59 protein-coding genes, 1 other RNA gene, 1 pseudogene and 3 other annotated features (1 of these 64 running past the window's edge) are annotated in these 57326 nt (G+C 48.8%); of the genes and pseudogenes, 55 read left to right on the forward strand and 6 right to left on the reverse strand.

Annotated elements, in window-relative coordinates; all coding sequences use genetic code 11:
* On the forward strand, positions 1-254 hold a 254-nt coding region (locus BLQ32_RS14745), incomplete at its 5' end, for an ATP-binding protein (RefSeq protein WP_175557120.1).
* Between the two features lie 312 nt (positions 255-566).
* Positions 567-2069 (forward strand): DNA/RNA helicase domain-containing protein, encoded by a 1503-nt coding sequence (locus BLQ32_RS14750; RefSeq protein ID WP_074511004.1) that lies wholly within the window; start codon positions 567-569, stop codon positions 2067-2069.
* A gap of 183 nt (positions 2070-2252) precedes the next feature.
* Here BLQ32_RS14750 and BLQ32_RS14755 read toward each other — a convergent pair whose 3' ends face one another.
* Both BLQ32_RS14755 and BLQ32_RS14760 read right to left on the reverse strand, forming a co-directional pair.
* Positions 2253-2576: a hypothetical protein gene (locus BLQ32_RS14755; protein ID WP_074510946.1), complete on the reverse strand. Its 324-nt coding sequence runs from the start codon at positions 2574-2576 to the stop codon at positions 2253-2255.
* Positions 2577-2666: 90 nt separating this feature from the next.
* Positions 2667-3203, reverse strand: a complete 537-nt coding sequence (locus tag BLQ32_RS14760; protein ID WP_074510947.1) for a hypothetical protein — start codon at positions 3201-3203, stop codon at positions 2667-2669.
* Positions 3204-3366: 163 nt separating this feature from the next.
* On the opposite strand from BLQ32_RS14760, the gene BLQ32_RS14765 reads away from it, so the two are divergent.
* From BLQ32_RS14765 to pheA, 14 genes and pseudogenes are all read left to right on the forward strand, one after another.
* A complete protein-coding gene (locus BLQ32_RS14765; RefSeq protein ID WP_074511005.1) occupies positions 3367-3591 on the forward strand; it encodes a helix-turn-helix domain-containing protein in 225 nt (74 codons plus the stop codon).
* 56 nt (positions 3592-3647) lie between these two features.
* A pseudogene (locus BLQ32_RS14770) lies at positions 3648-3806 on the forward strand (JAB domain-containing protein); the annotation flags it as partial.
* Positions 3807-4021: 215 nt separating this feature from the next.
* Entirely contained in the window at positions 4022-5050 is a 1029-nt protein-coding gene (locus BLQ32_RS14775) for a rod shape-determining protein (protein ID WP_074510948.1), read from the forward strand.
* Positions 5051-5064: 14 nt separating this feature from the next.
* Positions 5065-5949, forward strand: coding sequence for a rod shape-determining protein MreC (mreC, locus tag BLQ32_RS14780; protein WP_036806213.1), 885 nt, complete (start codon positions 5065-5067; stop codon positions 5947-5949).
* Entirely contained in the window at positions 5946-6491 is a 546-nt protein-coding gene (gene mreD / locus BLQ32_RS14785; RefSeq protein WP_074510949.1) for a rod shape-determining protein MreD, read from the forward strand. The genes mreC and mreD overlap by 4 nt, the downstream gene beginning before the upstream one ends.
* Before the next feature lie 99 nt (positions 6492-6590).
* Positions 6591-7256, forward strand: coding sequence for a septum site-determining protein MinC (gene minC, locus BLQ32_RS14790; protein ID WP_074511006.1), 666 nt, complete (start codon positions 6591-6593; stop codon positions 7254-7256).
* Position 7257: 1 nt separating this feature from the next.
* On the forward strand, positions 7258-8061 hold the full coding sequence (gene minD / locus BLQ32_RS14795; protein ID WP_036806219.1) for a septum site-determining protein MinD: 804 nt from the start codon (positions 7258-7260) through the stop codon (positions 8059-8061).
* A gap of 353 nt (positions 8062-8414) precedes the next feature.
* Positions 8415-8497: a sequence feature (ribosomal protein L21 leader region), on the forward strand.
* Positions 8498-8511: 14 nt separating this feature from the next.
* Positions 8512-8820 carry a 50S ribosomal protein L21 gene (rplU, locus tag BLQ32_RS14800; protein WP_036806223.1) on the forward strand — a complete coding sequence of 103 codons (309 nt, stop codon included), beginning with the start codon at positions 8512-8514 and terminating at the stop codon, positions 8818-8820.
* A gap of 3 nt (positions 8821-8823) precedes the next feature.
* Complete coding sequence (locus BLQ32_RS14805) at positions 8824-9153, forward strand: ribosomal-processing cysteine protease Prp (protein WP_036806226.1); 330 nt, start codon at positions 8824-8826, stop codon at positions 9151-9153.
* 13 nt (positions 9154-9166) lie between these two features.
* Positions 9167-9457 (forward strand): 50S ribosomal protein L27, encoded by a 291-nt coding sequence (gene rpmA / locus BLQ32_RS14810; protein ID WP_036806229.1) that lies wholly within the window; start codon positions 9167-9169, stop codon positions 9455-9457.
* 102 nt (positions 9458-9559) lie between these two features.
* Positions 9560-10075 (forward strand): Spo0B domain-containing protein, encoded by a 516-nt coding sequence (locus BLQ32_RS14815; protein ID WP_074510950.1) that lies wholly within the window; start codon positions 9560-9562, stop codon positions 10073-10075.
* A 1-nt stretch (position 10076) separates the two neighbouring features.
* Positions 10077-11366, forward strand: coding sequence for a GTPase ObgE (gene obgE, locus BLQ32_RS14820; RefSeq protein ID WP_036806233.1), 1290 nt, complete (start codon positions 10077-10079; stop codon positions 11364-11366).
* Positions 11367-11420: 54 nt separating this feature from the next.
* The gene (locus BLQ32_RS14825) at positions 11421-11873 is read left to right on the forward strand and encodes an ACT domain-containing protein (protein ID WP_036806235.1); all 453 of its coding nucleotides are present in this window, start codon (positions 11421-11423) and stop codon (positions 11871-11873) included.
* Positions 11874-11887: 14 nt separating this feature from the next.
* Positions 11888-12760, forward strand: a complete 873-nt coding sequence (gene pheA, locus BLQ32_RS14830; RefSeq protein ID WP_053165517.1) for a prephenate dehydratase — start codon at positions 11888-11890, stop codon at positions 12758-12760.
* Positions 12761-13098: 338 nt separating this feature from the next.
* On the opposite strand, the gene BLQ32_RS14835 is transcribed toward pheA, so the two are convergent.
* Positions 13099-13632: a transcription repressor NadR gene (locus tag BLQ32_RS14835; protein ID WP_036806241.1), complete on the reverse strand. Its 534-nt coding sequence runs from the start codon at positions 13630-13632 to the stop codon at positions 13099-13101.
* 123 nt (positions 13633-13755) lie between these two features.
* On the opposite strand from BLQ32_RS14835, the gene ruvA reads away from it, so the two are divergent.
* The 14 genes from ruvA to dtd all read left to right on the forward strand — a co-directional run bounded on the left by ruvA (position 13756) and on the right by dtd (position 29664).
* Positions 13756-14352 carry a Holliday junction branch migration protein RuvA gene (gene ruvA / locus BLQ32_RS14840; RefSeq protein ID WP_053165518.1) on the forward strand — a complete coding sequence of 199 codons (597 nt, stop codon included), beginning with the start codon at positions 13756-13758 and terminating at the stop codon, positions 14350-14352.
* Positions 14353-14371: 19 nt separating this feature from the next.
* A complete protein-coding gene (gene ruvB, locus BLQ32_RS14845; RefSeq protein WP_053165519.1) occupies positions 14372-15370 on the forward strand; it encodes a Holliday junction branch migration DNA helicase RuvB in 999 nt (332 codons plus the stop codon).
* Between the two features lie 25 nt (positions 15371-15395).
* Complete coding sequence (gene queA, locus BLQ32_RS14850) at positions 15396-16448, forward strand: tRNA preQ1(34) S-adenosylmethionine ribosyltransferase-isomerase QueA (protein ID WP_036806250.1); 1053 nt, start codon at positions 15396-15398, stop codon at positions 16446-16448.
* Positions 16445-17587 (forward strand): tRNA guanosine(34) transglycosylase Tgt, encoded by a 1143-nt coding sequence (tgt, locus tag BLQ32_RS14855; protein WP_074510951.1) that lies wholly within the window; start codon positions 16445-16447, stop codon positions 17585-17587. Before queA ends, tgt begins: the two co-directional genes overlap by 4 nt.
* Positions 17588-17621: 34 nt before the next feature.
* A complete protein-coding gene (gene yajC / locus BLQ32_RS14860; protein ID WP_053165521.1) occupies positions 17622-17897 on the forward strand; it encodes a preprotein translocase subunit YajC in 276 nt (91 codons plus the stop codon).
* A 228-nt stretch (positions 17898-18125) separates the two neighbouring features.
* The gene (locus BLQ32_RS14865) at positions 18126-18446 is read left to right on the forward strand and encodes a post-transcriptional regulator (RefSeq protein WP_074510952.1); all 321 of its coding nucleotides are present in this window, start codon (positions 18126-18128) and stop codon (positions 18444-18446) included.
* A 66-nt stretch (positions 18447-18512) separates the two neighbouring features.
* Positions 18513-20792 carry a protein translocase subunit SecDF gene (gene secDF, locus BLQ32_RS14870; RefSeq protein WP_074510953.1) on the forward strand — a complete coding sequence of 760 codons (2280 nt, stop codon included), beginning with the start codon at positions 18513-18515 and terminating at the stop codon, positions 20790-20792.
* A 128-nt stretch (positions 20793-20920) separates the two neighbouring features.
* Positions 20921-21265, forward strand: coding sequence for a LapA family protein (locus BLQ32_RS14875; protein ID WP_036806266.1), 345 nt, complete (start codon positions 20921-20923; stop codon positions 21263-21265).
* Between the two features lie 549 nt (positions 21266-21814).
* Positions 21815-24157 carry a single-stranded-DNA-specific exonuclease RecJ gene (gene recJ / locus BLQ32_RS14885; protein ID WP_074510955.1) on the forward strand — a complete coding sequence of 781 codons (2343 nt, stop codon included), beginning with the start codon at positions 21815-21817 and terminating at the stop codon, positions 24155-24157.
* Positions 24148-24660, forward strand: coding sequence for an adenine phosphoribosyltransferase (locus tag BLQ32_RS14890; protein ID WP_074510956.1), 513 nt, complete (start codon positions 24148-24150; stop codon positions 24658-24660). Before recJ ends, BLQ32_RS14890 begins: the two co-directional genes overlap by 10 nt.
* 75 nt (positions 24661-24735) lie before the next feature.
* Positions 24736-26268, forward strand: a complete 1533-nt coding sequence (locus tag BLQ32_RS14895) for a glycosyl hydrolase family 28-related protein (RefSeq protein ID WP_074510957.1) — start codon at positions 24736-24738, stop codon at positions 26266-26268.
* A 151-nt stretch (positions 26269-26419) separates the two neighbouring features.
* Entirely contained in the window at positions 26420-26944 is a 525-nt protein-coding gene (locus BLQ32_RS14900; RefSeq protein ID WP_074510958.1) for a type 1 glutamine amidotransferase domain-containing protein, read from the forward strand.
* 80 nt (positions 26945-27024) lie between these two features.
* A complete protein-coding gene (locus BLQ32_RS14905) occupies positions 27025-29217 on the forward strand; it encodes a RelA/SpoT family protein (RefSeq protein WP_074510959.1) in 2193 nt (730 codons plus the stop codon).
* Positions 29218-29226: 9 nt separating this feature from the next.
* Positions 29227-29664 (forward strand): D-aminoacyl-tRNA deacylase, encoded by a 438-nt coding sequence (gene dtd, locus BLQ32_RS14910; RefSeq protein ID WP_074510960.1) that lies wholly within the window; start codon positions 29227-29229, stop codon positions 29662-29664.
* Positions 29665-30177: 513 nt separating this feature from the next.
* Here dtd and BLQ32_RS14915 read toward each other — a convergent pair.
* Complete coding sequence (locus BLQ32_RS14915; protein ID WP_074510961.1) at positions 30178-31725, reverse strand: N-acetylmuramoyl-L-alanine amidase family protein; 1548 nt, start codon at positions 31723-31725, stop codon at positions 30178-30180.
* Positions 31726-31841: 116 nt separating this feature from the next.
* Positions 31842-32087 (forward strand) — a binding site (T-box leader).
* A gap of 52 nt (positions 32088-32139) precedes the next feature.
* On the opposite strand from BLQ32_RS14915, the gene hisS reads away from it, so the two are divergent.
* The 4 genes from hisS to BLQ32_RS14935 all read left to right on the forward strand — a co-directional run bounded on the left by hisS (position 32140) and on the right by BLQ32_RS14935 (position 36311).
* Positions 32140-33426 (forward strand): histidine--tRNA ligase, encoded by a 1287-nt coding sequence (gene hisS, locus BLQ32_RS14920; protein ID WP_074510962.1) that lies wholly within the window; start codon positions 32140-32142, stop codon positions 33424-33426.
* A 2-nt stretch (positions 33427-33428) separates the two neighbouring features.
* Complete coding sequence (gene aspS / locus BLQ32_RS14925; RefSeq protein WP_074510963.1) at positions 33429-35213, forward strand: aspartate--tRNA ligase; 1785 nt, start codon at positions 33429-33431, stop codon at positions 35211-35213.
* A gap of 45 nt (positions 35214-35258) precedes the next feature.
* Positions 35259-35443: non-coding RNA, 6S RNA (gene ssrS, locus BLQ32_RS14930), on the forward strand.
* A gap of 103 nt (positions 35444-35546) precedes the next feature.
* Complete coding sequence (locus BLQ32_RS14935) at positions 35547-36311, forward strand: tRNA threonylcarbamoyladenosine dehydratase (protein WP_074510964.1); 765 nt, start codon at positions 35547-35549, stop codon at positions 36309-36311.
* Between the two features lie 198 nt (positions 36312-36509).
* Here BLQ32_RS14935 and BLQ32_RS14940 read toward each other — a convergent pair whose 3' ends face one another.
* Positions 36510-37796: a replication-associated recombination protein A gene (locus tag BLQ32_RS14940; protein ID WP_036806358.1), complete on the reverse strand. Its 1287-nt coding sequence runs from the start codon at positions 37794-37796 to the stop codon at positions 36510-36512.
* A gap of 133 nt (positions 37797-37929) precedes the next feature.
* Here BLQ32_RS14940 and cymR point away from each other — a divergent pair, with 133 nt between their 5' ends.
* From cymR to mtnN, 15 genes are all read left to right on the forward strand, one after another.
* Positions 37930-38346 carry a cysteine metabolism transcriptional regulator CymR gene (cymR, locus tag BLQ32_RS14945; RefSeq protein ID WP_036806362.1) on the forward strand — a complete coding sequence of 139 codons (417 nt, stop codon included), beginning with the start codon at positions 37930-37932 and terminating at the stop codon, positions 38344-38346.
* Positions 38347-38359: 13 nt separating this feature from the next.
* Positions 38360-39493: a cysteine desulfurase family protein gene (locus tag BLQ32_RS14950; protein ID WP_074510965.1), complete on the forward strand. Its 1134-nt coding sequence runs from the start codon at positions 38360-38362 to the stop codon at positions 39491-39493.
* A 14-nt stretch (positions 39494-39507) separates the two neighbouring features.
* Positions 39508-40626 (forward strand): tRNA 2-thiouridine(34) synthase MnmA, encoded by a 1119-nt coding sequence (gene mnmA / locus BLQ32_RS14955; protein ID WP_074510966.1) that lies wholly within the window; start codon positions 39508-39510, stop codon positions 40624-40626.
* Positions 40627-40641: 15 nt separating this feature from the next.
* Positions 40642-41301, forward strand: coding sequence for a tetratricopeptide repeat protein (locus BLQ32_RS14960; RefSeq protein WP_036806372.1), 660 nt, complete (start codon positions 40642-40644; stop codon positions 41299-41301).
* 22 nt (positions 41302-41323) lie between these two features.
* Positions 41324-43786 carry an SF1B family DNA helicase RecD2 gene (recD2, locus tag BLQ32_RS14965; RefSeq protein WP_053165533.1) on the forward strand — a complete coding sequence of 821 codons (2463 nt, stop codon included), beginning with the start codon at positions 41324-41326 and terminating at the stop codon, positions 43784-43786.
* Between the two features lie 292 nt (positions 43787-44078).
* Positions 44079-44289 (forward strand) — a binding site (T-box leader).
* Between the two features lie 58 nt (positions 44290-44347).
* A complete protein-coding gene (alaS, locus tag BLQ32_RS14975) occupies positions 44348-46972 on the forward strand; it encodes an alanine--tRNA ligase (RefSeq protein ID WP_074511007.1) in 2625 nt (874 codons plus the stop codon).
* 89 nt (positions 46973-47061) lie between these two features.
* Complete coding sequence (locus tag BLQ32_RS14980) at positions 47062-47328, forward strand: IreB family regulatory phosphoprotein (protein ID WP_036806381.1); 267 nt, start codon at positions 47062-47064, stop codon at positions 47326-47328.
* Between the two features lie 2 nt (positions 47329-47330).
* Positions 47331-47747, forward strand: coding sequence for a Holliday junction resolvase RuvX (gene ruvX / locus BLQ32_RS14985; protein ID WP_036806384.1), 417 nt, complete (start codon positions 47331-47333; stop codon positions 47745-47747).
* A gap of 13 nt (positions 47748-47760) precedes the next feature.
* Positions 47761-48069 (forward strand): DUF1292 domain-containing protein, encoded by a 309-nt coding sequence (locus BLQ32_RS14990; RefSeq protein WP_036806386.1) that lies wholly within the window; start codon positions 47761-47763, stop codon positions 48067-48069.
* 221 nt (positions 48070-48290) lie between these two features.
* Entirely contained in the window at positions 48291-49415 is a 1125-nt protein-coding gene (gene mltG, locus BLQ32_RS14995; protein ID WP_139150562.1) for an endolytic transglycosylase MltG, read from the forward strand.
* 157 nt (positions 49416-49572) lie between these two features.
* A complete protein-coding gene (locus BLQ32_RS15000) occupies positions 49573-50184 on the forward strand; it encodes an O-methyltransferase (RefSeq protein ID WP_053165535.1) in 612 nt (203 codons plus the stop codon).
* 30 nt (positions 50185-50214) lie between these two features.
* The gene (gene udk / locus BLQ32_RS15005; protein ID WP_036806392.1) at positions 50215-50838 is read left to right on the forward strand and encodes a uridine kinase; all 624 of its coding nucleotides are present in this window, start codon (positions 50215-50217) and stop codon (positions 50836-50838) included.
* Between the two features lie 88 nt (positions 50839-50926).
* On the forward strand, positions 50927-51403 hold the full coding sequence (gene greA, locus BLQ32_RS15010) for a transcription elongation factor GreA (protein WP_036806395.1): 477 nt from the start codon (positions 50927-50929) through the stop codon (positions 51401-51403).
* A 155-nt stretch (positions 51404-51558) separates the two neighbouring features.
* Entirely contained in the window at positions 51559-52272 is a 714-nt protein-coding gene (locus BLQ32_RS15015; protein WP_074510968.1) for a YrrS family protein, read from the forward strand.
* A gap of 65 nt (positions 52273-52337) precedes the next feature.
* Entirely contained in the window at positions 52338-53039 is a 702-nt protein-coding gene (gene mtnN / locus BLQ32_RS15020; RefSeq protein WP_074510969.1) for a 5'-methylthioadenosine/S-adenosylhomocysteine nucleosidase, read from the forward strand.
* A 52-nt stretch (positions 53040-53091) separates the two neighbouring features.
* On the opposite strand, the gene pssA is transcribed toward mtnN, so the two are convergent.
* Entirely contained in the window at positions 53092-53631 is a 540-nt protein-coding gene (pssA, locus tag BLQ32_RS15025; protein ID WP_036806404.1) for a CDP-diacylglycerol--serine O-phosphatidyltransferase, read from the reverse strand.
* Between the two features lie 95 nt (positions 53632-53726).
* On the opposite strand from pssA, the gene BLQ32_RS15030 reads away from it, so the two are divergent.
* The 6 genes in view from BLQ32_RS15030 to BLQ32_RS15055 are tightly spaced (at most 38 nt apart) and all read left to right on the forward strand, a layout consistent with a single transcriptional unit that may run on beyond the window.
* Complete coding sequence (locus BLQ32_RS15030) at positions 53727-54500, forward strand: phosphatidylserine decarboxylase (protein ID WP_074510970.1); 774 nt, start codon at positions 53727-53729, stop codon at positions 54498-54500.
* A 38-nt stretch (positions 54501-54538) separates the two neighbouring features.
* Entirely contained in the window at positions 54539-55060 is a 522-nt protein-coding gene (locus tag BLQ32_RS15035) for a YqeG family HAD IIIA-type phosphatase (protein WP_074510971.1), read from the forward strand.
* Complete coding sequence (gene yqeH / locus BLQ32_RS15040; protein WP_036806413.1) at positions 55057-56160, forward strand: ribosome biogenesis GTPase YqeH; 1104 nt, start codon at positions 55057-55059, stop codon at positions 56158-56160. Before BLQ32_RS15035 ends, yqeH begins: the two co-directional genes overlap by 4 nt.
* 10 nt (positions 56161-56170) lie before the next feature.
* Positions 56171-56998 carry a shikimate dehydrogenase gene (aroE, locus tag BLQ32_RS15045; protein WP_074510972.1) on the forward strand — a complete coding sequence of 276 codons (828 nt, stop codon included), beginning with the start codon at positions 56171-56173 and terminating at the stop codon, positions 56996-56998.
* On the forward strand, positions 56985-57284 hold the full coding sequence (yhbY, locus tag BLQ32_RS15050) for a ribosome assembly RNA-binding protein YhbY (protein ID WP_036806419.1): 300 nt from the start codon (positions 56985-56987) through the stop codon (positions 57282-57284). The genes aroE and yhbY overlap by 14 nt, the downstream gene beginning before the upstream one ends.
* Positions 57281-57326, forward strand: partial view of a nicotinate-nucleotide adenylyltransferase gene (locus tag BLQ32_RS15055; protein ID WP_074510973.1) — the beginning only. It continues 533 nt past the right edge of the window; the window shows 46 of its 579 coding nt (coding positions 1-46); its start codon is at positions 57281-57283; its stop codon lies beyond the right edge, outside the window. Before yhbY ends, BLQ32_RS15055 begins: the two co-directional genes overlap by 4 nt.

Consider the following 57326-nt stretch of genomic DNA (forward strand, 5'->3'; position numbering starts at 1 on the left):
TGACGTATGAAGCACACGAAGCCCATTTGTTTTTTCAATTCATTTACGACCTCTATGACAAAGCTGCTTTCATTTTAACCTCGAACAAGGGTCCGAATGAATGGGGTAAATTCCTGGGTGATCCCACATTGACGACGGCCATCTTAGATCGCCTGCTCCACCGGAGCGAAATCATTACCTTTGGTGAAGAAACGGACAGCATCCGTATGAAATACCGAAAAACTTTGTTTCCCGAAACAAGTGGTCTGTCTTAATTGGGGAAAGTTGATCTATCTTATTTGGGGAAAATTGATCTATTCTACTTGACGGTTACACCCGTCCTAATTGGTAAAGGATGGGGTTTTAGCTGTGCTCAAAATTGAGCATGTTATAAGTATTGAACCTTTTATCGGTATTACAATTCCATTTTTAATACATCATATAAATGTATATGACAAAAGAAGAATTCATAAATAATTTTATAGGTAGAAATAAAAGGAAGAAAAGGGAATTGATTTATGTTAATCTCATATAATATGATACAAAGTACTTATACATTTCTAAATACGGGAAGAAGGAAGATTGCTGTGAAACCAATTAATATAATCTCATTAATTAATGCAAAAAGTGATTTAGAAGAACCGTTATTTATATTATATTTAAAGGAATTTGAAGCAAGTCTAAGAGATCACGAATACGAAGATTTACGTAGTCTACTTTTTACCTTAAGGAAAGAAAAACATTTTGCAGATATTTTTGAGGGGTTTTACGTTGGATTTAGAATAAATCAAATTAGTAAGGAATTTGATTTACTTCGATTTGGCGAAAAAAGCATTATCAATATTGAATTAAAACAGCAAAGTGATGAAGAGAAGATAAAAAAACAGTTACTTGAGAATAGGTACTACTTAAAATTTTTAGAAAAGGAAATTTTAAGTTACACGTATGTTTCGAGCGAGGAAAAACTTTATAAACTAAATGCTCAAGAGGAAATAGAAGAAATTGATGTTGAAACACTTAAAGAAGAATTGTGTGAACAACGGCTAGAAGAAATTGATGATATTCACAAACTTTTCGATCCAATTCGCTATTTAGTTTCACCGTTTAATCAAACTGCAGCATTTATAGAAGACGAATACTTCTTGACCGATCATCAAAAGAATATTAAAAAAGAAATTCTTACAGATTGTCATACAAGTGGGAGTAATTTCTTCTCTATCGAAGGGGCTGCAGGAACAGGAAAAACACTATTAACATATGACATTGCTAAAGAAATGAAGAATTTAGGGAAAGAAGTGCTTATTCTACATACAGCTTCTATAAATTCTGGACAACGTATACTTGAAGAAGTTTACGACTGGAATATAAGTCAGCCAAAATACATCAGGAACTTGAATTTTGATGATTATGAATTGATTATTGTAGATGAATCTCAGAGATTAACTTCATTACAAGCAGATTTGATTATTGAAAAAGTGAGAGCGACAAATAAAAATTGCATCTTTTCATTTGATCCTCGACAAACTCTTTCTGAAAAAGAGAAAAAAAGTAATGCTCTTCAAATTATTGCACAAGATGCAGAACCTAAATCGTTCACTTTAAAAAAGAAGATAAGAACTAATGCAGAACTAGCTAATTTCATTAAAAGTCTTTTTGATTTGCGTGAAATAAAAACTGACCAGAATTATTCAAATGTGACCCTTAGCTATTTATCGGAAATTAAAGACGCGAAAGAGTATTTAGAGAGTCTGACTGATCGAGGATGGAAAGTCATAAGTCCAACTCCATCTATGTATGGCATGTTCTATTATGAGTATTATAGAAGCTCTGGCAGTGAGACAGCACACGAAGTAATCGGACAAGAATATGACAATGTAGCATGTGTTATTGATTGGAATTTCTTTCACAATGAACGAGGGCAACTGGAAACTGTAGCAGAAACACAGCAAATGGTTTACCCTCCATTATATATGCTTTTGCAGATGGTTACACGAGCCCGAAAAAAATTAAACCTTGTTATCATTAAAAATCCACGTGTTTTGGAAGGTTGTCTCAAAATTCTTCAGCAGACTGAGTTCGTACGGAAGTGATGAAGGTGTTACCGCACTACACTGATAGTACAGATCCTACTCTAAAGACATTATTTATAATCATTAGTATTGTATGATATATAGAAAGTAAAAGCACAAAAAGCCCAGCCAAATTAAAGGTGGGCTTTTTTCATTTTAGCTAAGGAAGAGGTGATGCACTTGATTCTAAATAAATTAATAATATTAATATGAAATTTTCTTGCTTGATTTTTTTCTGATATGTTTAGTTTTATTCATGTAATTCATTCGTAGTATCTTATGTAAAGAATCCATAGGTTTACTTTGTATTACATTGGAAACAAATACAGAATCAATAATTTGCTCACCATTTTTTGAAAGCTCAGTATTAATTATTTTAGTTACTTCATTAATACTTCCTTCATAAGCATAAAGCTTAATTATTCTTTGTTCTAAAGTTATATCTTGATAGTCTTTAGCAAGTAAAACAAATTCTTGAAGAAAATTAATTTCTTTAATAGCTTTTTCTACAGTAGAGATATATTTCATAGATTTCCATCTCCTATCTTTCTAAGAATAAAATAATTCTATATGGAAAATTCTGAAAAGTATATAATAAAAAAACGACTAAAATATTGTTTACTTTTCAGTTTGTCTTTCAACAAAATTTATAAAGATTGATTCTCCAAGTTTTTTTAGTTTATAAAAGTAATCATTGTTAGTTATTTTGATAATTGCTTCTAATTCTCCCAAACTCTTATAAACAGAAAGTAAATCAATTTTTTCCTTAGTACCTATTTTATCAATGTTAGTAAAGAGAACTTGAGATGCATTTATAAAAATTCTATGCAAAACGTCTTCAGTTATTATTGTGCTTTCTTTTTCATTGCTTTTACTTTTTCCTTTACTCTGCAAGAATACATTCGATTCAATCTCTTCCTTAAGATAATAATAAAATGTATTATTATCTTTTGTTCTTTTAATCACAAGAACTACTGAGGCGCAAAATTCTGATGTGTCAAATATATAGAGGGAATCATAATATATAAAAAGCTCTTCTATTATAAGAAGGCTTTCTTTGTTTAAGTTTTCTTTTATAAAAGTACTTCTATTTATATAAGTTTTTAATTGCTTAGGAATCTTCAGCTTATTTAGAGTTAGTTTTAATTCTTCCATTTTTACCTCCTAAAATTTTTATCATACTCCCGAAGTTTTAAGGCGGCTTGAAATATAAATTATAGATAGTTTATCATACCGGGAACTTTTTTGAAGACTATAGTCCGTGGACTTAAATTTATATTTCTCCAATCATGAGTTAAAAAATGATTGTAGGGATATTATGAGTATTGAAGAAGCTTTTGGCCAAGTATTAAAAGAGGAAAGAATTAGAATGAAATTCTCACAAGAGGGTCTGGCCCATTCATGTGACCTAGATCGTACATATATCAGTCTGATTGAAAGAGGAAAGAGAAAGCCGACAATAAATACAGTTTTTGCTTTGGCAAAACCTCTTGAAGTTAGCCCTCATATTCTTCTAAAGAAAACCGAGGAACTACTTAGGTAGTTCCTCGGTTTTCCATTTGCAACAAACTTCATGAAGCTTAAAGTAATGGACATTAACATTTCCACCCGTCCGGAAATCCGGCGCCGTCGCCGGAAGACATCGCGGTGACAAAGCGCCTGATGGAAGCCGGCAGCATCATCGGCATTGAACTATTGGACCACATCATTATCGGGGACCATCAGTTTACTTCCTTGAATGAAAAGGGATTTATGTAGGGCTGTTACTTTCGCTTTTTATCCGCTATAATGAGAGTTATTGTATCGGCACGATCACTTTTTTTCTATAAAGAGACACCGCAATCCGCAGAGCCTACGCGCTTTGCAGACTGTTTGTTGATTGAATCGGACTTTGCGGCCATGTGCAAATCCACCTTTTCTAAAGAGGTGGTTTTATTGGCCGTTAAAGAGCGTTAAAGAAGGGGAGAATAGATGTGTTCGGAATCGGATCCAGAGATGTGGGCATCGATTTAGGTACGGCCAATACATTAGTTTTCATCAAAAATCAAGGCATCGTGCTGCGGGAACCTTCTGTAGTCGCTAAAAATACGAATACGGGCGACATCGTCGCTGTTGGGGAATACGCGCGCAATATGATCGGCCGTACGCCGGCGTCGATTGTGGCAATTCGCCCCATGAAAGACGGCGTCATTTCAGATTTTGATACGACGTCTCTCATGATCCGGCATTATTTGCAGACCGCGCTGAAGACGGCCGGCCGCTCATGGGGCAAACCGAATGTCATGATTTGTGTGCCATTTGGCATCACGTCCGTCGAAAAACGGGCCATTAAAAATGCAGCCAGGCAAGCGGGGGTGCGGGAAGCATTCACGATTGAAGAGCCGCTCGCTGCCGCTATCGGAGCAAATTTGCCGATTTGGGAACCTACCGGCAGTATGGTCGTCGATATTGGTGGCGGAACGACTGAAGTGGCCGTCATTTCGCTTGGCGGCATCGTCGCCAGCCAATCGGTCCGCATCGCTGGAGATGCGCTGGACATTGCCATTATCCACTACATTCGCAAAGCTTATAATGTAACGATCGGTGAGCGCACGGCAGAGACGATTAAATGCACAATTGGGTCTGCGCGCACTGTTACAGATGCAGAAAAAAATGTTAAAATGGAAATCCGTGGGCGCGATTTGCTGACGGGCTTTCCGAAAACGATTGAAATCAGCGCTGAAGAAATTGCCGAAGCCGTGAAAGAACCGGTGGCTTCAATAATTGATGCAGTGAAATCCACGCTTGAAACGACGCCGCCGGAACTCTCCGCGGATTTGATTGAGCGCGGCATTGTCCTGACCGGGGGCGGAGCTTTGCTCAAGAACCTGGATAAACTGATTTCAGCTGAAACGAATATGCCGGTGATTGTGGCTGAAGATCCGCTCGACTGCGTCGCAATCGGGACCGGGAAAGCGCTCGACCATATAGAAGATTTTCGATACCAGCAATCACATAAATAAGGAGGATTGCCGCAATGTTTCACTTTTTTTCAAACAAGCGGCTTATTTTGCTGCTGCTCGGCGTTATCCTGCTTGTTGCCTTAATTTCTTTTTCGCTTCGCGACCGGGACAATGTGTCGGCGCCGGAGCAAATGATCAAGGATGTCGTCGGCGCGGGCCAGATGGTATTTTCCGTGCCAGCCCAATTTATCACGGGAATGTTTGATAATATCGATTCTCTTTTGAATACATATGAAGAAAATAAGTATTTGAAATCCCGTCTAGAAGAATTTGCTAGTGTGCAGGCAGAAGTGACCGACTTGCGCTCGGAAAACACCGAGTTGAAAACGCTCGTTGATAAGGAAGCCGATTTGCGCAGCTATAACCCGATCCAGGCGCAAGTAGTGGCCCGGAATCCGGATCAATGGGAAGAAAAAATGATCATCAACAAAGGCACAGACGACGGCGTGTCAGAAAATATGGCCGTCATGACGGCGCAAGGCCTGATTGGAAAAGTGACCTTGACAACACCTAATACCGCTACGGTAGAATTGATTTCGACCCAGAACCCAAACTACCGGGTTTCCGCCATGGTCATCGGCGGCAAAAAGAATGTCTTCGGCTTGATTGAAGGCTACGATGTGGAACGGCGCGAATTGCTCCTGAAACGGATCGATGCCGACATCAAGCTTGAAAAAGGCCAGCAAGTCACTTCCAGCGGGCTCGGCGGCATTTTCCCGAAAGGCATCGTCATCGGGGAAATCACCGAAATCACCATCGATGAGTTTGGCTTGACGCAGCTTGTCTACGTAAAACCCGCTGCCGACTTTACACTGCTGAACCATGTCGTGATCGCGGACCGCGTATTGCCGGAAGTGGACGGGGAAGACAACGGCGTGATCAAGGATGATGAATCATGAAACGGTTCTGGATTCCGCTGATCGGCCTGGCCTTGTTTTTCCTGGAGCCGGTGTTCGGCATGTTTTCGCCCTTGACGATTGGCGGAGACTATTACTACGTCGTACCGCGGTTTTTGATCATGTTTTTGATTTTTGTGTCGATTTTTCACAACACAAAACGCGCAATGCTGTACGGATTATTCTTCGGGCTCTTGTATGATGTGTTCTTCATCGATATAATTGGACTATATTCGTTTTTGTATCCTGCACTTTGTGTGGCTGCAGGATACATCGTGAAAAACATCGAACGCAATTTGATCGTCGCAACAATCATCGCATTGACACTGACGGTTGTATTTGAATTTGTGCTGTACCAGTTTTTCGCATTGATTGGCTTGACGTCCATTTCAATCGGCACGTTTTTGAATATGCGCCTGCTGCCATCGATGATTGCAAACTCATTGTTTTTGATCGTTCTCGGCTGGGCATTCCGCTCGGTTATCGTCCGCCGAACGTTCGAACAGAACAAAAGCCTGACTTTGTCACGGTTTTACAATCAATAAACTTCCGCCTCTTCAAGCGGGAGACCATGGCTGGCGGAGCTTGAACGCCCGTTGGCCGAAGCTGTTTTTTATTATTATGGAAGCGCAGGTGACACATTTTTGAAGAATCTTGTCTATATCAAAGGGACGAACAAAGGGCTCGTACTGCAGCTCGACGACCAGTGTTCTTACACCGATCTGCTGAAAGAGCTGCAGGCAAAGGTGTCGGACCCTGCGCTGGAAGGCAGTGCAGAAGTACAGATTTCCCTGGGCAATCGGTATTGCACTGAGGCCCAGATCAAAGAAATTACCGAAGTGACTCAAAAAGGCACTGAATTGCAGGTCGTGGGCGTAAAAAGCGACGTCTTGACGGTTGCGGAATGCAACCAGCGGGTATTGGAACAGCAGTCGGAAACCTACGTCGGCATCGTCCGTTCAGGCCAAGTGGTCAAAGCGGACGGCGACCTTGTCGTTGTAGGCGACGTTAATCCGAACGGCCGCATCGTGGCCGGCGGCAATATCTATGTGCTCGGGCGCCTGAAAGGCATCGCGCATGCAGGCGCCAACGGCAACCGCGACGCGGTAATCGCTGCTTCGTGGCTGGAAGCGACGCATCTGCAAATTGATGATATGCTGGAAATCATGACGGATGAGCTGACAGTATTATCGGAACAACCGGAAATGGAATGCGCTTACTTACATAAGAGTGGCAGCATCATCATAGATCGTTTACAGGAATTGCGGTTCTTACGGCCGGAAATTTCAACGTTTAAAGGAGGAAGCTAATGTGGGAGAAGCTATAGTTATTACATCAGGTAAGGGAGGCGTCGGAAAGACGACGACAACCGCCAATCTCGGAACTGCATTGGCTCTTCAAGGGAAAAAGGTCTGCTTGATCGATACGGATATCGGTTTGCGCAATTTAGATGTTATTTTAGGGCTTGAAAACCGCATCATCTACGATTTGATCGATGTGCTCGAAGGACGCTGCAAAGTGCACCAGGCGCTTGTCAAAGACAAACGTTTTGATGACATGCTGTATCTTTTGCCGGCTGCGCAAACAGCTGACAAAAACGACGTCAATCCGGAACAGATGAAAGAATTGGTGACGGAACTCAAGAAAGATTATGATTTCGTCATCATCGACTGCCCGGCAGGCATCGAGCAAGGCTATAAAAATGCTGTTGCCGGCGCCGACAAGGCCATCGTCGTGACGACGCCTGAAATTTCAGCTGTCCGCGACGCTGACCGCATCATCGGCCTGTTGGAACTTGAAGAAAACATTGAGCCGCCGAAATTGATCATCAACCGCATTCGCCAGCATTTGATGAATTCCGGCGAGTCAATGGACGTCAATGAAATCACGACGCATTTGTCGATCGATCTTCTCGGCATCGTAGCCGACGAAGAATCCGTCATCTCAAGCTCGAACCGCGGCGAGCCGGTTGTCATGGATCCGACAAACCGTGCAGCCATCGGCTACCGCAACATCGCGCGCCGGATTCTTGGTGAATCGGTGCCGTTGATGACGATGGACAAGAAAAACCAAAACTTCTTCTCGAAAGTCAAATCGATTTTCGCGAAATCATAAAAGTTGTGACCCCTGCAGAGATGCGGGGGTTTTTATTTGGCCTGAAATATCTGTGGCGTTTTATGGCATTCGGAGAGCTATGAGCGTTTCGAGCGGTTCTATGATCGCTCAGAAGAGTTCTATGAGCGTTTGGCGAAGTTCTATGATCACTCGGGAGAGTTCTATGAGCATTCAGCGCAGTTCTATGATCACTCGGAAGACTTCTATGATCATTTAGGACGTTCTATGAATAGTTCACGGAATTTCCGGGTAAATAAAAGAAAGCAGCAACAAAACATTGCCGCTTACTTTCAAATATCGGTTGACGCGACCTTTGTCGCATGGTATTATTTTAATGTTATGTTTGTAGCGCACCTGTGCTACAACCGCTCGAATCAGGTTATGTAAGAATCCGCAGCAATGCAGATCACCTGAATAGGCGAGTCTTAGTCTAAGAGGAGGTGCAAGGATATGTACGCAATTATTGAAACTGGTGGTAAACAAATCAAAGTTGAAGCGGGCCAAGAGATCTACGTTGAGAAATTGAACGGAGAAGCTGGTGACGTTATCACATTTGACAAAGTTTTATTCGTAGGTGGAGAAGACGCTAAAGTTGGTGTTCCTTTCGTTGAAGGTGCTACTGTAACTGCTAAAGTTGCAAAACACGGCAAACAAAAGAAAATCACTGTCTTCAAATACAAAGCGAAAAAGAACTATCACAAAAAACAAGGTCATCGTCAGCCATACACGAAATTGACTGTCGACGCGATCAACCTGTAAGACATGATACGAGTAAACGTAAAAGAAACATCTGACCGCATTTTGTCTTTCGAAATGTCGGGCCACGCGGATTTTGCTGAACACGGGCAAGACCTCGTATGTGCTGGAGCGTCCGCTGTCTCCTTTGGAGCGGTGAATGCCATACTGGAGCTGACGAAAATCGAACCCCAAATCCAGCAGGAAAGCAGCGGCTATTTAAAAGTCGTGTTTCCCGATCGCCTTGATGAGAAGACAGAAGAGCAAGTTCAATTGCTCGTGCGTGCGATGATCGTTTCCTTAAAAACGATTGAACAAGATTATGGGCAATATATTAAAATAACCTTCACAGCTTAGGAGGTGGAACAGAATGTTAAGATTAGATCTTCAGTTTTTTGCATCCAAAAAAGGTGTAGGTTCAACGAGAAACGGACGTGACTCAGAATCTAAACGCCTTGGCGCAAAACGTGCAGACGGCCAACTCGTTTCTGGCGGCTCAATTTTATACCGTCAACGCGGTACTAAAATTTACCCTGGTGAAAACGTAGGACGCGGTGGAGACGATACACTTTTTGCTAAAGTTGACGGAATCGTACGTTTCGAACGTTACGGACGCGACAAGAAAAAAGTGAGCGTATACCCAGTAGCACAAGAAGCTTAATACAAAACGAAAAGGGCTGCGCTTGCAGCCCTTTTTCTTTTTCAGGAAATTCCCGCGGAATCTTGTTATACTGATAAAAGAAGCTAAAACGGGACGTGACTTATGAAAGAGACGAAAACGGTGGCACAATCGCTTCGGCATGCGCGCCATGACTTCTTGAATGAATTGCAATTGATCAATATGTATTTGGATCTGGGACGGCAGGAAGAGGCCCAAGCGATTATTCGCTCGCATGCCGAAGCGGCTGTGCATCTGAGCCGGTTGTCCGGCTTGAAGATGCCGATGACTGAGGAGTGGCTGCTGCTCTCGAAGTGGCAGCACCCGGAATTTCATTTTCGAGTGGAATGCCTGGCGGCAAAAGGCATTACGGAAAAAGATGCGGCGTTTTTGGCTGTGCTGGAGCAATTCGTGCACACCGTTGAGCCGAAGCTGGATCCGTATGCCGAGTACGCAGGCCTGATCCTTTTGAAAAATGAAGGCGAGTCGTTGACGATGGAATTAGCTTTGAACGGAAACTGGACGGATCTTGAGATTCCGGAAGTTTCAAATTTACACGCTGTAAAAGAGTGCGGTCCGGATGGCTTACGGGTCACGGTACGCGCACAGATGGAGGGATAATATGTTTGTCGATCACGTAAAAGTTTATGTTAGAGGTGGCGACGGCGGGGACGGTATGGTTGCGTTCCGCCGCGAAAAATATGTACCAAATGGCGGTCCTGCGGGCGGCGACGGCGGCAAAGGCGGCGACATCGTCTTTATCGTTGAAGAAGGCCTGCGCACTTTGATGGATTTCCGCTACAAGCGGATCTTTAAAGCTGACCGTGGAACACACGGTATGAGCTCCAATAAACACGGCGCGAAAGCCGAAGATACATTTATCAAAGTTCCGCCGGGCACCGTCGTTAAAGACATCGATACCGGCGAAACGATTGCCGATTTGGTGGAGCATGGCCAAACTGCAGTCATCGCAAAAGGCGGTCGCGGAGGCAGAGGAAACTCCCGTTTCGCGACGCCTGCCAACCCGGCACCGGAACTTTCTGAAAAAGGTGAACCGGGCTATGAACGCAATGTAACCTTGGAATTGAAAGTTTTGGCGGATGCCGGACTAGTCGGATTCCCGAGTGTCGGGAAATCGACGCTGTTGTCTGTTGTTTCTGCAGCAAAACCGAAAATCGCGGAATACCACTTCACGACAATCGTACCGAACCTCGGCATGGTCGAAACAGAAGACCACCGCAGCTTCGTTATGGCCGATCTTCCGGGATTGATCGAAGGCGCGCACCAAGGCGTTGGCCTCGGGCATCAGTTCCTGCGCCATATCGAACGCACACGCGTTATCGTGCACGTCATCGATATGTCTGCCATGGAAGGCCGCGATCCTTACGAGGATTACGTAACAATCAATGAAGAATTGCAGCAATACAATATGCGTTTGACAGAACGTCCGCAATTGATTGTCGCGAACAAAATGGATATGCCGGATGCAGAAGAAAATCTGGCGAAATTCCGCGAAAAATTGCCGGAAGATGCCCGCATTTTCCCAATTTCTGCGCTTAGCCGCAAAGGTTTGTCGAGCTTATTGCACGCCATCGCCGATCTATTGGAAGTTACAGAAGAATTCCCATTGATCGACGAAGAAGCGGATGAGTCAGAAAGCACAGTTCTGTACAAACACGAATCAGAGGCAGACGGCTTCGATATCACGCGCGATCCAGACGGCGCTTATGTTTTGTCGGGCTATGCCATTGAGCGTTTATTCAAAATGACCGATTTCTCAAGAGAAGACTCGATCCGCCGATTTGCCCGCCAGATGCGCGGCATGGGGATTGACGACGCGCTGCGTGAACGCGGTGCTGAAAACGGCGATACGGTCCGCCTGCTTGAGTTCGAATTCGAATTTATGGACTGATCCGGGGTTTTTCCCTGGTCGGCTTTAGTTGCACTTTATTTGGAGGGTTGAGGAATGAAGGACATATCGGAACAACGGTTTTATTTAGTGCGCGAGGACGTTTTGACCGAAGCGATGCAGAAAACGCTGGAAGTCAAACGGCTGCTGCAGCGCGACCGCATGTCGATTTTGGATGCGGTCAATAAAACCGGTTTGTCTCGCTCGGCGTTTTATAAATATCGGGATGCGGTATTTCCATTCCATTCAATCGTGCGCGAGCGGATCCTGACGGTATTCCTTCAATTGGAGGACCGTTCCGGGACGCTTGCCATGCTTCTTCATACGGTGGCGGAAGCCCGCTGCAATATCCTGACCATCCACCAGACGATTCCGATCCAGGGGCGCGCCAACGTGACGCTGTCGCTGGACGTAACGGCGATGGAGATGGATTTGGATGCTTTTCTGCAACAGCTGAAAAAACTCGATTTTGTCGAGTCGGCTGATATTGTATCAAGTGGATCATCATAAAGAGGAGTGGTTGGATGGCTGGACAAACTGCAAAAAACCGAATTTCATATTTAGGGCCGGAAGCGTCGTTTACGCATTTGGCGGCGCTCCGGGTTTTCCCGGATGGCCAGCAGGTCCCGTTTGCAACAATTCCTGAATGCATTGAAGCAGTGGCAGAAGGCAGCGTCGATTACGCTGTCGTGCCGCTGGAAAATGCACTCGAAGGATCGGTTTCGCTGACGGTCGATTACTTGTTTCATGAAGCCCAATTGTACGTGACGGCTGAAGTCCTTTCGCCGATTGGCCAGCATTTTCTGGTGCATCCGGACAATGCAGATGCCGATTCGTTCGAAGCGATTTATTCGCATCCGCAAGCATTGGCCCAGAGCCATAAATTTTTATATTATACATATAAAAACACGCCGCTCGAGCAATACAGCTCGACGTCGGCTGCTGCGAAGATGGTGTCGGAACTGCCCGAACGCCCGATTGCGGCCATTGGCAATGAATTCTCGGCGCAGAAATACGGTTTGACGATTCTGCACCGCGACATCCACGATTTCCATTTTAACCACACACGCTTTTTCGTGCTGTCCAAAACCGATCATAAACTGGAAGTTCCAGGCCATGAAGGCCAGATCAAAACGACGCTGATGATTTCGCCGCCAAAAGACGACCGCTCGGGTGTCCTGCACCAGGTGCTGTCGGTATTCGCTTGGCGCCAGCTCAACTTGAGCAAAATCGAATCGCGTCCGTTGAAGACCGGCCTCGGCAATTACTTCTTTATCATCGATGTATTGGAAGACGAAAGCGCCACGATGATGCGCGGCGCGTTCGAAGAACTGGCCGCCATCGGCTGTGAAGTGAAAACGCTCGGTTCGTACTACACGTACCGCAACCAGGCATAAAGAAATCCCCGCAGCCGAATGTGCTGCGGGGATTTTTTTGTCGAAAAATGCTGAACGCAAATAAACCTGTGCTGAACGCAAATAAAAAACTTTAAACGCAAATAAATTCTGCTGAGCGCAAATAAATCGGTGTGAACGCAAATAAAATTGAAACAAGCCGTCTCCTGGTTGGCCGTTTCGCTTTTCGCTTGCGAAAAGCATCCAATCAAAGAGGATGGCAATTGTGTTGGAGGCGAAGGAGTGTCTAGAATACGCTGAACGTACACAAATCCCGGCAAACGCACACAAAACAAAAAAACCGGAAACCGTCGACCAGTTTCCGGTTTTTTCATCATTCCTTATTCGTTATCCTCCAGCAAAAAGCCATGTTCGCGCATGGCGGCGATCGCGCTTTGCAGCATGGCGACGTTTGGGGCGGTGATGGTGTGCAGATGCGTGCCGTCTGTGAGTTCCAAGAGATAGCTAGCGCCGGTTTCGCGGACGCGCTGCATGAACGCTTCGACTTCTGCGGCGTTCGATACGTGGATGCCCGCTGTCAATTCGCCGTACACCGGATGCTCGACCGATACGTCTTTGACGGTGACGCCTGCTGCGACGAGAATTTTTAATTCGCGTTCGGTGTCTTCCGGCTGGTGGCGGCAGGCGATGCGGCGGCTGATGGTTTCCGTGCCGCGCTCCCGCATATACAGGTAGCCCTGGCTTGTCGCAATAATCGGTTCGTTGCGCGCTTTTAACAGCGTCATGTCGCTGACGATGACTTGGCGCGAGACGCCGGCGAAACTGGCCAGTTCGCCGCCGGTCAACGGTTCGCTTGAGGTTTTCAATTTTTCGAGCAAGATTTGCCGGCGCTGTTCGCCGTATAATTTTGTCATAGTAAATCCCAGCTTTCTTAAATAGTAATTCTATTTTAACACGGCTATTTTCATAGCGGGTTTATTTCGTAAAAGGGGAACAAATATGCTATAATCAATAAGTTAAATTGGAGGGCGACGTACATGTACGATTACATAAAAGGGGTTGTCACACGCGTGACCCCGGAATACTTAGTTGTTGAGCAGCAAGGGATTGGCTGGCAGATTTTTGCGCCGAACCCGTATTCGTTCGGAACAGAGGAACTGCAGGTATTTGTGCATTATCACGTTAGGGAAGATGCGCATTTATTGTTCGGTTTTCCGACACTGGAGCAGCGGGAGTTGTTCCGCAAGCTGATTTCGGTATCCGGCATCGGGCCAAAAGGGGCGCTCGCGATTTTAGCCAGCGGGCAGCCGCAGCACGTCATTGAAGCAATCGAGCGGGAAGACGAGTCGTATCTCGTGAAATTCCCGGGCGTCGGCAAGAAAACGGCGCGCCAGATGATTCTCGACTTGAAAGGCAAGCTTGCTGAATTCTTCGGAGAGCCGTTTGAAAGCGATGTGTCGCACAGTTTGTTGGCGCATGACGACGTGGAACTGGAAGAAGCGATGCTGGCACTTGGGGCACTGGGCTATTCCGAACGCGAAATCGCGAAAGTGAAGCCGAAACTGAAAGACCTGGATTTGAACACAGAAGGTTATATGAAAAAAGCATTGCAATTATTGTTGAAACAAAACTGATGAAAAGGAGGCGGACGGCATGGAAGAACGGGTAATCGGAGGCGAAGTTTCCGAATTTGATGAACGCTTTGAGCAGTCGCTGCGCCCACAGTATTTGGCGCAGTATATCGGCCAGCAAAAAGTGAAGCACAACTTGGAAATTTTCATCGAAGCGGCAAAGATGCGCGAGGAGAGCTTGGACCATGTACTTTTGTACGGGCCTCCTGGACTCGGGAAAACGACATTGGCAGCCGTCATCGCCAATGAAATGGCAGTAAATGTGAAAATGACGAGCGGACCGGCGATCGAACGCCCGGGTGATTTGGCGGCCGTTGTGTCGTCGCTTGAACCGGGAGATGTGCTCTTTATCGACGAAATCCACCGGCTGAACCGCTCGATTGAAGAAGTGCTGTATCCGGCAATGGAAGATTTTTGCCTGGATATCGTAGTCGGCAAAGGGCCCACTGCACGTTCCGTGCGGCTTGATTTGCCACCGTTTACGTTAATCGGCGCTACAACGCGCGCCGGTGCCTTGTCAGCGCCGCTGCGCGACCGCTTCGGCGTCCATGCACGATTGGATTATTACGACACCGAATCGCTGACAGACATTGTGGTGCGCAGCTCAAAGCTGTTTGAAGCGGACATTGCGCCGCAGGCAGCGGTTGAAATCGCACGCCGTTCCCGTGGGACCCCGCGTATCGCGAACCGCTTGTTGAAACGGGTGCGCGATTTTGCACAAGTGCGCGGCAATGGCACCATCACAGAAGATATGGCGTCTCAAGCACTTGAAATGCTGCAAGTCGACCCGCTCGGCCTCGACCACATCGACCATAAATTGATGATGGGCATGATCCAGCGTTTCCGCGGCGGCCCGGTCGGACTGGATACGATTGCTGCAAGCATCGGCGAAGAATCGACGACGATTGAAGACGTCTACGAGCCGTATTTGCTGCAGATCGGCTTTATCCAGCGCACGCCAAGAGGGCGCATTGTTACACCGCTCGCTTATGAGCATTTCCAGATGGAAATGCCTGAATGATTCTAAACAAAGGAAGTTTTGAAAAATGAACGTAAACGATTTTGATTTTCACTTGCCTGAAGAATTGATTGCCCAAACGCCGCTGCTTGATCGGACGTCGAGCCGGCTGTTGGTCATGAATAAAGAAACGGGTGATGTCGACCATCGCCATTTCCGCGACATTACCGATTATTTGCACGAAGGGGACACGCTGGTCCTGAACGATACGCGTGTCTTGCCGGCGCGCCTCATGGGCGTCAAGGAAGAAACCGGTGCCCATATCGAATTGCTGCTGTTGAAGCAAGTCGAAGACGATGTGTGGGAAACGCTTGTCAAGCCTGCGAAAAAAGTGAAAGTGGGCACGGTCATTTCATTTGGCGACGGGCTATTGAAAGCGGAGTGCACGGCACTTCTTGACCACGGCGGACGCCATTTTAAAATGATCTACGATGGCATTTTCTATGAGATCCTGGACCAACTTGGCGAAATGCCGCTGCCTCCATATATCCGCGAAAAGCTCGAAGACCAGGAGCGCTACCAGACCGTATTCGCAAAAGAACGGGGAAGCGCTGCGGCTCCGACTGCCGGCCTTCATTTCACCGAAGAACTGCTCGATGAAATCCGCGCAAAAGGCATCAATATCGCTTTTATTACACTGCACGTCGGACTGGGTACGTTCCGTCCGGTATCGGTCGATTCGATTGATGACCACAAAATGCACGCCGAATTCTACCGCATCACCCAGGAAACGGCAGATCTTATCAACAACACGAAAAAACAGGGCGGCCGCGTGATTTCCGTTGGCACAACGTCGACCCGTACGCTTGAATCCGTAGCGGAGAAATTCGGCGGCGAGCTGAAAGAAGACAGCGGCTGGACCGATATCTTCATTTTCCCGGGCTTTGAATTCCAAGCAATCGACGGCTTGATCACCAATTTCCACTTGCCGAAATCGACTTTGGTGATGCTGGTCAGTGCCTTGTCGAACCGCGAAAACATTTTGAACGCTTACAATGAAGCCGTGAATGAACGCTACCGTTTCTTCTCTTTCGGGGATGCGATGTTCATTGAACCACAGAAAAAGGAGACTCACCAATGACTGAAGCAGTATGGTACGAACATATTAAAACTTGCAAACAGACCGGCGCGCGTTTAGGGATTGTCCACACGCCGCACGGTTCATTTGAAACGCCGGCGTTTATGCCGGTTGGCACGCAGGCAACCGTGAAAACGATGTCGCCTGAAGAATTAAAAGCGATGGATGCCGGCATTATTTTGAGCAACACGTACCATTTGTGGCTGCGCCCAGGCAACGACGTTATCCGCGAAGCTGGCGGCCTGCACAAATTCATGAACTGGGACCGTCCGATTTTGACCGATTCCGGCGGCTTCCAGGTGTTCTCTTTGAGCGAATTCCGCAACATCAAAGAAGAAGGCGTCCATTTCCGCAACCATATGAACGGCGACAAATTGTTCTTGAGCCCGGAAAAAGCGATGGAAATCCAGAACGACCTTGGGTCCGATATCATGATGGCGTTCGACGAGTGTCCGCCTTACCCGGCTTCCCACGAATACATGAAATCAAGCGTCGAGCGCACATCTCGCTGGGCAGAGCGCTGCATGGAAGCACATGCACGCAAAAAAGACCAAGGCTTGTTCGGTATCATCCAAGGCGGCGAATACGAAGACCTGCGCAAACAAAGCGCACGCGACCTTGTATCGCTTGATTTCCCGGGATACGCGATCGGCGGCTTGTCCGTCGGCGAACCGAAAGACGTCATGAACCGCGCGCTTGAATTCACAACGCCGTTGCTGCCGACAGACAAACCGCGTTACTTGATGGGCGTCGGTTCTCCGGATTCGTTGATTGACGGAGCGATCCGCGGCGTCGATATGTTTGACTGTGTCCTGCCGACCCGCATTGCACGCAACGGCACACTGATGACAAGCACGGGACGCCTGAACATCAAAAACGCGGCATTCAAGCGCGATTTCACGCCGATCGATGAAAAATGCGACTGCTACACATGCACAAACTACACGCGTGCGTACGTCCATCACTTGATTCGTGCAGATGAAACCTTTGGAATCAGACTTACTAGTTATCATAACCTGCAATTTCTGTTAAACTTAATGAAACAGGTACGCCAAGCGATTCGTGAGGACCGCCTGGGAGATTTCCGCGAAGAATTTTTTGAAGCTTATGGTTTCAATAAGCCAAACGCTAAAAATTTCTAAAAGAAAAGAGAGAGTGAAAGGGGGAACTTGAAAAATGGATACTTTGGTAGCATTATCACCGTTAATCTTGATGTTCTTGTTAATGTGGTTTTTCATTATCCGTCCTGCACAAAAGCGTCAAAAAGCGACAGCTAACATGCAATCGGAATTGCGCCGCGGTGACCGTGTCGTAACAATCGGAGGCCTTCACGGCCAAGTAGACGCTGTGGATGACACAACGGTTTACCTGACTGTTTCAGACGGAACACGTTTGCAATTCGAGCGCCAGGCAATCGCCCGCGTCGTCGATTCAGCAAAAACAACTGTCTAAGAAATCTCGCCTTCGACCTTGAAGGCGATTTTTTTTATCTATAATGTGGACTGGACTTATTGAATTTAAGGCCGATGGTGGACTTGCTGTTTCGGTCACGGTTCACTCTGTAAGTTGAAGAAATCACTCGCCCCGGTCCGGCTAACTAATAAAAAAATTAAAAAGCAATGTTCTCAATATTCCTGCAATCGGATACAATGGAAAAGAACGGATGGAAGGAGATTTAAAATGTTAGATTTTACCGATCAATATGACATGGTGCTGCCTGCATTGGAAAGCAAAATTGCTGAATTCCATTACATGCAATACGATACCGTCACACCGGAGTCATTGTGGCAATTCTGTTTAAAGAAAAAGTGGAAGAAGAAAAATATCGAGGACATGCGGCTTCATGAAATGGTCAACGATATTATGGGGACGACCGCTTCGGAATTTGTCGCATATCATCAGGTGGAAGGGTTAAAAGGGGCAAGCTTTTTTGCAGAAGGAAATCTGGCAGAACTCGAGCAGCTCTTGCGGCCGGTTTCGAAAAAGCCTAATTCGAATTGACACCTTAAAGCGGCTGTTTCATAATGATAGTGCTGTGTTTTTCACACTGAGGAGGAATAGTTACATATGAAAGCAAGAGGTCGTTTAATCGCCTTTTTCCTTATCATCATTGTCTTGATAGGAATTATGGCTCCCACGAGTTTACCCATTGCAAAAGACATCAGATTGGGATTGGATCTGCAAGGCGGATTCGAAGTTCTCTACGAAGTAAAACCGCTTGAAGGCGGAGAGCAGAAGATTACGCCGGCAGTATTGGCGGATACTTCGGAAGCACTGGCCAGCCGGATTGACGTGCTGGGCGTAAGTGAACCGGTCATCCAGATTGAAGGGGATAACCGCATCCGCGTCCAGTTGGCCGGTGTTGAAGATCAGGCTTCAGCTCGTGAATTATTGTCCACCGAAGCGAACTTGACGTTCCGCAATGCGGAAGATGAAGTAATGCTCGACGGCAGTGATTTGAAACAAGGCGGAGCGGCAGGGACATTTGACCAAAATGGCGCGCCTGTTGTAACCCTTGAATTGAACGATCCAGGCAAATTCGCTGAAATCACCAGCGAAATTTCACAATTGCCGCCGCCAAGCAATGTTTTGGTCATTTGGCTCGATTTTGAAGAAGGCGTGGATTCATACGCTGAGGAACTCACGAAGCCGGATCCGAAATTCGTTTCCGCACCGCGTGTTTCCCAGCGCATCAATTCGCAGTCGGTTGAAATTTCCGGCGCCTTCACTGTAGAAGAAACGCAGAACCTGGCGGGGATTTTGAACGCCGGTGCATTGCCGGTCAGCCTGGAAGAAATCTATTCGACTTCTGTCGGCGCCCAGTTCGGTGCAGAGGCACTTGACCAGACGATATTGGCAGCTACAATCGGTATCGGGCTTGTATTGTTGTTCATGCTGGTCTATTACCGTTTGCCGGGATTGATTGCTGCGATTACGCTGGCCGTATTCGTGTACTTGATCTTGCTGACGTTTGAATGGATTGGCGGCGTCCTGACGCTGCCGGGTATTGCATCCATCGTACTTGGGGTCGGTATGGCAGTCGATGCCAACATCATCACTTATGAGCGGATCCGCGAAGAATTGAGGATCGGCCGCAGCGTCAAAGATTCATTCAAGGCGGGGGCAGCCAGCTCGTTCTCAGCGATTCTGGATGCCAACGTCACCACTTTGATCGCCGCAGTCGTGTTGTTCATTTTCGGGACAAGCTCCGTCAAAGGGTTTGCAACGCTGTTGATCATCTCGATTCTTGTGTCATTCCTGACAGCAATTTGGGGTTCACGACTCTTGCTTGGCCTGCTCGTCGGAAGCGGCATATTGGACGGCAAAGTCGGTTTGTTCGGACTCCGGAAATCGCTTGTCCATAAGCCGGAAGAAAACCTGGAAATCTTGGACCTTTCCACTCGCTTCGACCGCTATGACTTTGCTAAGCACCGCAATAAATTCTTCATTGCGTCGATTGCCTTGATTGTAGCCGGTATGGTTGTCATCGGCGTTTTCCGTCTGAATCTCGGCATTGACTTCTCGAGCGGTACGCGCGTCGAAATCACGGCAGATTCAGCGGTCACGAAAGAACAGATAGAAACGTTCTTAAATGAAAATGGTTATCCAACTGAAGATGTAGTTATTTCTGGCGACAACTCTAATATCGGCGTGACGCGCTATGTTGAAGAGTTTAGCCAGGAAGAAATCAATACCTTGAAAGCTGCGGCAATGGAAGAGTTCAATCACGAACCGAACATTTCTACGGTATCGCCGACAGTCGGACAGGAATTAGCGAAAAACGCCGTGTATGCTCTGGCGATTGCGTCCATCGGGATCATTCTTTACGTGGCTGTCCGCTTTGAATGGCGCATGGGTGTCGCTTCCATTGTGGCCTTGCTGCATGACGCATTCTTTATCGTTGCCGTCTTCAGCTTGCTGCGCCTGGAAGTGGATATCACCTTTATCGCCGCGGTGCTGACGATTGTCGGTTATTCGATCAACGATACCATCGTTACGTTTGACCGGATCCGTGAAAACTTGAAGCGGATGAAGAAAATCGATTCCGTGGAACAATTGGAATTGATCGTCAACAAATCGCTTCGCCAGACGCTTGGCCGTTCTGTCAACACCGTGTTGACGGTGGTGCTGGTTGTTATTGCCTTGCTGGTATGGGGAGCACCTTCCATCACCAACTTCTCGCTCGCTTTATTGATCGGCTTGGTTGCCGGTACGTATTCTTCGATTTTCATCGCAGCCCAGTTATGGCTCGTATTGAAAAAACGGGAATTGAACAAAAAAGGCCCAATCGATATCGAGAAGCTGGAAGAGAAAAACAAATGGGGTTCTGACGAGCCTGTCGTATAAAGAGAACTTCCGTTCAATGGGAGCTTCTGCCCCTTCAATTGGGATAAGTTTATAAAAGAAATGGAACAGGGTATAGAACTTATGACCTTGTTCCATTTTTTTATCTATTTTGAAGGGAGATGCACACGATGAAATTTCAAGCGCTCGCCATCATTGGGCTTATACTTGCAGTGTTGCTCGCAGTTTTTGCAGTAGCCAATGTGGAAAATGTTCCAGTCAATTATTTATTTGGGGAAGCCCAATGGCCGCTCATTCTCGTTATTCTTGTCTCCGCTCTTTTAGGATTCTTGCTCAGCGGCACCGTGGCCATCATTCGCATGTTCACTTTGCAGCGGAAAGTTAAATCGCTTCAAAAAGAAATTGCGGTGAAGGAATCGCTGATTGCCACCCAGCAAAATGAAATTGCGGAATACCAGAAAGCCGATGTCCATCCTGAAGCGATGGTCGTCACCGATGACCGCCAAACGCTTTAATCTAAACAAAAGGGCTGTCCGAGAAGTCTATTATTCGACTTATCGGACAGCCTCACTTGCTTCTAATGAATCGTAGAGGAATACAATTGCTCCTGTTTCTGCATCGCTACGCTAGCTTCGAAACATGAAAGAGCGTTGCATCGCTGCGCTAGCTTCGTCGCAAACAATTCAATCGAACTACTTTCTTCCGACTTGCTCGCCGCCTTGCGCTTCATTCCCTTTTCCGGCTTTTTTATAAGAATGTACGTGAAAAGAGAGAATAAAATAAAGCGCTCAGTGATTTTTTGCCTTCTCTCGATATGGAGCAAAACAGCGGAGACTCCCGCGGGACAGCGCCGTGCCGAAATCCACTCGGCTGTTAAGCCGAGTTAGTTCGGCGCAAGCCCGCAGGAAAGCGGAGCTGTTTTGCGGAATATTGGTGCTATCTAGAAGGAGTATTTCTATATCTTTCTCAACAAGCAAAGAAGTTGTCCCAAATTTCTTTTGGGACAACTTCTTTTTGTCTGCGCGGAAATTCTGTATAATGAACGGGTAAGGAAGTGAATGTACATGATAGAATCCAAAAAGCGATGGCGCTTGACCACTCCCGACATGGAGCGGGTGCAAGCCATTCAAACAGAATTATCCATTTCGTCCGTTTTGGCCAAAATATTAGTGACGCGGGGCATTACGACCGCTGAAGAAGCACGTGATTTCATGAACATGGACGCGCACGGAATACATAACCCGTATCTCATGAAAGATATGGACATTGCCGTCGGGCGCATCCGCCAAGCCATTGAAGAACAACAGAAAATTTTAGTGTACGGTGACTACGATGCCGATGGAGTTACGAGCACGACCGTCATGATGACGGTGCTCGAAGACCTCGGTGCTGATGTTTCCTTTAAGATCCCGAACCGCTTTAAGCATGGCTACGGGCCGAATAAAGAATTGTTCCAGGAAGCGCATGACGAAGGTGTGAACTTGATCGTCACCGTCGATAACGGCATTTCGGGCATCGACGAAGTAGAGTTTGCCAATAGCCTCGGCATGGAAGTCATTATCAGCGACCACCATGACATCGGCGAAACGATGCCAAATGCATTGGCGATTGTCCATCCGCGCCATCCGGAAGGCGATTATCCGTTCGGTGAACTGGCAGGCGTCGGTGTGGCATTCAAAATCGCCCAGGCATTGTATGAAGAAGTGCCGGATCACCTGGTGGAACTTGTGGCGATCGGCACGATTGCCGATTTGGTGCCGCTGCATGACGAAAACCGCATTCTCGTAAAAATGGGCTTGGAAGCACTGCGGGACACGCCGCGCCCAGCGATCGACGCTTTGTCGGAAGTGTCCGGCGTGAAGCAGCGCGAAATTACGGAAGAAACGATCGGCTTTATGTTCGGGCCGCGCATCAATGCAATTGGCCGCCTTCAGGATGCCGATCCGGCGGTGCAATTGTTTATGACCGATGATGCTGCGGAAGCCCGCAGCCTTGCCGGAGGACTTGATGTATTGAACAAAGAGCGCCAGGCCATCGTCAAACAGATATCAGATGAAGCAACGGGGCAGGTGGACGCCCGTTATCCGGACGGACCGCCGCATGTCATTGTGGTGGCGCAGGAAGGCTGGAACCCGGGCGTAGTCGGGATTGTGGCTTCGAAGCTAGTGGAGAAATATTACCGCCCGACAATTGTGTTGTCGCTGAATCCGGAAACCGGCAAAGCAAAAGGCTCCGCCCGCAGCATTGAAGGCTTCCATTTGTACAATGAACTGGCAGCGAACCGCGACATCCTGCCGCATTTCGGCGGGCACCCGATGGCAGCCGGCATGACGCTCGATCTGGAACATGTCGATGCGCTGCGCGAACGGTTAAATAAACAAGCGGAAACGAGTTTGACCGAAGAAGATTTGATTCCTGTTGTGGAAATTGATATTCCCGTCCGCCTGGAAGAAATCGATATCGAAACGATTGAATCGATGCGCTATTTGGCGCCTTTTGGCATGGGCTTTGCCAAGCCGAAGTTTTTCCTGGATGAAGTGAAAGTGGCGTCGATCCGAAAAATCGGTGCAGCGCAAAACCACTTGAAAATGGAACTGGCCCAAAACGCTGCGACCATTGATGCCGTCGGTTTCGGCATCGGCCCTCTCGGCGATGAATTGACGCCCGATGTGAAAATTGATGTCATCGGCGACCTTCAGATCAACGAGTGGAACGGCCGCAAAAAGCCGCAGCTGATGATTGAAGACATCCGAACGGATGAATGGCAATTGTTCGATATCCGCGGCATCCGGCAAGTATCCCGCTGGTCGAAGCTGATTCCGGAAAAAGAACAGGTTTTCCTGGCCTTTAAGCCGGAAACCGTTGCCGTGTTCCAGACGCTTCTGCAGCAGCCGATTTATACGCCTGAGACGCTGCAAGAGCTCGATGAACCGAAATTCCATTTGGTGCTTCTGGATTTGCCGGACACCGAAGAGCAATTAGCCGAAGTTTTGTCACATATTAATCCGAAACGGATCTACGCCCATTTCTATGCAAAAGAGTCGCAGTATTTCGAGCAGATCCCTACGCGGGAGCAGTTTGCGTGGCTCTTTGCATTTATTAAAAAACGCGGTTCGTTTGATTTTAAAAAGCACAGCGATGAACTTGCCAAGCACAAAGGGTGGACGCGGGAAGCATTATTTTTCATGCTTCAGGTGTTTTTTGAACTCGGTTTTGTTACACTTAACAATGGACTTACAGAGATTGCAGCAGCTACAGGCAAGCGGGATTTGTCGGAAGCGCCGATTTACAAGAAGCGCCAGCAGCAAATCGCGTTGGAACAAAAGCTTTTGTATGCATCTTATAAGGATTTAAAAGAGTGGTTTGATGCGAAAGTGTCGGCCAAGGAGGAAGAATTATGGATTTAAAGCAGTACGTAACAATTGTTGAAGACTGGCCAAAACCAGGGATCAGTTTCAAAGACATTTCGACAATTATGGATAACGGAGAAGTATATAAATACGCTACCGACCAGATTGTGGAATACGCGAAAACAGTGAATGCAGAATTGATCGTCGGCCCTGAAGCCCGCGGTTTTATCATTGGCTGCCCGGTTGCGTACGCACTGGGAATCGGCTTTGCACCTGTCCGCAAAGAAGGGAAATTGCCGCGTGAAGTGATTCGCGCTGAATATGGCCTTGAATACGGCAAAGACGTGTTGACGATGCACAAAGATGCCATCAAACCAGGCCAACGTGTATTGATCACGGATGATTTATTGGCAACGGGCGGAACAATCGGCGCAACCATCAATTTGGTGGAGCAGCTGGGCGGCATCGTCGTGGGCTGTGCATTCCTGATTGAACTGACGTATTTGGACGGCCGCAAGAACCTTGACGGCTATGACATTATGACACTTATGCAGTATTAATCTTTTCCCTCCGCCAATTGCTGGCGGGGGGAATTTTTTATAGTCCGGCGGGTATGGAAGAAAGAGGTGATGGATATGGAACTTAGCAAATACCACGATCCAGCAAAAAACAAAGAACTGCTGGCAGCGATAATGAACGATCCGCAGCCAATTGAAGAGCTGACCAACGAGACCCAGGAACTTTTCCGCCAAATCAAATCAAATGATGGCCCCATTAAACATTTCTCCTACAAAAAAACGCGCCTCGAGCTGCTCTGGTCATTTCTGGCCGAAGAGCATTCCACCGAAGATCCGCACCATTACTCCGAGCGGGTGGAAAACGGCGACGTGGTTCCGGAATGGAAGACAGAGCTGGACGAAGAATACATTAAACTGGAAAATGCCTTTACACGGCAAGTAAATGTTGAAGACTTCGGGGCAGTCGGGGACGGTATGACCGATTGCACCAAAGCATTCCGGGAAGCGTTCGGCAGCGGGCGGGTGGATGTCTATGTGCCAGCAGGGATTTACATCGTCCGGAAACTGGAACTGCCTTCCTGGACGCGGCTCCGGGGAGCAGGAAAAGGGGCCACGGTGCTGAAACTGCACAGCGCTGCGCCGAAACGCCAGCGCCTCTTGGCAAACCGGAATTTCATCCGGGGCAACCATCACATTTCCGTGGAGCGTCTGGGGCTCGATTGGAATGTCGAGCGCCTTGGCAATGTGTCAAATACGAGTGCTGGAAATAATTTTTCCAGCTGCCTGACTTATGCTCATGTTACGTATGGCTGGGTGAAAGAAGTCGCTGCGGTGAATCCGGGGCTGCACTGCTTTGACGTTTCGTCCACGTTTTACAATTACGGCGGCGATGGGCGGCGGGCAAAAGGCGGAAGCCGTTATGTCTGGCTCGACCGGGTCAATGGCTGGGGCTTCGGCGATGATGGCATTACGACCCACCACAGCGATTACATATTCATTTCCAATTCGCATTTATGCGATCCGAGCGGCCGGTCGCATAAAAAAGGCTTTTCCAATTCTAATGGCATTGAAATTGACGACGGCTCCCGCTTTGTGTGGCTGCTCAACAATTCAACGACGCGCTGTTTCGGCGGAGTGGAGATCAAAGCCCATGCGACCAGTTCCGCTGCGACGGGCGTTTTCATTTCCGGCCATTTGTCGGTCAGCGACAACCGTTCGTTCAATTTCCGCCACATCGGCCATCATGCAGCCGAAGATCCCGATTCATTATCCGCATTTAATATCGCAGCACAGCGCCTCGTAGCGGTAACGCCGGTGTTTACCGAAATGTATGCCGGTTCATCGCCGCGCGCTCTGGTCGTGTCCGGCTTCCGAAACGTGGCGATCAACCAATTCTTGTTTATCGGCGATCCGCAATATGACTACAAAGGGCATCCGGCCGTAGCCATCCAGTACAAAGCGGGAGATGTATCGCTGACGAACGGGCGCATCAGCGGCTTTAAAAAGTCGAAATCCGACCTGTATTTAGGCAGCGGCGACCGGGTGACGGTGCGCAATATCCGCTGTTTGGATTCTGCAAAACGCCCGGTAAAAGGCGGCAAAGGCAATAAAACGATTGTGGTGGAGAATGTCGGGCCAGAAACGGTTTAGCAAAAAAAGAATTTGTCGAAAACTCACGCGAAAAATGTCGAATTTGTGTATGCTGTGTTACTATTTATAATAAACTTAGGCATTCTAACAGCAATTCACTGAAAATAGCGATAAAATAACAAGTAACAGCCAATAAAGGGAGGTGCATCCAGTGAGATTGAGCGGCAAAAAAATTCTCAGTTTTGTGCATCACGAGTTCGAAGACTTGGAGTTGTGGTATCCAATCCTGCGTTTGCGGGAAGAAGGCGCGCAAGTAGACATCGCCGGCGAAGAAGCGGGCGTGAAGTACATCGGTAAATACGGTGTGCCGGCGGAATCCGATTTCTCCTACGGCGACATCAGCCCGAAAGACTACGACGCCATCCTGGTCCCAGGCGGGTGGGCGCCTGATAAGATTCGCCGGTTCCCGGAAGTGCTGAATATCGTGCAGTTCATGGACGAGCACAAATTGCCGATCGGCCAGATCTGCCATGCCGGCTGGGTGCTGATATCAGCCGGCATTTTAACAGGCAAACGGGTGACCAGTACGCCGGGCATCAAGGACGATATGGTCAATGCCGGCGCGGAATGGCTGGATGAACCTGTCGTCGTGGACGGCCATTTGGTATCGAGCCAGCGGCCGCCGGATCTGCCGGACTATATGCGTGAATTCATTAAAGTGATGGAGCAGCAATAAGAAAGCTTTACTTTTCTGTCCATTGTTTTTTATAATAGAAAGATATACTTTTCGAAAAATCAGAAGCAAGGTGGGCAATTATGGCGAAAGATCTAGTTAGGACACCTGAAGACGTATTCGAAATGGTTGCGTCTTATATGAATGCCGATCATGTTGATACGATAAAACGGGCATACCAAGTGGCGCTTGTTGCCCACGAAGGACAATTCCGGAAATCCGGTGAACCTTATATTGTCCATCCGGTTCAAGTTGCCGGCATACTGGCAGAACTGCAAATGGATCCTGCAACAGTGGCTGCAGGTTTTTTGCATGACGTCGTAGAAGATACGCCGGTCAGTCGGGAAGACATTGTCCGCGATTTTGATGAAGAAGTGGCGATGCTCGTTGACGGCGTCACCAAACTGAGCAAAATCAAGTACATGTCGAAAGAAGAGCAGCAGGCGGAAAACCACCGCAAAATGTTTGTCGCCATGGCGCAGGATATCCGCGTCATTTTGATCAAACTGGCGGACCGGCTGCACAATCTCCGGACCCTCAAATACCAGTCGGTTGAAAAGCAGCGCATGAAAGCGAACGAGACGCTGGAAATTTTTGCGCCGATTGCGCATCGCCTCGGGATCAACACGATCAAATGGGAGCTTGAAGACACAGCACTCCGTTATTTGAATCCGCAGCAGTACTACCGCATTGTCAATCTGATGAAAAAGAAACGCACAGAGCGGGAAGCCTATTTGAATAATGTCATGGATGAAATTCGCAACCAACTCGACGAGGTCGACATTAAAGCGGATCTTTTTGGGCGTCCAAAACATATTTACAGCATCTACCGCAAAATGGTGCTGCAAAACAAGCAATTCAACGAAATCTATGATTTGCTGGCGGTCCGCGTCACAGTGGAAAGCATCAAAGACTGCTACGCAGTGCTGGGCATCATCCATTCCACATGGAAGCCGATGCCGGGCCGTTTCAAAGATTACATCGCCATGCCAAAACAGAATCTTTACCAGTCGCTCCATACGACGGTCATCGGGCCGCAGGGCGATCCGCTCGAAGTGCAGATCCGGACCGAAGAAATGCACCGCATCGCGGAATACGGGGTTGCGGCGCATTGGGCTTATAAAGAAGGCCGGAAAGTCGATATGCCGAAAAACACCGTGGATTCCCGTCTGACATGGTTCCGTGAAATCCTTGATTTCCAGAACGAATCGGACAACGCGGAAGAGTTCATGGAGTCGCTGAAATACGATTTGTTTTCGGACATGGTCTACGTGTTCTCGCCAAAAGGCGATGTCATCGAGATGCCGGCAGGATCGGTGCCGATCGATTTCGCTTACCGCGTCCACTCGGAAATCGGCAACAAAACCATCGGCGCCAAAGTGAACGGCAAGATGGCGCCGCTTGATACCGAACTGAAAACCGGCGACATTGTGGAGATCTTAACGTCCAAACAGTCATTCGGCCCTAGCCGCGACTGGCTGAAAATTGCCAAGTCGACGCAGACGAAAAACAAGATCAAGCAATTCTTCAAAAAGCAATTGCGCGTCGACAATGTCCAAAAAGGCAAGGAATTGATCGAGAAGGAAATCCGGGCCCAGGAATTCCCGGTAAAAGAAGTGCTGACGAACGAGAACATCAAACGCGTCTGCGAAAAATTCAATTTCGCCGGCGAAGACGATATGTATGCAGCGGTCGGCTTCCAGGGCATCACCGCCCAGCAAGTGGTGAACCGCTTGGCCGAAAAGCAGCGCAAAAAGCGCGAGCAGGAAGAAGCCATCGAAAAAATTACGGTGGAAATGAAATCCAATGCGCCGGCGAAGCAAACCGAATCCGGCGTCATTGTGCGCGGCATCGACAATATGATGATCCGCTTGTCGCGCTGCTGCAACCCGGTGCCGGGCGACAGCATCATCGGCTTTATCACCAAAGGGCGCGGCGTTTCCGTGCACCGGGCGGATTGCCCGAATGTGCAGTCCAACCAATCCGACCGGCTGATACCGGTTGAATGGGAAAATGCCGGCGCACCGGACAAAAAAGACTACCATATCGACATCGAAGTGGAAGCCTACGACCGTACCGGGCTCATTAACGAAGTCATGCACATGGTCAGCGAAACGAAAACGACAATCACCGCTGTCAGCGGCCGGGCGAATTCGGACAAAATCGCGACCATCAATATGACGATCATGATTCCGCATATTTCGCATCTGAACCGGGTGGTCGAGCGCATCAAGCAGATTCCGGATGTCTATTCGGTGAAACGGGTTACGAACTAAGGAGGACTTATGCGAGTCATTTTACAGCGTTCCAAACGAGCAAGCGTGAAAGTGGACGGCGCGGTGACGGGAGCCATCGATTCCGGCTACGTCCTGCTCGTCGGCATCACGCATGAAGATACAGAAAAAGACGCCAAATACGTGGCGGATAAAATTGCCGGCCTGCGGTTGTTTGAAGACGAAGAAGGCAAGATGAACCATTCGATTCTGGAAAACGGCGGGGATATCCTGTCCATTTCCCAGTTCACGCTTTATGGCGATGTGAAAAAAGGGCGGCGCCCGAGCTTTATCTCGGCAGCGCGCCCCGAAGCCGCTGAACCGCTTTGGGAGTCGTTCAACGACGCCTTGCGGAATAACGGGCTGACCGTCGAAACCGGCGTGTTCGGCGCCATGATGGACGTCGAGCTCGTCAATGACGGCCCGGTGACGATATTAGTGGAATCGTAAGAAGTAGAACGGTACAGGGGGTGTTTCCTGTGCCGTTTTTTTGTTTTGGGAAGAATGGGAGATTCACTTAAGTGAGCCTAGTTGATTTTTGCAGAATCCATATTACTTGAGCTAAAACATTTCCAATTAATTTACCGCTTCGGCCGCTTTGGGCATGACTCTCGCGATGAGCCGAGAAAAGCACTCGTCTCATCGCTTCGTCTAGCCCTTGGACGCGCCGGCGCTGAAGAGGTTTTCAATAGAGAAGTGACTTTTATTTAAATAGTTTTTATAATTGATCACTTGGATATGGAGCAAAACTTCGCAGAATCCCTTACTAATCCTGGGGTAGATTGCCGCAAAGCGATTGTCTGAAGTTCTTTGACAAGTGCTTCGGAGCTGGTTTGCGGAATATCGTCGGGTTTAGACTATTGGTTCAATTTGAATTGGCCATTCTTCTAAAAATATCCATATAGCTAAATCTATACACAAAAAAACAGCACGGGAGGTTTTATTCTCCCGTGCTGTTTTCAATTATTCTTCCAATTGTGCATCAAAATAGTTGACGATGCCGGTGTACAGCCCGAGTGCCGCTTGTTCCTGGAACTTCGATGCCGTCACAATGCGTTCATCGTTGAAATTGCTCAAGTAGCCGAGTTCAATCAGGACGGCCGGCTGCTTGTTTTCACGCAGCACGAGATAATTCCCTGCCTGGACGCCGCGGTTGCGGAGCTCGATTTTGCCGGCTAAGCCCGAATTAATGGCTGCAGCGAGCGGCTCTTGGAATTCATGCAGATAATAAGACGTAAATCCGGAAACGCTGCTGTCGTCCGTCGCATCGTAGTGGAGGCTGATAAAGGCGTCCGCTCCGACTTGATGGGCCGCGGATACACGCTTGCGCAAGTCGACGTATGTATCGGATTGGCGCGTCAGCACCACGTCAGCCCCTGCCGAGCGCAAATGATGCGACAGCGTTTCAGCCGTCTGCAGCGTCAAATCTTTTTCCAAGGTTTTGCGTGCGCCGACCGTACCGCCGTCATTGCCGCCGTGGCCGGGATCGAGCACAATCGTCAAGCCGTCAAGCGTGCCTTTCTTGCGATCGGGTTTCTCTTCTTCTTCAGTCGCTTCCGCTTCGCCGCTTGTTACGACCCAAGTCGCGACATAGGCCGCAGTGCCGTCCGGCAAAGAAACTTTGTACCAGTCGCCGCTTTGTTCGGAAACTTGCAGTTTATCGCCTGCATCTGCACGGCTTACCACGCTTGAAGAAGTGGAAGGCTCGGAGCGCAGGTTGGTGCCGTTTGTAATGACGGTCACACTTTTAGCATCCGACTTTGCCGTCTCTTCGACAGCAGTTGCCGATTCATCGGACAAATGGCCGTGGAAGGCATAGACCCAGCCGGTTTTCTTTTCGGAAAGCTGAATTTCGACCCAATTGCCTTTGGTTGATTTGACTGGGAACACTTCGCCTTTAGTGACGCTGTCCAGAACTTTCGAGCTGAGGTCCGGTTTTTTGCGGACATTCAGAACATCCACCGCAATTTCAAAAGAAGCGGCTTCAGCAGTTGCCGGTGCCGGCTTTTCCGCTGTCTGTTGGGACGTGCTTATGTATTGTTTAGACACAAATCCACGTGTATTCTGGAAATCCACTTCCGCCCAGTCGCCGGCTTCGCTGATGACCGTTGCCTGGTCGCCGGCGTTCATTTGCGCGAGCACAGAAGCAGAGATGTCCGGCTGTGCACGGACGTTCAGCCGGTCGACGCTTGCCACAGCAGTGACGCCGGAAACTTCCGTATTTTCAGATGCCGTTCCGGACGTCAGCCAGGAAGCGATCCACCCTTGTTCGCCGCCAATTTCGATTTCCAGCCAATCGCCGCTTTGCGACAGCGTTTTCACCTTGTCGCCTTTGGCAAATTCGCCGATGACGCCGTAGGAAAGGCCGGGGCCGGTCCGCACATTGACGGTTTCGCCGGTAATTTCTACATCGCCGGCGGCAGCAAGTGCGGGATCGGCCGCAGGGGCCGGAGAAATTCCGGAAAACATGAATATGAATAAAATAATGGCTATAAACCACTTGCGGTTCATCTAGCACCTCCTTAAATATACACCTCTTAGTATTATGAAAAAAAAACGGCCATTTGTCAAAAAAGGTTGACAAGGTTTGGGGCAGTCCTTAAGATTAAGATTATTATACTTATATACATTTGCCGATGACAAAGAAAGTAATTGCAAGATTGGCTGAAAAGAGAGGGAAAGTCCTGGGCTGTAAACTTTCCTGCAGGGATCTGTAATGAAAAACACTTTAGAGGCTTTTTTCTGAAAGGCGCCGCATGCGCTTATTAGGAAGGAACGGAACCGGCCGTTACCCGGAATGAGAGGGTGCCGTCTTTTTGGCATCAACTAGGGTGGAACCGCGGAAGCTGATATTAAAAGCTCTCGTCCCTTGCGCAAGCAAGGGGCGGGGGCTTTTTTGTATGGAAAAATGGAGGAGTGGAAAAAATGGGCAATAACATTCAAGCACCGCGCGGCACATACGACGTGCTGCCGGACCAGTCTGCCAAATGGCAGGAAATCGAAGCGAAAATCATTGAACTGTGCAACCTTTACCAATACAAGGAAATCCGGACACCGATTTTCGAGCACACGGAATTGTTCCAGCGCGGCGTCGGCGATACGACGGATATCGTGACAAAAGAAATGTACACATTCCAGGACCGCGGCGACCGCAGTTTAACGCTTCGCCCGGAAGGCACCGCATCCGTTGTGCGTTCTTTCGTGGAAAATAAATTATTCGGCTTGCCGGACCAGCCGGTGAAATTGTTCTACACCGGACCGATGTTCCGCTACGAACGCCCGCAGGCAGGCCGCATGCGCCAATTCGTGCAATTCGGTGTGGAAGCGATCGGCTCCAAAGATCCGGCGATTGACGCAGAAGTCATTTCATTGGCGATGGAACTTTACCGTTCCGTCGGCTTGAAGCGTCTGCGCCTCGTACTGAATTCGCTTGGCGATACGGAGAGCCGCATCGCACACCGAGAAGCGTTAGTGAAACATTTTGAACCGCGCATCAACGAGTTCTGCACCGACTGCCAGACGCGCCTTGAGAAAAATCCGCTGCGCATTCTTGATTGCAAAGTGGACCGCGACCACCCGTTGATGGCAACAGCGCCGTCACTGGCTGATTACTTGAACGAAGAATCGCAGGCTTATTTCGACCAAGTGAAAATGTACTTGGACGAGCTCGGCATTGAGTATGTCATCGATCCGAATTTGGTGCGCGGCCTGGATTATTACAACCACACCGCATTTGAAATTATGAGCGATGCGGAAGGCTTCGGCGCCATTACGACGCTTTGCGGCGGCGGGCGCTACAACGGCCTGGTCGAAGACCTCGGCGGACCGGAATCGCCGGGCATCGGCTTTGCGATGAGCATCGAGCGCCTGCTTCTGGCGCTGGAAATGGAAAAAGTGGAAATCGGCCAGTCGCAGAACCTGGAAGTGTACGTGATTGCCATGGACGATGCGTCAAAGAAAAAAGCATTCGGCATCATCAAAGAGCTTCGCTCGAACGGCATTTCAGCCGACATGGACTACACGGGCCGGAAATTGAAAGCCCAGATGAAATCAGCTGACCGCAAAGGCGCGGGCTACGTCATCGTCATGGGCGAGACGGAAATGGCAAGCGGACAAGTCGCGTTGAAGGAAATGGCGACCGGCGAACAACAGACCGTTGCATTCGCAGAGATTGCCGGAACGATTACGAAAAAGAAATCATTGGAGGAATAGATATGTCGAGATCGCATTATAGTGGAGAAGTCAACGAAGCAATTATCGGACAACCCGTATCATTAAAGGGATGGGTACAAAAACGCCGTGACCTTGGCGGATTGATTTTTGTCGATGTCCGCGACCGCAGCGGCATCGTCCAAGTGGTGTTCAACCCGGAAATTTCGGAAGAAGCGACGAAAGTCGGAGAAACCTTGCGCAATGAATTTGTTGTGCATATCGAAGGCCTGGTCGTGGCGAGAGCAGAAGGCCAGATCAACCCGAATATGAAAACCGGAAAAGTCGAAGTGCAGGTCACAAACGCCAGCATCATCAATGCGGCGAAAAACCCGCCATTTGCGATTGAAGACAATACCGATGTCAATGAAGACTTGCGCTTGAAATACCGCTACTTGGATTTGCGCCGTCCGGCGATGTACGAAACGTTCAAAATGCGTTCAGACATCACGAAATCGATCCGCCGTTTCCTGGATGAAGAAGGATTCCTGGAAGTGGAAACACCGATCCTGACAAAATCGACTCCGGAAGGCGCACGCGATTATTTGGTGCCAAGCCGCGTCCACGAAGGCGAATTTTACGCGCTTCCGCAATCACCGCAATTGTTCAAGCAAATGCTGATGGTGTCCGGCTTCGATAAATATTACCAGATTGCCCGCTGCTTCCGCGATGAAGACTTGCGTGCAGACCGCCAGCCGGAATTCACGCAGATCGATATGGAAATGAGCTTCAAATCGATGGAAGAAATTCTGGAAATGAACGAGCGTTTGATGGTCCAAATGATGAGCGACGTCAAAGGCATCGACATCGAACCGAAATTCCAGCGCATGAGCTATACCGAAGCGATGGACCGTTTCGGTTCCGACAAGCCGGATGTCCGCTTTGGCCTGGAACTGGTCAACGTTTCCGATTTGGTGAAAGATTCTTCCTTCAAAGTGTTCTCCGGAGCGGTTGAGGGAGGCGGCCAGGTCAAATTGATCAACGTCAAAGGCCAGGCAGCCAACTACTCGCGCAAAGACATTGATGCACTCGGCGCATTTGCGGCAGTTTACGGTGCCAAAGGGCTTGCGTGGCTGAAAGTGGAAGAAGACGGCGTGAAAGGCCCGATTGCAAAATTCTTCGAAGGCGATGCAGCCACTGCGTTGACAGAACGTGCAGAAGCGGAAGCAGGAGACCTTCTGTTATTCGTAGCCGATTCTTCTTCGGTCGTAGCGGATGCGCTCGGCGCTTTGCGTTTGAAATTCGGCAAAGAACTTGGCCTGATCGACAATTCGCAATACAAATTCCTTTGGATCACGGACTGGCCGCTGTTTGAATACGACGAAAAAGAAGGGCGCTATTTTGCGGCTCACCACCCGTTCACGATGCCGTTTGAAGAAGACCTGGACATCTTGACGACCTCGCCGGAGAAAGTCCGCGCGCAGGCGTATGACCTTGTCTTGAACGGCTATGAGCTAGGCGGAGGCTCGCTGCGCATCTACCGCCGCGACATCCAGGAGAAAATGTTCCAGATGCTTGGGTTTACGGACGAAGAAGCCCGTGCCCAGTTCGGCTTCCTGATGGATGCGTTCGAATACGGAACGCCTCCGCACGGCGGGATTGCATTCGGCCTCGACCGTCTCGTTATGCTCCTTGCAGGGCGCACCAACTTGCGCGACACCATCGCATTCCCGAAAACAGCAAGCGCCAGCGATCTTTTGACGGATGCGCCAAGCCCGGTTTCCGAAACGCAGCTTGAAGAATTAAGCTTATCGGTCAGTATTCAGAATAATGAAAAAGTACCAGAGTAAAGTTCTTGTGCAATTAAAAAAGGTGTGCTAACATACAAGTAGTAGAGAATCCTGATGTGTTCGTTTTAAGCTATTCAGTTTTGACCCAACATTTTGTCGTCGGGAGACCAAATTTCGTCATGGCTAACATGCCTCTCAGGGGAAGTTATAAGTGATGGAGCGGTCACCCACCTGCTAGAAGCGGGTTCAAAAACGATATGCAACACAAGGACGGCACGATTGGGATTCTCCATTATTTTAACTTTTCGCCCTCCGGCAATTTGTCGGGGGGTTTTTAATTGTGTATAATTCCTAGTATATCTCTCAACTTTCAATTTGAAGGGCAGGAAAATCATGTTACATCAATTTTCACGAAACGAATTAGCCGTGGGCAAAGAAGGAATCGAATTATTGAAAAATACAACCGTTGCTGTTCTGGGCGTGGGCGGCGTGGGTTCATTTGCCGCTGAAGCGTGTGCACGCAGCGGAGTCGGCCGCATCATCCTCGTTGACAAAGACAATGTCGACATCACCAACATCAACCGCCAATTGGTGGCCAATCTTTCAACTGTCGGCCAATCCAAAGCGGAAGTGATGAAGGAGCGCATTGCCGACATCAACACGGAATGTGAAGTAATTTCTTTACATATGTTTTATACGGAAGAAACGTTTGAGGAATTCTTCAGCTACAATCCGGACTACGTCATCGACGCATCCGACACGATGATCTACAAAGTCCACTTGATGCAGGAATGCTACAAGCGCGGCGTGAAAATCATCTCGAGCATGGGCGCAGCGAACAAAACCGATCCGACGCGTTTCCGCATCGCGGACATTTCCAAAACGCATACCGATCCGCTCGCCAAAATCATCCGCAAGAAATTGCGTGAAGCGGGAATCCGCAAAGGCATTCCGGTCGTCTTTTCCGATGAAAGCCCGATTGTCATCCGCGAAGACGTCGTTGGAACCGTCGGAAAGCCGGATGCTGCCATCCGCAAAGCGAAAATGCCGCCAAGCTCCAACGCCTTCACGCCGTCTACTGTCGGCCTGATCTGCGCAAGCTGGGTCGTTAACGACATCACCCGCGAGATTCCGATTGAACGCGTCAGAAATAATTAATGGAAAGCCGGCCCTAAGATGGAGCCGGCTTTTGCGTGCCGAATTTTGCTGAGCGCGCATAAATTTTTCTAAAAGCGCATAAATTTCGCCAGACGCGCATAAATCCGTCTGAACGCGCATAAAAACGGATTGCCAAAAGAAAAGCCATCAAAAAAGCCATCAAAAAAGCCGTTTCCATGGATGGAAACGGCTGCCATTCTATTTTTTCTTTCGGAAAGACTTTAATTTCTCGTAAATGCCGGCAAATTTCTTTTCGGAGCCGGCAATGACGGGTTGATAGTAATCCGCCGACTTCACTTCTTTCGGCAAATAATCCTGGTCGACCCAGCCGCCGAATGAGCCGAGCGGCGTGTCGTGCGGATATTTGTAGCCGCCGTGGCCGAGTTCAGCGCTTCCAGCGTAATGGGTATCTTTCAGGTGCGGCGGAATGTCGCCGGTATCGCCTTTATTGATCGCCGCAATGGCTGCGTCAATGGCTTTGTATGCCGAATTGGATTTCTCCGACAGGCACATCTCCGCGACGGCTTGGGCGAGCGGAATGCGGGCTTCCGGCAAGCCGAGGCGGTCAGCCGCCTGGCAGGCAGCGAGCACATGGGCGCCGACTTGCGGGTTGGCGAGGCCGATGTCTTCGTAGGCCATGACGAGCAAACGGCGAGTCACGGCCGTCAAATCGCCGTTTTCCAGCAGATGCGCCAAATAATACATCGCCGCATTGACGTCGCTGCCGCGCACGGATTTTTGCAGCGCCGACAGCAAATTGTAGAAATGTGAGCCTTTTTTGTCGCCGAAGACGCCGACGCGTTTGATCATCTGTTCCACCATCTGATCTTCGACGATGTATTTGCCGTCGCGCTCGTCTGATGCCACCACGATGGATTCAAGCATCGTCAGCGCTTTTCGGGCATCGCCGTTGGTGCCTTCTGCAATGCGTTCAACTTGCGCAGGGGAGATTTCGATCTCATAATTTCCAAGCCCGCGCTTTTCGTCGCTCAACGCGTTTTTCAGGAGCTCGACGATGTCTTCATGCGTCAGCCGCTTTAATTGCTTGATTTCGCCGCAGCGGGAGCGGATGGCCGGGTTGACGTCGTGGAATGGGTTTTCCGTCGTTGCGCCGATCAATACAATTGCGCCGCTTTCGACATGGGGCAAGAGGGCATCCTGCTGGAGTTTATTGAAGCGGTGGATTTCGTCCAAAAACAGCAGGACTTTGCCGGTGATGCGCGATTCGGCGACCACTTCTTCGACGTCTTTTTTGCCGGAAGTTGTGGCGTTCAAGGCGATGAACGGCAGTTTCGACGTGCCGGCGATGGCGTGGGCAATCGACGTTTTGCCGATTCCGGGGTCGCCGTACAACAGCATCGACGGCACATGGCCGTTTTGGATCATTTTATACAACGCCGTATGCGGTCCGATAACATGTTTCTGGCCGACCACTTCGTCGATCGTCCGGGGACGCATACGGAAAGCTAAAGGTTCGTTCTGCAAACTAAGCACTCCTTCCGTACATTCGTTCTATCAGTATAGCGTTTCATGAAATAAAAGTCATTGCAAGTCCATTTTGCTGAGTTATGATATACTATTTTGAAGAATAATTGGAAACTGATTCAGGGGTGTAAAGATGAAAATATCAACAAAAGGCCGCTACGGCTTAACAATTATGATCGCGCTCGGCAAACAATACGGCGAAGGGCCGATTCCGCTCCGCAAAATTGCAGCGGAATACGATTTGTCCGAAGCTTATCTGGAACAGCTCGTCGGACCGCTCCGCAATTCCGGCCTTGTGAAAAGTGTGCGCGGGGCGTACGGCGGCTATATGCTGACCCGCCATCCGAAAGAAATTTCGGCAGGCGACGTGATCCGCGTATTGGAAGGGCCGATCCAGCCGGTTGAAGGCATCGAAGACGAAGCCCAGCCGCAGCGCGAGCTATGGGTGCGCATCCGGGACGCGGTCAAAAACGTCTTGGACACCACCAGTATTGAAGATTTAATGAAAACGCAGGACAACGATAACGAAAACTACATGTTTTATATATAAGGAGTCAGTCAAAATGAAACAAATTTATTTAGACCATGCGGCCACTTCCCCGATGCATCCGGAAGTGGCTGAAGTTTTTTCCCAAGCACTCGGAACCGTCTACGGCAATCCTTCAAGCATCCACGGCACCGGCCGCGTTGCGCGCAAAGCGCTGGATGAAGCGCGCCGGATCTTTGCCGGAAGCATCAACGCCAACGATCCGGAAATCGTCTTTACAAGCGGCGGGACAGAAGCCGACAATTTTGCGATTTTCGGAACGGCTGCCAAAAAGGCGGGCAAACACATCATCACGTCTACCATAGAACACCATGCCGTATTGCATGCATGCGAAAAGCTGGAAAGCGAAGGCTACGACGTAACGTATTTGCCGGTGGACGAAAATGGCTCCGTCCAAGCAGAAGACGTGAAAAATGCGCTGCGGGACGATACAATTCTAGTGACCATTATGCTAGGCAACAATGAAGTCGGAACCGTGCAGCCGATCGCGGAGATCGGGGAACTGCTAAAAGATACTGATGTGGTGTTCCACACCGACGCCGTGCAGGCGTATGGCGTATTGCCGATTGACGTTGAAGCTCTGCATGTGGATTTATTGTCCGTGTCGGCGCATAAGCTGAATGGCCCGAAAGGCATCGGCTTTTTGTATCAGCGAAAAGGCACTCAGCTTGCGCCGCTGCTATACGGCGGGGAGCAGGAACGGAAGCGCCGCGCAGGGACTGAAAACGTGCCGGCTATCATGGCATTTGCCAAAGCGGTGCAGATTTCATTGGAAACGATGGACCAGAAACAGACGGCCTACCAAGGCTATAAAGAGATTTTCAAGAACATTCTCCGGGAGGAAGGCGTCGAATTCAAGGAAAACGGCACCAACCAAATGCCGCATGTCCTGAACCTCAGCCTGCCCGGAATCGAAATTGAATCCTTTTTGGTCAATCTGGACCTAGCCGGCATTTCCGCATCAAGCGGCTCTGCCTGCACAGCCGGCTCGATCGACCCGTCGCACGTCCTGGTGGCGATGTACGGCGAACGGGCAGAAGAACTGCGGAATTCGATCCGTTTCAGTTTCGGCATCGGCCTGTCCGAAGAACAAATAACAGAAGCTGCTCAAAAGACAGCTCAAATTAGTAAGCGCCTCGCGCTAAAATGAAAAGGTGATAAACAATGACTGCAAAAGCACCACAAGATACACGTGTTGTCGTCGGCATGTCCGGAGGGGTCGACTCTTCGGTTGCCGCGTATTTATTGAAAGAACAAGGCTATGACGTCATCGGGATTTTCATGAAAAACTGGGACGATACCGACGAAAACGGCGTCTGCACCGCGACGGACGACTACGAAGACGTCATCCGCGTCTGCAACCAGATCGGCATCCCGTATTATGCCGTCAATTTTGAAAAACAGTACTGGGACAAAGTATTTACGTACTTCCTGGAAGAATACAAAGCGGGCCGTACACCGAATCCGGACGTGATGTGCAATAAAGAAATCAAATTCAAGGCATTTTTGGAGCACGCCTTGAGCCTGGGCGCAGATTATCTGGCGACCGGCCACTACGCGCAAGTCGCGCACGCTGAAAACGGCGAAACGAAAATGCTGCGCGGCAAAGACAACAACAAAGACCAGACCTATTTCCTGAATCAATTAAACCAGGACCAATTGTCGAAAGTGATGTTCCCAATCGGCCATATGGAAAAGAAACGGGTGCGCGAAATCGCACTTGAAGCAGGACTTGCTACAGCAACGAAAAAAGATTCGACGGGCATCTGCTTTATCGGCGAACGCAATTTCAAGGAATTCCTTGGCCAATATCTGCCGGCGCAGCCCGGTTCGATGGAAACGCTTGACGGCGTTAAAAAAGGTTCACATGACGGTTTGATGTATTACACCATCGGCCAGCGCCAAGGGCTTGGCATCGGCGGAGCGGGGGATCCCTGGTTCGTGATCGGCAAAGACCTCGACAAAAACATCTTATACGTCGGCCAAAACATCAACCACGATGCCTTGTTCTCTGACAGCTTGTCAGCGGTCAACTTGAGCTTTACGTCAGATACAGCGCCGACAGGCACTTTGAAATGCACCGCAAAATTCCGCTACCGCCAGGCTGATGTCGGCGTAACGGTAGACTTTAAAGGCGACGAAGCCATCGTGACATTTGATGAGCCGGTCCGTGCGATTACACCAGGGCAGGCAGTCGTTTTCTACGACGGCAAAGAATGCCTTGGCGGCGGAACAATCGACCGTGTCTTCAAAAACGGTGCACGTTTAGAATATGTAGGTTAATGGGAGAGACGAGCGATGAATTACAACGAAATCGGCATACAGGCCCTTCAAGAAGGCAACACCGAAGAAGCCATCAAAGCTTTTACTCAGGCAATTGAAGAAGAACCGAACAATCCGCTTGGCTACATCAATTTCGGCCATGTGCTGACGTCGATGGACGACGTCGAGCGGGCAGAACGCTTTTTCCAGAAAGCGATCGTCCTGGATGAAACGTCCGCCACCGCTTATTACGGACTGGCGAATCTGTATTTCAATGTTGAACGCTACGCAGAAGCATTGAAATTGTATGAAAAAGCGGTCCAGTACGGTCTGGAAGGTGCAGATGCGCATTTCATGATCGGCAAATGCTTCGAGAAGCTGGAGCAGCCGAAATTGGCGCTTCCGTATCTTCAGCGTGCCATCGAATTGGACCCGGAAGACGCTCAGGCGCGCTTAAGCTATGGCATCACGCTGGCGTCGATGGAATTGTTTGAACTGGCAGAACCGCAATTTCTGCAAGTTCTCGACCAGGACCCGAACCATTCGGATGCTCATTACAACCTCGGCGTCCTGTACGCGGTGTCAACGGACCGCGTCAACGAAGCCATGTTTCACTTGAAACAGGCGTACACGCTAGATGAACGCAATGAAATGGCGCGTTATGCGTATGATATGATCGCTACAAAACTGCAATAATTTGTGAAAGGAGACGGCATCAATGACCGGACAAATTGATTTATTCCAAGAAGAAGTGCAATTCGTGCTAGGCCGTCCTGTCGTCTCGATTTTTCACAATCCCCAAAACTTATTTTCCATCGCCAAAGTGAAAATCCAAGAAACCAACACCTCCTATCCGGAAAAAGAAATTATCGTGTCGGGCTATTTTCCGAAACTGTCGCTTGAGGAACAATACCGTTTTACGGGGGCTGTGAAAAATCATCCGAAATACGGCGTGCAGTTCCAGGTCGAAACATTCACGAAAGAAGTGCCGGAAACCGAGCAGGGCATTGTCCATTATTTATCGAGCGATATGTTCAACGGCATCGGCCGGAAAACGGCGGAAACAATCGTTAAAAAGCTCGGCAAAGACGCCATCAAAAAGATTCTGGAAGACCCGGAAGCGCTCGATGCCGTGCCGCGTTTGTCGGACGACAAAAAAGACACCATCCGTTCGACGCTGCAAATGAACTTGGGGCTGGAGCGGGTCATGATCCAATTGAACGACTGGGGATTCGGCCCGCAAGTCGGCATGCGCATTTACCAGGCGTACCGCGAAGAAACAATCGATGTGCTGACGAAAAACCCGTACCGCTTGATTGAAGAAATCGAAGGGATCGGCTTCCAGCGCGCCGATGAGCTCGGGGCGAAGCTCGGCATCACCGGCAGCCACCCGGACCGTATCAAGGCGTCGGTGCTGCATTTATTGAACCAGGCGTCCTTGTCTGAAGGGCATGTCTACCTGGATGCAAAAACGATGATTCCGATGGTGAAAGAAATGCTGGAATCGAGCCAGCAGGAAGAAATTGCGATCCCGATGATTTCCAAAGCGATGATTGAACTGAATGAAGAAGGCAAAGTGGCGGGGGAAGAAACCCGGCTTTATTTGCCGTCTTTGTATTATTCGGAACTCGGCATTGCGACCAAACTGGAAACCTTGCTGTCGTCGCAGGAAAACCGCGACCGGTTCCCGGCGTCCGAAGTGCGGAAAGCGCTCGGCGAAGCGGAAGAGCGGCTCGGCGTCAATTATGCCGAAACACAGGTCCAGGCCATTGAACAAAGCATCAACTCGTCCGTCATGATCCTGACAGGTGGCCCGGGGACCGGCAAGACGACGGTCGTCCGCGGACTGGTCGAAGTGTATGCGGAACTCCACGGCTTGTCGCTCGACCCGAAAGATTATGCCAAGAAAAAAGAGCCATTCCCGATCATTTTGGCGGCGCCGACCGGCCGTGCAGCCAAACGGCTCAGCGAATCGACGGAACTGCCGGCGATGACGATCCACCGCTTGCTCGGCTTTAACGGCCAGGAAAAAGAAGAAGAAACCGAAAAAGACATTGAAGGCCGCCTCATCATCATCGATGAAATGTCGATGGTCGATACGTGGCTCGCGCATCAATTGTTAAAAGCCATTCCGGAAGACGCCCAGATCATTTTCGTGGGTGACCAGGATCAGCTGCCGCCGGTCGGGCCGGGGCAGGTACTGCGCGACTTGTTGGAATCAAAACGCATTCCGACGGTCGAACTGACCGACATTTACCGCCAGACATCCGGCTCGTCGATCATCGAACTCGCCCACCAAATGAAAAACGGTCAGCTGCCGGCGGACATCACCGCGAAAACTGCGGACCGTTCATTTATCAAAGCGGGCGCCGACCAGATTCCGCAAGTGGTCGAAAAAGTGGTCAAGAGTGCACTCGCAAAAGGGCATTCGATCCGGGACGTCCAGGTGCTCGCGCCGATGTACAAAGGGCCGGCCGGCATCGATGCCTTAAACCGCATGATCCAGGAAATGGTCAACCCGAATACGGACGGCAAGCGAAAAGAGTTGGTGTTCGGCGACGTCACGTACCGCATCGGCGACAAGATCCTGCAGCTTGTCAACCAGCCCGAAAGCAACGTGTTCAACGGCGATATGGGCGAAGTCATCGCCATCTTGAAAGCGAAAGAAACGGTCGAGAAACAGGACCTGCTCGTCGCGTCGTTCGACGGCATCGAAGTGACATATCAGCGCTCGGATTTGAATCAGCTGACGCTCGCATACTGCTGCTCGATCCACAAATCGCAAGGTTCGGAATTCCCGACGGTCATCATGCCGGTCGTCCGCGGCTACATGAAAATGCTGCGGCGCAACCTTCTGTACACCGGCATCACGCGCAGCAAGGATTTTCTGATCCTGTGCGGCGACCCGCAAGTGTTCCGCTACGGCGTTGAACGGACCGATGATGCGCAGCGCATGACGACCTTAAAAAGCCGGTTGCAGCGATCGGCTGCTGAACCGGAAGAAGCAGAAGAAGCTCCAGTGAAAGCTTCAGCTGATGTCACAGCGGCACAAGCGCCCGCTGCTGCCCCGGCGAAAAAAGAACCGGTCGGCCCAGTGAGCCTGACTGCTGAAAATGCCCATCTGATCCATCCGCTGATCGGCATGGAAGGCGTCAAGCCGACTGATTTTATTGAAGCGTAGGAGAGCGTCCATTGCGGGCGCTTTTTTTGTAGGAAACTTTCAGCTGGAAGCATATTTCTTTTGCTGCTGTGCGTATTTTAACTTTGTCTGTGCGTATTTCTGCTGAATGGAGCGTATTTTAACCTTAACCGAGCGTATTTCAAAAATCGGAAGCGGATTCCTGGCCGGCACTTCTTTTATTAGCTCAATTTCACTAGTAGTCGCATTTTCTTCACTTCCGTCCGCACTCCCGAAATTCGCCGCTATTGACACAGCCCGTCCTTTTTCTATATAATTCAATCTATAATCAATAACCAATACGTTGATGGAGACAGTATAAAATTCGCATCCGTTTAGAAATAGGTTCCCCGGCTGAAAGAACCTTCGCCATGCAATTTTAGAAAGCTACTCCGGAGTGCAGCCAATCCCTGCCGTGAAGCCGCGTTAAGGCCCAATGAGAGACACGGAGCCATTTTGTCCGTGTAATTAGGGTGGTACCGCGAAATAAAGCCTTCGTCCCTTGCGCTTGCGCAAGAGATGAGGGCTTTTTATTATGTTGAAGGAGGAATACAGATGAAAACCATGAAGACGATGAAAGCTGCAGACATCAGAAGATTGTACATCGAATTTTTTAAAGAAAAAGGCCATGACCAGGAGCCGAGTGCTCCGCTCGTACCGTTTGAAGATCCGTCGCTATTGTGGATCAACAGCGGCGTGGCAACGCTGAAAAAATATTTTGACGGACGCGTGATTCCGGAAAACCCGAGAATCGTCAACGCACAGAAATCAATCCGGACAAACGACATCGAGAACGTCGGGAAAACGGCGCGCCACCATACATTCTTTGAAATGCTTGGGAACTTCTCGATCGGTGATTACTTCAAAAAAGAAGCGATCCACTGGGCGTGGGAATTCTTGACCGACGACCGCTGGATGGGCTTCGAGCCGGAGAAATTGTCCGTCACGATCCACCCGGAAGACGAAGAAGCATACGGCATCTGGCTGAACGAAGTCGGCGTGCCGGCTGAACGCATCATCCGCCTGGAAGGCAACTTCTGGGATATCGGCGAAGGCCCGAGCGGCCCGAACTCCGAGATCTTCTACGACCGCGGAGAAACCTACGGCAATGACCTGAACGACCCTGAATTGTACCCGGGCGGCGAAAACGACCGCTACCTGGAAGTGTGGAACTTGGTGTTCTCCCAGTTCAACCACAATCCGGACCATACGTATACGCCGCTGCCGAAGCAGAACATCGATACGGGCATGGGGCTTGAGCGCATGGCTTCGGTCGTGCAGGACGTGCCGACGAACTACGACACGGATCTGTTTATGCCGATCATCAATAAAACCGAAGAAATCTCCGGCAAAACATACGGCGAAGACGCTGAAGCGGACATGGCTTTCAAAGTCATCGCTGACCACGTCCGCACCGTTGCTTTTGCCATCGGCGACGGCGCATTGCCGTCCAATGAAGGCCGCGGCTATGTGCTGAGAAGATTGCTGCGCCGCGCTGTCCGTTTTGCGAAAAAACTGGGCATCGAAAAACCGTTCATGTTTGAACTGGTACCGGTTGTCGGCGACATCATGAAAGACTTCTACCCGGAAGTGAACGACAAACAGGACTTTATTATCCGCGTCATGAAACTTGAAGAAGAGCGGTTCCACGAAACGCTTCACGACGGACTTGCGATCTTGTCTTCAGTGGTCGAGCAGCAAAAAGCGGCCGGGCACAATGAAATCCCGGGCGAAGACGCATTCCGCCTATATGACACATACGGCTTCCCGGTTGAATTGACGGAAGAGTATGCAGAAGAAAGCGGCATGGCAATCGACCATGCAGGGTTTGAAGCGGCAATGGAAGCGCAGCGCGACCGTGCACGGAAAGCGCGCCAAAACGTCAACTCGATGCAGACGCAATCGGAAGTGCTCGGCAACATTAAAGACGACAGCGAATTTATCGGCTACAGCCTGACCGCTGCAGAAGCGACGATTATAGCCATCATCAAAGACGGCGAACTGGCTGACAGCGCGCACGAAGGCGAAGAAGTGCAAGTTATCCTGGACCGCACACCGTTTTATGCGGAAAGCGGCGGACAGATTGCCGACCGCGGTACGCTTAGCAACGACTTGGTGCAGGCTTCTGTTTTGGACGTGAAAAAAGCGCCAAACGGCCAAAACCTGCATTCGGTCCGGGTGGACACCGGCGAATTGACGAAAACGGCCGTATTTGCCCAAGTGGACTCAAGCGAACGCCGCCATACGGTAAAAAACCATACGGCAACGCACCTTCTCCACCAGGCATTAAAAGATACATTGGGCACACATGTCAATCAGGCAGGATCGTATGTCGGACCGGACCGTCTGCGTTTCGACTTTTCCCATTTCGGGCAAGTAACAAAAGAAGAGCTCGAGCAGATTGAACAAATTGTCAACGAAAAAGTGTGGAGCGGCATCGATGTGAAAACCGGCTACCACAATTTGCAGGAAGCAAAAGACATGGGCGCGATGGCATTATTCGGCGAGAAATACGGCGATGTGGTGCGCGTAGTGGAAATCGGCGGCTATTCGCTTGAACTTTGCGGCGGGGTCCATGTCGTCAATACTTCCGAAATCGGCGTCTTCAAAATTGTGTCGGAAAGCGGCATTGGTGCAGGCATCCGCCGCATTGAAGCGGTGACCGGCAAAGGCGCTTATGAGAACTTCAAAGACAGCGAACGGACGCTTGAAGAAGCAGCTGGGCTGATGAAGTCTTCTGCGAAAGATTTGGTCCAAAAAGTGCAAACCTTCCAGCAGGACATGAAAGCCTTGCAGCGCGAAAACGAATCGCTGATGGCGAAGATTTCAAATGCACAGTCTGGGGAATTGCTGAGTTCGGCACGCCAAATCGGCGATATTACGGTTCTTTCCACAAAAGTGGAAGCGAAAGACAACAACCAGCTGCGCCAGATCATGGATGACCTGAAACAGAAATTCGAAAAAGCGGTTATCGTACTTGGTGCGACAGACGGCGAAAAAGTCATGCTGATTGCCGGCGTTACAAAAGATCTGGCAGGCGGGAACTATCATGCCGGCCAAATCGTCAAACACGTAGCGGAACAGTGCGGAGGCAAAGGCGGCGGCCGTCCGGATATGGCAATGGCAGGCGCGAAGAACCCGGAAAAACTGGACGAAGCGTTGGAATCTGTTTACAACTTGCTCAAATAGGTTTAATAAATGCCGGATATCGTTTATAATAAACTTCAGACAGCGAGAGCGCTCTTCTCCTATCTAGACCCGAAAGCGAGGTGCTTGTCGTGAGCTCATTTGATCAAACTATGAAATTCAACCCGTCTGATGAATCAATGGAGCAGGAAGTGAAGCAGGTTATGCTGCAGGTCCATGCTGCGTTGGAGGAAAAAGGGTACAACCCGAACAATCAGATTGTCGGATATTTACTATCAGGTGATCCGGCTTATATTCCTCGCCACCAGGATGCACGTAATATGATCCGCAAACTTGAACGGGATGAAATTCTGGAAGAGCTTGTAAAGTTTTATATCAAAAAGAATAAAGAGGAATAAGCATGAGAATAATGGGACTGGATGTCGGGTCGAAAACAATCGGCGTCGCAATCAGCGATGCCCTTGGTTGGACGGCGCAGGGCATCGAGACAGTTAAGATCAATGAAGCTGCAGAAGATTTCGGATTTGGGCGCCTGGGCGAACTGATCAAGCAATACGAAGTCAGCCAAGTTGTGGTTGGTTATCCAAAAAACATGAACAATTCCATCGGCCCGCGTGCAGAAGCATCGGAAAAGTTTGCAGCTTTGCTTGAAGAAGCGTATGCTATACCGGTGGTGCTTTGGGATGAAAGGCTGACAACGATGGCAGCAGAAAAAATGCTGATTTCAGCGGATGTCAGCCGCAAGAACCGCAAAAAAGTAATTGACAAGATGGCTGCGGTCATGATTTTGCAAGGCTATCTTGACTTTAAAAAATGATGAGGTGACGCAAATGGAACACGGACAAGAACACATTACAGTCGTTGATGAAAACGGCAACGAGCAGCTATTTGAAGTATTATTCACATTTGACTCAGAAGAATTCGGAAAATCATATGTTTTGTATTTCCCGGTAGGCGCTGAAGAAGATGACGAAGGCGAAATCGAAATCCAAGCTTCTTCTTTCACTGAAAATGCTGACACAGACGGCAAGATTGCAGGCGGAGAACTTCGCCCGGTCGAAACGGATGCAGAGTGGGATATGATTGAAGAAATGTTGAATACGTTCCTTGACGAAGAAGAAGAGAACGAAGAACTTTAATCCACTTAGGAGAAGGACGGAATTGTACGTAGATTCCGTCTTTTTCTTTTGTCGGGAATTCGGTATACTGTTAAAGAGAAACTACAACCATTGGGTTTATGATCTCCACTGGGGGCGAGTAGTACCAAACGCGTATGTGTGGTCAGTGGTTTTCCGCTTTACCAGCGGAAAATTGCTGGCCATTCAAACGGGATAGAGGAAAAAGCTAAGGGGGGGGACCCGTGGACAAGCAATCGAAAAAAGAAATTATGTATGAACGCATGAGCGAAAAGAAAAAAGAAGTGAAAGTTGTCCGTCGGATTGTTTTTATTGTGACGGTCGTTTTGCTGCTCGTGTTGGGCATTGGCGCTTTTGCCGCATACAGCTATGTCACCGACGCACTGGAGCCGGTTGATGCGGATTCAGAAAAAGTCGTTGAAATCGAAGTTCCGATCGGCTCGAATCTCGACAGCATTTCTGCCTTGCTGGAAGAGAACGGCTTGATCAAAGATGCGCGCATCTACAAGTATTACGTGAAATTCAAAAACCAGGCTGATTTCCAGGCCGGCACTTACGGGCTTTTGCCTTCCATGACGCTCGATGAAATCACCGAGAGCCTGAAAACCGGGAAAGTCTACCGGGAACCGTTGTTCAACATCACGGTGCCGGAAGGACTGACATTGGATCAGATCGCTGAAAACGTCATTGCCAAGAAAACGAAATATAGCGCGGAGGAGTTCATGGCCAAAATGGAGGACGAAGCGTATGTTGACGAGCTGATCGTCAAATACCCGGCTTTGCTGACGGAAGAAATCAAAGGTGAAAATGTCCGTTACGCATTGGAAGGCTATTTATTCCCAGCCACTTATCCGTTTTACGAAGAAGACCCTTCGTTGGATTTGATCATCGAGAACATGATCAAGGCGACGGAGTCCAACGTGGTCCAGTACCAGGCCGTGTTGGAAGAAATGGATAAAACGCCGCATTGGCTGCTGACTTTCGCTTCGCTGTTGGAAGAAGAAGCGACAGCGGGTTCTGACCGCAATACGATCGCGAGCGTCTTCTACAACCGCATCGAAAAAGATATGCCGCTGCAGACGGATCCGACGGTCATTTATGCAATGGGTGAGCATAAGGAGCGCTTATTCAATAAAGACTACGAATTCGAGCATCCTTACAGCACCTATACAAACAAAGGGCTGCCGCCAGGGCCGATTGCCGCTGCTGGAGCATCATCAATCGCCGCTGTGCTTGACCCGGCTGACACGGAGTATTTATACTTCCTGGCAGACAAAGAAGGGAAGAACCATTTCTCTACCACCTATGAAGAACATCTTAAAAAGCGCGATGAGTACATCGGACAATAAGAAAGTCGCTGCCTGGTAAAAGCCGGCGGTTTTTCGCCGGCACATACTGGAATAAGTGGACAAAACATGACAAGAAGGAAGCGACCTCGCTTTCCTTCTTGTTTTATGTTATTATTGGTTGTAATTTTTGCGGCAGGCGAAAAGGAGCTTTAATACAATGGACCATGAACAATTGGCAAAGACATTAACTGCAGTCAAAGCGTATGCAGAAGAGCACCATGTTCCCATTATGGAAGATCAGGGCATCCGTGAATTGACCGATTTGCTGTTGCAGCAGCAGCCGGAGTCCATCCTGGAAATCGGGTCGGCAATTGGCTTTTCTGCCATTATGATGGCTTCTGAACTGGCAGGCTGCCAGATCGATACAATTGAACGGGATGACGTACGCTATGAGAAGGCTGTGGAGTTTATCGCACAATCCGGATTGGGCGGCCAAATCCGGATTTTCCATGCGGATGCACTCGAAATGGATCTGTCCCTGTTGGACCGGGAATATGATGCAATTTTCATTGATGCGGCCAAAGGGCAATACGAACGGTTTTTTGAAAAATACGAAACTTTATTGTCTGAGCAGGGCAGCATATATTGTGATAATATGTATATGCATGGACTGGCGGACCAGGAGATTTCGGAGATACCGCGCAGAAAACGCACGATGATCCGGAATTTGAAAAATTTTAAAGAACATATGCTGAATCATCCGTCTTATGACACGGCGCTTCTGCCGGTCGGAGATGGCATCATGGTCTGCAAAAAAAGAGCCAACTAAAAAACATAAGTTTGCAAGGAGCTTGGAAGAATGTCTAAAAACCGTCCGGTCGTTATCGGGATCGCAGGAGGTTCGGGCTCAGGAAAGACGAGCGTAACGAATTCCATTTATGAAGTATTCAAAGAAAACTCAGTGGTAGTGATTGAACAGGACTACTATTACAAAGACCAAAGCCATTTGGCATTTGAAGAACGTCTGGAAACAAACTATGACCATCCATTGGCATTCGATACCGATTTGCTGATTGAGCATGTCAATAAACTATTGAACCGGGAACCGATCGAAAAGCCGGTTTACAATTACGCCTTACATACACGGGCCGAAGAAACCGTTTTGATTGAACCAAAAGATGTCATCATCCTCGAAGGGATCCTGGTGCTGGAAGACGAGCGTCTCCGTGATCTGATGGACATCAAATTGTTCGTCGATACCGATGCAGACTTGCGCATTATCCGCCGCTTGCTGCGCGACATCAATGAACGCGGCCGGACGATCGATTCAGTCATTGACCAGTACTTGAACGTTGTGCGTCCGATGCATAACCAGTTTATCGAGCCGACGAAGCGCTATGCCGACGTAATCATCCCTGAAGGCGGGCAAAACGAAGTGGCAATCGACTTAATGGTTACAAAAATTAAAACAATTCTTGAATAGATTGACAATTTATAATATGATGATACGAGACTGGCGGAAGGCGGCTTGAAACCTTCTAAAGTCAGCAGTTGAAGGAGTGGGGAAAACAATGGCAAACGAAAAACAATTTCCGATGACAGCTGCAGGTAAGCTGAAGTTGGAAGAAGAACTGGAATTCCTAAAAACCGTTAAACGGAAAGAAGTCGTTGAACGGATTAAAATAGCACGCAGTTTCGGGGACCTTTCCGAGAACTCGGAATACGACTCAGCAAAAGAAGATCAGGCATTTGTAGAAGGCCGCATCTCTACGTTGGAATCGATGATCCGCAACGCAGTGATTATCAACGAAAACGAATTGAATAAAGACATCGTCCGTTTAGGGACAACTGTCACTTTCGTAGAAGTGCCGGATGGCGATGAAGAGTCTTACACCATTGTGGGTTCTGCAGAAGCGGATCCATTAGAAGGGCGCATTTCCAATGATTCGCCTATCGCGAAAAGCATGATTGGGCGCACGATTGGCGAAAATGTAAAAGTGTTGACGCCTGGCGGCGAAATGGAAATCAAAATCGTTTCAATTTCTTAATTCATACACAGCCATTCTTTATTTGAATGGCTGTTTTTTTGAAATTCATTCCATCTTAAAAGCAAAATAACACGAAATTGAAACATTTCTTTTGTCAAAACGTCAAATTTGTAATAGAGCATTATGCTAAAATAATTTGAAGAGGAGGCAAGTCGATGACAAATGAAAAAAAACCGTATCCTTCTCGTTTGGACAAAAAGAACCGGTCAAATTCCATTCTGAATTGGATGATCGGGGTGGTCTTTGCCTTGATAGTGATTACCGGAGCTTTTATCTTCCTGGACAATGGGGATGAAAGTGCCCAAGAGCCGGAATCTGTAACAATCGAAACAGATACTGAACAGCAAACGAGTGGAGAAGAAAGCAACCCAGAAGAAGATGCTGAAGCCGATGCAAAAGCGAAAGAAGAAGCTGACGCAAAAGCGGAAGAAGAAGCGAAAGCAAAAGAAGAAGCGGATAAAGCCGCAGAAGAAAAAGCAAAAGAAGAAAAGGCTGCTGAAGAAGGAAAAGTAACAGGCGGCACCATTACGCGTGAAGATTCGAGCGATCCGGTTGTTGAAGAAACAGTCATCAACACAAGCTGGGAGCCGGTCGGCACAAAACAAACCGGCAAACACGTATCGGTCTATGATAAAGGATCGGTCGACTGGAACGAAAAAATCAATGCAATTTCATATGCTACCGGTTTAAGCCAAGATAATATGTATGTTATGATGATTAAGAATGGCGGCGGCCCGCAGAAATCGATCGGTGTCGTGCAGTCCAAAGACAAATCACAAAAATATCGCGTCCATCTGGAATTTAAGGATGGCGAAGGCTGGAAACCCGTGAAAATGGATGTATTAAAAACACTGGAAGGCGCCTATTAAAAGGCGTCTTTTTTGTGCAGGAATTTGGGCAGCAAAGATTTTAGACAGGGAAAGGGCGATGGAAAATGAGAATCGGCGTTATCGGAGCGATGGAAGAAGAAGTGGAATTATTGAGAGGCAGCCTTGAAAATGCACAAGTGAGCGAAATCGCGAATTGTGAATTTACGGCAGGTACATACAAAGGGCAGGACGTTGTGCTGTTAAAGAGCGGCATCGGCAAAGTAAATGCAGCGATGTCCACAACGCTTCTTTTGCAGCAGTTTAAACCGGATGTTGTCATCAACACGGGATCTGCCGGAGGGTTTGACCAGGCGCTTGAAGTCGGCGCAATCGTCATTTCAGATGAAGTTCGCCACCACGATGTCGATGTCACGGTTTTCGGCTATGAAATGGGGCAGGTGCCGCAATTGCCGGCCGCATTCCGTTCAGATGAGCAATTGATAGACTTGGCGGTCAAAGCCGTGGAAGAGCTGGGAGAGCATCCGTACGGTGTTGGGTTGATCGCGACTGGGGATTCGTTCATGAACGACCCGGAACGTGTGGAGAAAGTCAGAGCGTTTTTCCCATCGATGAAAGCTTCTGAAATGGAAGCTGCAGCCGTCGCGCAAGTTTGCCACCAATTCAACGTGCCGTTTGTGGTGATCCGTGCGTTATCGGATATTGCCGGAAAAGAATCCAATATCTCGTTTGATGAATTTTTGCCGGTTGCTGCGAAGCATTCCACTGAGATTGTTTTAAACGTAGTAGAACGGCTGGCAGCCAAGTAAATGCAAAAAAAGCTGGAAACGTTGTAAAAAACGCTTCCAGCTTTTATCTTTATTAAACTTTTCTAAGGGTAAAAGTGCTGATCATCAATAATGAACAAATAATAAACAAAAACATATACGCGACAGGCGGGAAAACGGAAAGTCCGAAATAAGACAAAGTCACCACAGTGCCTGCAGCCGTGATGGGCAAGCCAACAAAATAGCCGTTGGATTCCGAGATGTTGAAACGCGCAAGGCGAAAAGCACCGCTTGCGATGTAGATGACAGTAAAGACCATACCGGTCACACCAAACTCAGTCAGCACCAGCTGGTAAATCAGGATTGCCGGTGCAACGCCAAAGGAAATGATGTCGCTCATTGAATCCAGCTGTTTGCCGAGTTCGGACTCCTGGTTGAATTTCCTCGCGACCATGCCGTCAAAGCGGTCCAGAAAAGCGGCAATAAAAATAAATAGTACACTATAGCTGTAAAACTCGTTGAGAGCGGCCATTAAGGACGCCCCGCCGAAAGCCATATTGCCTATTGTCAGCATGTTTGCTGCCTGAGAGCGTAGTTTTTTAATTGTGTGATCCATTCGTTCTAATATCAGCAATGGAAAACACTCCTTTTTTTTGTAAACTTCTTCAGTTCATTATACTGTGAAAGAACAAAAAATGGTAGACTATTTTAAGCAATGGAGGTGCCAGTGTGAAGAAAAAAATCTATCAACGATCGATCGAACTGACGAATGGACCGTTGACGTCAGGAATGATCCGCTCTTTCGCCCAGTCTTCTTTGAGCCGGCGGGTGATTTCAAATTATATCAAAACTTATAAAATACCGACAGCCGATATAGAAAATCCGTTGGAATCTTTTCCGACGCTGCATGATTTTTTCATCCGAACATTAAAAGCGGGAAGCCGACCGGTAGCTGACGTGCCGGTCGTATCGCCGGTGGACGGAAAAATTGAAGTTTTTGGGGATTTGCATGAAGGCATCCGTTTCCTTGTGAAAAACCAGCAATATTCGCTTGCGGATCTGCTTGGCAATGCTGCGCTTGCAGATTCCTACCAGAACGGCAAATACATTGTGCTTTATCTTTCACCAGCCGATTATCACCGGATTCACAGCCCCGCTAGCGGAAAAGTCCTCAAACAATACGTGTTGGGAAAAAAATCATATCCTGTCAATGGCGCAGGCCTGCGTTACGGCAAGGCGCCGATCAGCGGGAATTACCGCTTGATCACGGAACTGGAAACCCAATCAGCGAATCTGCTGGTTGTAAAAGTCGGGGCCATGTTTGTCAATTCCATTCAGCTGACGAACTCCCGGGAATCCTGGGAAAAAGGCGAAGAAGTGGCTTATTTCAGTTTCGGATCTACCGTAGTGCTGTTTTTTGAGGAAAACCATATCGAATTTTCTTCGAATGTCAGGGTAGGCGAGCGAATCAAGGTGGGAGAAGCACTCGCACATATGGTATAATCAATAGAATTAAGTTCGGGAAACAGGAGTGGTTACTGATGTATCAAAAATTCATACCGAGTCAATACGTAAAAAGTGTCTTTGACATCTCGCCGGAATCGCTATTGGAAAAAGGCGTCCGCGGCATCATTACCGATTTGGACAATACCCTTGTTGAATGGGACCGGCCGGACGCGACGCCGAAGCTGATCGATTGGCTAAGATCCATGAAAGAAGCAGGAATCCAGGTGATCATTGTGTCAAACAACAAAGAGCTGCGAGTGAAATCGTTTGCCGATCCGCTCGGCATTCCGTTTATTTTCCAGGCGCGCAAGCCGATGGGCCGTGCTTTCCGGAAAGCCTTGAAATTGATGAACGTGTCACGGGACCAAGTGGTGGTTATCGGGGACCAGATGATGACGGACATTTTTGGCGGAAACTTAAACAAATTGCACACCATCCTGGTTTTGCCGGTGGCGCAGTCGGATGGATTCATCACCCGGTTTAACCGCCTGCTGGAACGCCGGATCATGAAGAAGTTAAAAGAAAAAGGACAATTAACGTGGGAGGAAGAAAATTGAACGAAATGCCATCATGTATCGGATGCGGTGCCCAAATCCAGACGGAACGGCCAGGGGAACTTGGCTATGCACCCGTATCCTCATTAGAAAAAGAAGAAATCATTTGCCAGCGCTGCTTCCGCTTGAAAAATTACAACGAACTGCAGCCGGTGTCGCTGACAGACGACGACTTTTTGAAAATCCTGAACGGACTTGGAGAACGAAAAGGCCTGATTGTGAAAATCGTGGATATTTTTGATTTCAACGGCAGCTGGCTTCCAGGGCTTCACCGCTTTGTCGGATCGAACGATATTTTGCTGATCGCCAACAAAGCCGACTTATTGCCGAAATCCGTGAAACAGCACAAGCTGATCAACTGGATGAAACAGGAAGCGAAAAAACAGGGATTAAAACCCATCGATGTCTTGACTGTCAGTGCCCATAAAGGGACCGGCGTAACGGAAGCGATGGAAGCAATCGATAAATACCGCCAAGGACAAGACGTTTATGTCGTCGGTTCGACGAATGTCGGCAAATCGACGTTCATCAACCGCATTATCAAGCAGGCGACCGGCCAAGCGGATATTATCACGACTTCCCATTTCCCGGGAACCACTCTTGATATGATCGAAATCCCATTGGATGATGAAAAATCGATGTACGATACACCGGGGATTATTAACCACCACCAACTGGCGCATCATTTGCACCCGTCTGAACTGAAAATGATCATGCCGAAAAAAGAGCTGAAACCGCGGGTATTCCAGTTGAATCCGGAACAAACGCTGTTTATTGGCGGGCTTGCCCGTTTCGACTTTATCCAGGGCGACCGTTCATCGTTCACTGTCCATGTGGCGAACGACCTGCAGATCCACCGGACGAAGCTGGACAATGCGGATGCATTGTATGAGCAGCACTTGGGCGGCATGCTCGCGCCGCCGTCTGCAGAATACAAAGATGAGTTCCCTGAGTTAGTGCGCCGGGAATTCCGGGTAAAAGAAGGGAAGACGGATATCGTATTTTCTGGCCTTGGCTGGATCACGGTCCAGCACCCGAATGTGGTTGTTGCAGCTTACGCGCCTAAAGGCGTGGAAGTATTTTTACGCCCATCATTGATCTAGGGGGATTTTGATGAAGAAATGGTACGCTGTCATCGGCGATCCGATCGCCCATTCCTTATCGCCTTTTATGCACGATTTATGGTTTGAAGAGCATGGAATCGATGCAACTTATATACCCATCCACGTTCAGCCGTTTGAACTGGAAAACGCATTTCATTCCATGAAAGCTTTGGGCGTCAGCGGCTTCAATATCACCTTGCCGCATAAACAGTCCGTTATCCCGTTTTTGGACAAACTGGATGAAACAGCTGTCATCATGAATGCAGTCAACACCGTCACTTACAACGGCCGCCAGTATATCGGCTGGAATACGGACGGCGACGGTTTTGTCCGCTCGCTTTCTGCCCAGCCCATCACACGGAGTGAAAAAGTATTGGTTATCGGTGCAGGCGGCGCGGCCAGAGGCATCGCTTTTGCATTGAAGCGTGCTGATTTCACAGACGTGACGATTACGAACCGGACGTATCGCCGTGCAGTGGAGCTGGCAAATGACTGCGGCAGCTCCGCTTTGACTTTAAAAGAGGCTGAAGCGGCGCTTGGCGATTTCAGCATCATCATCCAAACGACTTCTGTCGGTTTGGCAAAAGACGAAGCGTTGCCGATCTCCCTAGAGCGCGTCAGCACCGGCTCGCTGGTTGCGGATATCATTTACAACCCGCTCGAAACGCCGTTTTTAAAAGCGGCAAAAGAAAAAAACTGCACCATATTGAACGGGGTCGGCATGTTCGTTTATCAAGGCGCCATCGCGTTTGAAAAATGGACGGGCATCCAGCCTGATACTGAAAAGATGATCCAGATCATCACTGAAAAATTAGGAGGCAATTATGTTAACAGGTAAACAAAAACGTTTTTTGCGAAGCGAAGCACATCATTTAGATCCCATCTTCCAAGTGGGCAAAGGCGGCGTCAGCGGAACGATGCTGCGCCAGATCGAAGAAGCGCTCGAAGCGCGCGAATTATTGAAAGTCAGCATTCTGCAAAACAACGATGACGACAAACACGATGTCGCCAACCAATTGGCTGAAGGCACTTCCGCGGAGCTTGTCCAATTGATCGGCCACACAGTCGTTCTTTACAAGCCATCCGTCAACAATAAACGAATCGAGCTGCCAAGAGCGAAATGAAAAAAGTCGGGATATTGGGCGGAACTTTCAATCCGCCTCATA

It is taken from the genome of Planococcus glaciei, from assembly GCF_900099655.1.
Lineage (GTDB): Bacteria > Bacillota > Bacilli > Bacillales_A > Planococcaceae > Planococcus > Planococcus glaciei.

Excerpts from the sequence above, each read along its gene's own strand:
- BLQ32_RS14755 (WP_074510946.1), bottom strand. The coding sequence starts at position 2,576 with ATGAAATATATCTCTACTGTAGAAAAAGCTATTAAAGAAATTAATTTT.
- BLQ32_RS14760 (WP_074510947.1), bottom strand. The coding sequence starts at position 3,203 with ATGGAAGAATTAAAACTAACTCTAAATAAGCTGAAGATTCCTAAGCAA.
- BLQ32_RS14765 (WP_074511005.1), top strand. The coding sequence starts at position 3,367 with ATGAGTATTGAAGAAGCTTTTGGCCAAGTATTAAAAGAGGAAAGAATT.
- mreC (WP_036806213.1), top strand. The coding sequence starts at position 5,065 with ATGTTTCACTTTTTTTCAAACAAGCGGCTTATTTTGCTGCTGCTCGGC.
- mreD (WP_074510949.1), top strand. The coding sequence starts at position 5,946 with ATGAAACGGTTCTGGATTCCGCTGATCGGCCTGGCCTTGTTTTTCCTG.
- rplU (WP_036806223.1), top strand. The coding sequence starts at position 8,512 with ATGTACGCAATTATTGAAACTGGTGGTAAACAAATCAAAGTTGAAGCG.
- BLQ32_RS14805 (WP_036806226.1), top strand. The coding sequence starts at position 8,824 with ATGATACGAGTAAACGTAAAAGAAACATCTGACCGCATTTTGTCTTTC.
- rpmA (WP_036806229.1), top strand. The coding sequence starts at position 9,167 with ATGTTAAGATTAGATCTTCAGTTTTTTGCATCCAAAAAAGGTGTAGGT.
- BLQ32_RS14815 (WP_074510950.1), top strand. The coding sequence starts at position 9,560 with ATGAAAGAGACGAAAACGGTGGCACAATCGCTTCGGCATGCGCGCCAT.
- obgE (WP_036806233.1), top strand. The coding sequence starts at position 10,077 with ATGTTTGTCGATCACGTAAAAGTTTATGTTAGAGGTGGCGACGGCGGG.
- BLQ32_RS14825 (WP_036806235.1), top strand. The coding sequence starts at position 11,421 with ATGAAGGACATATCGGAACAACGGTTTTATTTAGTGCGCGAGGACGTT.
- pheA (WP_053165517.1), top strand. The coding sequence starts at position 11,888 with ATGGCTGGACAAACTGCAAAAAACCGAATTTCATATTTAGGGCCGGAA.
- BLQ32_RS14835 (WP_036806241.1), bottom strand. The coding sequence starts at position 13,632 with ATGACAAAATTATACGGCGAACAGCGCCGGCAAATCTTGCTCGAAAAA.
- ruvA (WP_053165518.1), top strand. The coding sequence starts at position 13,756 with ATGTACGATTACATAAAAGGGGTTGTCACACGCGTGACCCCGGAATAC.
- ruvB (WP_053165519.1), top strand. The coding sequence starts at position 14,372 with ATGGAAGAACGGGTAATCGGAGGCGAAGTTTCCGAATTTGATGAACGC.
- queA (WP_036806250.1), top strand. The coding sequence starts at position 15,396 with ATGAACGTAAACGATTTTGATTTTCACTTGCCTGAAGAATTGATTGCC.
- tgt (WP_074510951.1), top strand. The coding sequence starts at position 16,445 with ATGACTGAAGCAGTATGGTACGAACATATTAAAACTTGCAAACAGACC.
- yajC (WP_053165521.1), top strand. The coding sequence starts at position 17,622 with ATGGATACTTTGGTAGCATTATCACCGTTAATCTTGATGTTCTTGTTA.
- BLQ32_RS14865 (WP_074510952.1), top strand. The coding sequence starts at position 18,126 with ATGTTAGATTTTACCGATCAATATGACATGGTGCTGCCTGCATTGGAA.
- secDF (WP_074510953.1), top strand. The coding sequence starts at position 18,513 with ATGAAAGCAAGAGGTCGTTTAATCGCCTTTTTCCTTATCATCATTGTC.
- BLQ32_RS14875 (WP_036806266.1), top strand. The coding sequence starts at position 20,921 with ATGAAATTTCAAGCGCTCGCCATCATTGGGCTTATACTTGCAGTGTTG.
- recJ (WP_074510955.1), top strand. The coding sequence starts at position 21,815 with ATGATAGAATCCAAAAAGCGATGGCGCTTGACCACTCCCGACATGGAG.
- BLQ32_RS14890 (WP_074510956.1), top strand. The coding sequence starts at position 24,148 with ATGGATTTAAAGCAGTACGTAACAATTGTTGAAGACTGGCCAAAACCA.
- BLQ32_RS14895 (WP_074510957.1), top strand. The coding sequence starts at position 24,736 with ATGGAACTTAGCAAATACCACGATCCAGCAAAAAACAAAGAACTGCTG.
- BLQ32_RS14905 (WP_074510959.1), top strand. The coding sequence starts at position 27,025 with ATGGCGAAAGATCTAGTTAGGACACCTGAAGACGTATTCGAAATGGTT.
- dtd (WP_074510960.1), top strand. The coding sequence starts at position 29,227 with ATGCGAGTCATTTTACAGCGTTCCAAACGAGCAAGCGTGAAAGTGGAC.
- BLQ32_RS14915 (WP_074510961.1), bottom strand. The coding sequence starts at position 31,725 with ATGAACCGCAAGTGGTTTATAGCCATTATTTTATTCATATTCATGTTT.
- hisS (WP_074510962.1), top strand. The coding sequence starts at position 32,140 with ATGGGCAATAACATTCAAGCACCGCGCGGCACATACGACGTGCTGCCG.
- aspS (WP_074510963.1), top strand. The coding sequence starts at position 33,429 with ATGTCGAGATCGCATTATAGTGGAGAAGTCAACGAAGCAATTATCGGA.
- BLQ32_RS14935 (WP_074510964.1), top strand. The coding sequence starts at position 35,547 with ATGTTACATCAATTTTCACGAAACGAATTAGCCGTGGGCAAAGAAGGA.
- cymR (WP_036806362.1), top strand. The coding sequence starts at position 37,930 with ATGAAAATATCAACAAAAGGCCGCTACGGCTTAACAATTATGATCGCG.
- BLQ32_RS14950 (WP_074510965.1), top strand. The coding sequence starts at position 38,360 with ATGAAACAAATTTATTTAGACCATGCGGCCACTTCCCCGATGCATCCG.
- mnmA (WP_074510966.1), top strand. The coding sequence starts at position 39,508 with ATGACTGCAAAAGCACCACAAGATACACGTGTTGTCGTCGGCATGTCC.
- BLQ32_RS14960 (WP_036806372.1), top strand. The coding sequence starts at position 40,642 with ATGAATTACAACGAAATCGGCATACAGGCCCTTCAAGAAGGCAACACC.
- recD2 (WP_053165533.1), top strand. The coding sequence starts at position 41,324 with ATGACCGGACAAATTGATTTATTCCAAGAAGAAGTGCAATTCGTGCTA.
- alaS (WP_074511007.1), top strand. The coding sequence starts at position 44,348 with ATGAAGACGATGAAAGCTGCAGACATCAGAAGATTGTACATCGAATTT.
- ruvX (WP_036806384.1), top strand. The coding sequence starts at position 47,331 with ATGAGAATAATGGGACTGGATGTCGGGTCGAAAACAATCGGCGTCGCA.
- BLQ32_RS14990 (WP_036806386.1), top strand. The coding sequence starts at position 47,761 with ATGGAACACGGACAAGAACACATTACAGTCGTTGATGAAAACGGCAAC.
- BLQ32_RS15000 (WP_053165535.1), top strand. The coding sequence starts at position 49,573 with ATGGACCATGAACAATTGGCAAAGACATTAACTGCAGTCAAAGCGTAT.
- udk (WP_036806392.1), top strand. The coding sequence starts at position 50,215 with ATGTCTAAAAACCGTCCGGTCGTTATCGGGATCGCAGGAGGTTCGGGC.
- greA (WP_036806395.1), top strand. The coding sequence starts at position 50,927 with ATGGCAAACGAAAAACAATTTCCGATGACAGCTGCAGGTAAGCTGAAG.
- BLQ32_RS15015 (WP_074510968.1), top strand. The coding sequence starts at position 51,559 with ATGACAAATGAAAAAAAACCGTATCCTTCTCGTTTGGACAAAAAGAAC.
- mtnN (WP_074510969.1), top strand. The coding sequence starts at position 52,338 with ATGAGAATCGGCGTTATCGGAGCGATGGAAGAAGAAGTGGAATTATTG.
- BLQ32_RS15035 (WP_074510971.1), top strand. The coding sequence starts at position 54,539 with ATGTATCAAAAATTCATACCGAGTCAATACGTAAAAAGTGTCTTTGAC.
- aroE (WP_074510972.1), top strand. The coding sequence starts at position 56,171 with ATGAAGAAATGGTACGCTGTCATCGGCGATCCGATCGCCCATTCCTTA.
- yhbY (WP_036806419.1), top strand. The coding sequence starts at position 56,985 with ATGTTAACAGGTAAACAAAAACGTTTTTTGCGAAGCGAAGCACATCAT.